Source organism: Paenibacillus sp. FSL H7-0442, assembly GCF_038593105.1.
Classification (GTDB): domain Bacteria; phylum Bacillota; class Bacilli; order Paenibacillales; family Paenibacillaceae; genus Paenibacillus; species Paenibacillus polymyxa_D.
On sequence record NZ_CP151963.1, the window covers coordinates 3,452,398 to 3,510,068 of the forward strand.

The following is a 57,671-nucleotide window of genomic DNA, read 5'->3' on the forward strand; positions in this document are numbered from 1 at the left end:
GCGATCATCAATTTTTTCACTTGTTCGAAGATTGGCTCTTCGATAATAACCGCTTGCTCCGAAGCACAAATCATACCGTTATCAAAAGATTTCGAGAGGATAAGATCGTTCACGGCCTGTTTGATATCTGCTGTTTTTTCAATAAAGCAAGGCACGTTACCAGGACCTACACCAAGTGCTGGTTTACCGCAGCTATAAGCTGCCTTAACCATGCCTGATCCACCAGTTGCCAAAATTAGCGCCACATCAGGGTGGTTCATCAATACATTGGTCTTATCCATCGAAGGTGCTTCAATCCATTGAATACAATCGGCCGGAGCACCATGTTTAACAGCTGCTTCGAGCAAGACGCGGGCTGCTTCCGCACTACACGATTGAGCAGATGGATGGAAACCGAAAATGATTGGGTTACGTGTTTTAATGGCAATCAGCGCTTTGAACATCGTAGTCGAAGTCGGGTTTGTCACTGGAGTGATCCCCATGATAATACCGACTGGCTCTGCTATCTTTTGAAAACTGTCAAAATCATTGTCTTCAATGACACCGACGGTTTTTTCATTTTTGATACTATGATAGATATATTCTGTTGCAAACATGTTTTTGGTGATTTTGTCCTCGTACACACCGCGTCCTGTTTCTTCAACAGCCAACTTCGCCAGGTACATGTGTTTATCCATCCCTGCGAGTGCCATAGCTTGTACGATTTCGTCAATCTGTTCCTGATTCATACTCATGAAAGCTTGCTGTGCCCGGTTCCCCCGGTCAATCAGCGTTTGAATATACTGCTCTGCGCTTTGCTCTTTTTGAATAACCTCGTTTTTAACAGCCATTTCCCTCATCCTCCTGTTATCTCGTGTACTATCTCTTGTTCACGCACTGATCGTAACACAGCTTTTCAAGATATATTGTGATTTTTTTCACAATCTATTTAAAATTTTATTTTATGAAGTGAATTAAATCACAAAGTTTGGAATTCTGCCACTTTTACCCCCTCTTCTTGCCCCAAAAACTCATTGCACAAGTATATAATGAATTTGAATTGATCAAGTTGCAGATAAAAAACATAGGATACAAAGGGGAAATGGACGATGAGAAACCCTACAAATGTAATGGAAGCCCGCGGCAACACCTGTTGCTTCTCGGAGGCCAGCTTCAACCGATTGCAAGTAATGATGAAAGATCGAGTTATGCCAGAAAGCTCGCATCTGTTCTGGGAAGGAGATACAGCGGATAAGCTGTTTTATATTAAGCGCGGACGCGTGAAAGTAACCAAAACAACGGATGAGGGCAAGGAACTTATTCTATATATGTATCAAAGCGGCGATCTTGTTGGTCAAGCCGATCCATTTTTCGGTACTAAGCATTCCTTTTCTGCTGAGGTTCTGGAAGACAGTGATATTGGCGTAATCGATCATACAGATTTGGAACTGCTTATTTGCCAGCATTGTGATTTTGCGATTGACTTTATGAAATGGATGGGTTCACATCACCGCATTACTCAGACTAAGTTCCGCGATTTGATGATGTACGGCAAGCCAGGCGCTTTATGTTCAACGCTCATTCGTCTATGCAATACCTATGGTGAGCCTCACGGCGAACATATCCTGATTCATAAAAAAATTACTCATACTGACTTATCAAATATGATCGGTGCGACCCGGGAAAGCGTAAACCGGATGCTTAGTGATCTACGTAAGAAAAATGCAGTTGAATATGATAATGGTATGATTGTTGTCAAAGATTTGGAAATGCTGCAAGGTGTATGTCATTGTGAACTATGCCCTCGTGAGATTTGCCGGATATAATAAATCGTTTTTTTATGTAAAAGGGAGTGTTATAAGCCACTATAGCTTATAACACTCCCTAATTTATTTCCACTCCCCTACTTATACAGGAGCAGTAGCGAAGCATTTTAATGACAGTCCTTCTTCTGGCAACACTCTTTAAAACTGTAAGCATAGATAACTTAAATTCCCCATCTCATAGCTTCTATGGATAACCTTGGCTTTGTTTGCAGGATTGCCACTCCCCATTGCAATAAACAACGGTACAAAGTGTTCTGCTCTGGGTACGGCCTGGCGAGCATACGGTGCTTCGCTTTCATAGTGATCCAAAGCCTCTATATCTCTACTTTGTACTTTTTCAATAATCCAATCATCAAAATCTATAGCCCAAGGTTCTGTTTTCGTTTCCCCCCATTTGACGATACGCAGATTATGAACAGTCACTCCACTACCAATGACCAGAATATCCTGTTCTCCCAGTCCTCGCAGCACTTCACCAATAGCATATTGTGCTTTGGGCGAGAGATATGGATTTACAGAGATCTGAACTACCGGAATGTCTGCCTCAGGATACATACGATACAACAATGTCCAAGATCCATGATCCAATCCCCTCACCCGATCAGTTTCTACGTCAATGCCCTTTTGTTCATATAATTTTTTCAGCTTATTGGCCAGTTCCACAGAACCATGTGCTGGATATTTCACTGTGTACAGTTCCGGTGGAAAACCGCCAAAATCATAAATGGTATCGTACACGTCATCCATCGAACTGATTGTCAACGTTTGTGTTTCCCAATGAGCAGTAAAGATAACTATTGCTTTAGGACGAATACTTTTCCCCAGTTGCTCTAAAAATGAAGTATAGTCCGTCTGTTCAATAGCAAGCATCGGTGAGCCATGGGCCAAAAATAAAGATGGCATCATATAAAGATCCCCTTATCATAAACAATTTATTTTATTCATCAAGTAACTTTATGTAAGTGATGATACATAAGTAATAGAGTCATGTCAACACAGATTTTAACATACACTTAAAGGTCAAAGATTCTATAAATAAAGATTGATATAGGTATAATGTCATAGTAATATGTAACTAATAAATTTTAAAATTTCACTTTATTTCGATACAAAGGACTGGTTTCTATGGAGATACATACTTCTAATTGCCCAAAATGCGGTTCCGTTTTTCGTCAAAACCTTAGAAACCTCTGTAGTACTTGTATTCAGGAAGAAAATATATTCTTGGATCGCTGTTCTAACTATCTATGGAAGCATCCTTCTACTCATACTCGCCAGCTCAGTGACGTAACTGGTACACCTATAGAATTGCTCACAGATTGGGTAAGAGCAGGCAAATTTCCCTCCACATACAGTCAGCTTGATTATCCTTGTGAGTCCTGCCGTTCCCCTATTTATGCAGGGAGACTTTGTCATTCCTGTCTGGGTACATTCCGTTCGGCCGCGCTGGATATTCAAACCCGTGTGCCTCGCCGTGCAACAGCAGCATTATTCTCAGTTGCAGGGCGCGTCAAAGGCTATTAAGTCGTGCTGCCTAAGCACATCATTTCTGCAAAATGGATAAGTAGTCCTAAACGCATATAAAAAACAGCCTTTTTTCTAGGAAAAGGCTGTTTTGCTATGAAAAACACTTATTTAGTTTGGTGCTCATCTAATCCATTCCTCAGCCCAAAATTGAATCTGTTCCATAACCGGCTGAAGTGCACGGCCTTTGGTTGTTAGCTCGTATTCAATGCGGACAGGAGTTTCTGGATATACATGACGTGTAAGAATTCCTTCATTTTCCAAATCTTTCATCCGCTCTGATAACATTTTGTCACTCATTGTGGGAATCAGATTGGAAATATCCTTAAACCGCTTAGGACCGCTCATCATGGATTGAATAATTAATCCATTCCAACGCTTGCCCAAACATGAAAAGGCGGTTTCAAAACGCGGACACATTTTTGTATATTGCGGTTGACTTTCCAAATTTTTCACCTTCTTTTGCATTTCGGTTTGATAAAGCTTTCCTTTTGTTAGTATATATCATTTTAGCATACTTTATCCCGAAAGAAAACACTTTCTTCTTAAATTAAATACCTGCGCCGATAAAGTTGCCATGACCAAAACTGATTATACAACAAACCAACACAGCAGGTATATGTCTAAATCGTTAAATACAAAAAGGCGGAATCCCAAGAGGTTCCGCCTATCAATCTGTTCATTATACAGCTCATCAATATGTGATGATTGTCATTATACCAACACTCCACCGAGAGGTCTTACTGGTTCACTTCTACCATATATTGGTTTGTTAATACTTGTCGGAGAAGTCCAACGAATGCTGTTTGCAATAACTTTCAAAATGTCAGGCTGGTAATAAGTCGGATAGGTCTCATGGCCTGGGCGGAAATAGAATATCTTACCGCTACCTCGGCGGAAGGTACATCCGGTTCTAAATACTTCGCCGCCTTCAAAGTTACTAACAAATACCAGTTCATCCGGCGTAGGAATATCAAAGAACTCGCCATACATCTCTTCCTGCTTCAACAATATTTTGGCGTCAATGCCTTCTGCAATGGGATGTGACGGATTCACCGACCAAATAATCTCCTGTTCACCTGCCACCCTCCATTTCAGATCGCAGCTAGTGCCCATCAGGGCTTTGAATGGCTTGGAAAAATGGCCTGAGTGCAGCACGATTAAGCCCATTCCTTCCTGCACTCGCTTGACAACACGCGCCGTAACTTCATCGCTCACCTGATCATGGGCTTTATGCCCCCACCACAGCAGCACATCTGTGGAATTCAAGACTTCTTCTCCCAAACCATGCTCTGCATCATCACGCAGTGTAGCTGTTCGAATGGCAAATCCCTCTCCTGCCAGGCCGTCAGCCAACGCTTTGTGTATCCCGTCAGGGTATATCTGTTTGGCTTCATCATTCAACTTTTCGTTCAAAAATTCATTCCAAATGGTGACGTTAATCATCAACATTTCCCCCTATTAGGTTAGACCCACCACATCTCGCTCAGCGGTTCTTCAATCAGTACCTGGCGAAGATTGTGGACAGCCTTAGTAAAGCCCTCTTCCACGGACATCAGACCATCTTCATGCTCAATACTCACTACATGATCGTATCCCACCAGGCGCAGAGCACTGATAATATCTGCCCAGGTTTTTACATCATGTCCATAACCCACAGTACGGAACTGCCAAGCGCGATCTAGCATTTTCGTATATTCCTGCATATCGGTAAGTCCATATTTATTTACATTAATCGGATCAATCGTCGTATCCTTGGCATGAAAGTGGTGAATAGCTCCCTCTCGGCCCAAAATTTGAACTGCCTGCACAGGGTCAATTCCCTGCCACCACATATGGCTCGGATCGAGATTAGCACCAATAACCTCTCCCGCAGCTTCACGTAAACGAAGCAAGGTCGCTGGTGTATGAACGGAGAAGCCTCCGTGTAGCTCCAATCCAATTTTAACATGATGATCTGCTGCAAATTTCCCCGTCTCGGTCCAGTAAGGAATAATTTTATTCTCCCATTGCCACTTCAACACTTCTTGAAAATCATTAGGCCACGGAGCCACAGGCCAGTTTGGATATTTCGCATCCTCATGATCTCCCGGACAGCCGGAGAAAGTGTTCACAACTGGAACTTCCAGCTTTTCTGCCAATCGAACGGTTTTAAGAAACGTATCATGATCAGCCTGGGCCAAATGCTTTTGCGGATGAAGAGGATTGCCGTGACAGCTAAGTGCGCTAATCGTTAGTCCGCGGGACTCTACTGCCTTTTTAAAATTTTTGAGCGCTGCATCATTCTCCAGCAATTCATCCGGCTTACAATGCTTATCCCCCGGGTTGCCGCCTGTACCGATTTCTACAGCATCCAATCCTTGAGAAGCCACATAATCCAACGCTTCCTCCAGCGAACGGCCACCGAACAACACCATAAATACTCCAAGTTTCAAAAGAAATCCCCCCTGTATCATATGTGAAAAAAGCTGCTTTCATTATAACGATGGTCTATTCGGGATAATTACGGCTTAGTCAAAATAGACAGCTTTTCCCGTACGTGCCGATTCATAGATAGCTTCCAAAATTTCAGTAACAACCAGTGCCTGTTCCGGCTTCACAAGAGGTTCTTTGTCGTCCAGAATAGATTCGATCCACAGGCGGGCTTCGCGGTCTGCTTCATTTTCCGTCTCCCCAGAGTAAAAGGCAACACCACCTGCATCCAGATCTATTTTCGTATCAAACAAACGGCTGTTCTTTTCTCCGTTAATGCGCAATCCATCCTGCATATCGGCTCCGCCTTCGGTACCGCATAACAGTGTCTTCGCTTCGCCAAACTCTACAACGTTCAATGCCCAGCTGGATTCCAGTACAATCGTAGCTCCATTTTGCATCGTAATAAAACCAAAAGCTGAGTCCTCTACCTTAAATTCCTCAGGGTTCCAAGGCCCAAAGGCATTTGCCGCATCTTTACGATCCCCTAGCTTATGGAAAGTTGAACCTAGTACGCTTTTAGGCTTGTAATTATCCATCAGCCAGAGTGTCAGGTCTAGTGCATGCGTGCCAATATCAATAAGAGGACCACCGCCCTGCTTCTCTTCATCCAAGAATACTCCCCAAGTCGGAACCGCGCGACGGCGTAGAGCAATGGCTTTGCCCAGATAAATTTCTCCAAGCTCTCCTTGCTCGACTAATTGCTTCAGGTACAAACTGTCATCACGATAACGGTTTTGATACGCTATGGACAGCTTCTTACCTGTGCGGTTGGCCGCATCAAGCATCTCCCGTGCTTGCTCAGCAGTTTTAGCCATCGGCTTTTCACACAGCACATGCTTACCTGCCTCAAGCGCCGCTACGGTAATTTCCGAGTGCGAGTCGTTAGGTGTACATACATGTACGACTTCAATGTCTTTATTTTCTAACAGCTTACGGTAATCGCTATAAACTTGCGAGCCATCAACACCAAACTTTTCTGCTGCCTCTTCAGCGCGCTCCTGAATGATGTCACAAAATGCAACGATCTCCGCACGCTTCTGCTTGGCAAGACTCGGCAAGTGTTTGCCGTTGGCAATGCCTCCACAACCAATAATCCCGATTTTAAGTGTTTTAGACATGAATATTTCCTCCCTGAGCTGCGTATTGTTGGAGCCATTTAATGCTGGTTTCAATGCTTTCGATTGGAGGGTTTGAGCAGAAATCCTGTTCCACGACGACCCAATCCACACCTGCCTGAATAGCGGCGTCTGTAATGGCCTGAAGCTGCACTTCGCCTTTGCCAAGCTCTACAGTCACTGCTTTTTGCTGCTCGTCACGTGCCATATCCTTTAAGTGAATGATAGGCAGGCGTCCATTATAACGTCCGATGTATTCCACTGGATCATAGCCCCCGTAGTATACCCAACAAGTATCCATTTCGACCTGTAACAAATCATCGGAAACTGCATCATATAAAGCATCGAATACTGGGCGATCATTGATCTTTTCTGTTAATTCAAAATCATGATTATGATAAGCCAGTATCAAACCCTGTTCCTTCACTTTTTCACCAATACGATTTAAATTAGCAAAAAGTTCATCCCACTCCCGCTGTTCTTCGGTTAAATAAGGAACGATTAGGTACTTATTGCCCAATTCTTTGTGGTATGAAATCTCCTCATCCAAATGATCCAGCAAGCGAGAATATTGTACATGAGTTCCGACAACTTCCAGATTCAGTTCATCCAAGAGCGCTCTGACATCCTTGGCATTGCGTCCGAAAAAGGTATGAAATTCTACTCCTTTATAGCCAAGCTCAGCTACCTTGCGCAATGTACCTTCAAAATCCTGTTCAAGCTCTTCCCTTACGGTGTACAATTGCAATCCTACTTTAGCCATTACCCTTCACCTCTTTAAGTTAGGAACCATTATATCTGTTCCATAATACACATCCTCGTCCGGCTTGAACGTACTTACCAGCGTAATGTATTGCCTTCCAATGATGAGTGCTGAAAAGCATGCATGGCTTCTAACACATGGTAGGCCAGCTCAGCATTGGCACGATGGTCCGTGAATTTCAATGCGCCAAAGGCTTTTCACTGTACACATGCTTGCCTGCCTCTAGTATCGCTATATCTGACCATACGTGGCTGCCAGGCACGGTCAGATTAAATACAAGCTCAATTTCAGGCTGGCGCAGTAATTCATCCGATTTGTATACGTTTTCAATGTTGAATTTATCGGCCCTCTCCTTTGCCCTCTCATCCAGTAAATCAGCGATGGCCACCACTTCAATGAGTGGGCTCTTTTGGAGATTTTCAAGATATACCGAGCTAATAGTACCGCATCCGATAATCCCGGCCTTCATTCGTTCCACGTCGTCACACTCCTTGGCCTCCAACATGTACTTTCTCATCTAACATGTAAGCTTTACAGTTCACATAGTATTCTATTTCTGTTTCGTTTAAAATGAATAATATGATTAAAACATGAACAATCTGGTCAATATTTGAAACAGCCATATGCCCAAAGGAGTCATCATCATGTCTATCGTCGAGCCTTGTCAGGTTCTTACCGCAGGCTATTCCTTCCATCGAAAGCCCTTTTATTCGAACCAGCCTGAGGGGATCAAAAATTATTTATTCCGTTTGCAAACAGATGGACGTTGCCAAGCCCGCATTAACGGGGAAATGACACGGATTGAGGCAGGTGACCTACTGTTATTCAATCCTACCGAGCCTTATGAACTGGATATTCATAGTGAGTTGAATCCCATGGGAGAGCTGGTCGTGGAAAGCGGAGATTATCACATTTTTTTCGGTGGTTCCTGGGTAGATGAGTGGTGGAACCATCATAAACGACCCAACAGAATTAAGGTTCAGCTCACAGAAGCCCTGCTTGGCCTATTTCGTCAGCTTGTGATGGAGCAACGACGTATTTCTAATCCTTACCCGGAAATATCAAGTTATTACATACGCATTTTATGTTTGGAGTTTGACCGTATGCTATCCGATCATCCTATCGCTACTCATCATAACTATCTTGCGTATCAGATTAAAAATTATATTGAAGAAAATGCATCCTCTAACTTCAAACTGGATGACGTGTCTTCACACGTCGGTATCAGCGTATCCCGAGCAGTACATCTGTTTAAGGAAACATTCGATACGAGCATTATGCAGTACACGCTGGACATCAGGCTTAACATGGCGAGAGAACGAATCATTTTCAGTCCCATGTCACTGGAACAAGCCGCCGAATCGTCAGGATTTGCAAATTACACGTATTTTCACCGTGTATTTCGTTCCCGCTTCGGTATGTCGCCCAAAGAATTCAGGGTGATTCACCGCGAGCAATTGTAGGACAAAGAGAGCGTTTACCTGAACGCTCTCTTTGTTCATAACCAATAATAGTGGATACTGCTTACATACCACGACCCAGCTTTTTTACGGAGCAATTGTCAGCATCACTACTGACATTGGTGGCAGTGTAACATCCAAATGCTGACCTTGAAGCTGATAGGATGTGAAAGCTTCCTTTTTCACACGCTCTGGCTGATCAAACGTATTATGTGCCTGCATATCGTCGTTGGCAAGGACAACACCACTGATCTTTTTAACCTCTTCCAGTCCTCTTAGCTCCAAATTCAAGTTTGCCGACTCGCCCGGATGGACGTTGCAAAAGCTGATATGAATATTACCATCCTGCGCCTTGGAGGCGGACACGCTTACTTGCGGGATGGAATCCCCGTCATATTCATAATCGCCTACCTTTACATGAACAGCCAGTGCTTGCGCATCCTGATGCACCTTAAACATTTCAAATATATGGTATGTCGGCGTCAACAGCATAGCAGGACCTTCGGTCAGAACCATTGCTTGTAAAACATTGACCATTTGAGCAATATTCGTCATCTGTACTCGGTCATGGTGATTATGGAAAATGTGTAGATGCAGCCCAGCTACCAGCGCATCGCGCATCGTATTTTGTTGATACAGGAAGCCCGGATTGGTCCCTGGCTCAGTCAGGAACCAAGTTCCCCATTCATCGATGATCAGTCCGACCCTTTTGTCAGGATCATATTGGTCCATAATAGCAGAATGACGAGTAATCAATTCATCCATGTGCAGTGATTTTTTCATCGTCTCGAACCATTCCGCTTCATCAAAGCCGAGTGCTTGCCGTTTCCCTTCCCAGTTTCCCGGGATCGTATAGTTATGCAGGCTCAAACCGTCCATAAGATGCCCAGCTTCACGCATCAACACTTCGGTCCAACGATAATCGTCCACATTCGCCCCACCTGCAATCCGATAAATGCGGTTCTCGCCATAGTTACGGACATATGTCTGATAGCGGCGATACAGATCGGCATAATATTCTGGGCGCATGTTACCGCCACAACCCCAGTTTTCGTTACCCACTCCAAAATATTTGAGCTTCCATGGTTTCTCACGACCGTTTTCCTGACGCCATGCAGCCATTGGGGACTCTCCATCGAAGGTCATGTACTCTACCCATTCCGACATTTCCTGAACTGTACCACTGCCGACATTTCCACAAATATAAGGCTCTGCATCTAACAGCTCGCACAATTGAAAAAACTCATGTGTGCCAAAATGATTATTTTCAACCACACCGCCCCAATGCGTATTTACCATTCTCTTACGATTTCCTTTGGGTCCGATACCATCTTTCCAATGATATTCATCGGCAAAACAGCCTCCCGGCCAGCGCAGCACAGGAATATTCAGCTTACTCAGCGCTTCCACCACATCATTACGAATTCCGTTTGTGTTCGGAATCGGTGAGTCCTCTCCAACCCATATGCCTTCATAAATGCAACGTCCAAGATGCTCAGCAAATTGTCCATAAATGTTTTTATTAATAATGCCTTGTTTCCAATCGGTATTAACAACAATAGAACCCTTCACAACAAACCCTCCCCAAAAATATTAAGATTGTTGGAACACCCGCACAAATGTTTACGCTTTCATTTTGGCCTAAATACCACTCATACCACCAATTTTCTTTCGATCTTAATTTTTACGCATCATTACTTTTAGTAAATATTAATATAAATATTAATAATTAAACAAAAATATTTCACGTGTTTAATATATTTTATTGTCTACTTTTTGTCAATCGTTAAGAAAAGGTCCAATCAAACCAAAAAGCCTGCCATTAAGGCAGACCAAGGTATGACTACTTTAACCCGTAATCCAGGTTCAGCCGAGCCTGAGCATTGTATCTTTTAGGCTGTTCCTATCCACCGTGAACCATGGTAACTGGGACAATTTTGAGCTGCCGCCAAAGCACGTACACGAACAATACTTCCGCTGATACCACACGTATGTCCGGACATTAACTCTTCACATTGTGAGCAGGCCAACAGTCTGGCTTCGTACACTTCATCGTTTACACATTCCATTTTGGGTCTCATGTTGGTTAGAATTCTGGTAATTTGCTCTTCCGATATCGAGATATCTCTTTCACAACCTTTGCAGGTGCTTGGCACAGGTATATCTTCCATCGTCAGCTTACCTCCCCATCAACAATGTCTTAAGTAAATATAGTGAGTCCATGATGCCATAAATGATAACAGTATATCCTTTATTCTGGCTAGCCCTATTTCCGTTCCGACGGAAGGCTGGCAGCCGCCTCGGATACGACCATCGCCAAGTCCTCATTTCCGAACATGGATAGTACCCCTAATACTGTATCCAGCGGAATATCACCCGCTTCTTCACGCGATACAGTCAATTTGCGTACTCGTAGCAGACGCTCGTTGCTATCCTGATGCGGATACGCTACACGATATAATTCCTCTGGCTCCAACCCGTGATTGATACACCATTGCGCAAATACAAGAATCATCATATCTTCTTCTTGCTTATAATTTTCGATGATGGCTTCTTCTAGCTGTTTACCACGATTATCTTCTTCCATTCATTCATTTCTCCTTCAACCTAATTCTTGATGTCTGTCTGGACTGTTAAGATCATGTTCGGACGTTCCATATTAATCACTCAAACGGTTGATCAGTTCGTCAGCCAGCATATGGCTTTCCAATACTTTTCCAGCTCGTACAGCACACTCCTCCGGACGATGAATATGCTCCAGAAAATGATTCACGACTCCTGTGAATCCTCGTCTTTCCAAAATCGTATCCCAGCTTCCAAAAGCTTGCGTTAATGGTGAATGATTTTTTTGCATAAAAACAGCCTGTTCCATATTTGTTACTTCAACAGACCGTCCTGCCCCGTGAAGCTCCAGTTTTTCTATGTCAGCTCCTGCCTGTCTACTCATACTGTAGCTTCCGGTGGCATTTCCCAAACGTACAGTCCCGAACGCAGCATCCATATATCCTTCACTCGTCGTATTCAGACTACTATGCAGCAGTTCATAATCATCGCCACCCAGCCACAAAAGCAAGTCAAGCATATGAATTAAATCATCATAAACCGTCTGTGCCGCCGGTCTTCGATCATATCCAGTACGATGTTTAATAGCCGCACATTGACTGAATCCACCCGCTTCCTCTAACCAAGCCTTAGCAGCAACATAATGCGGGGCAAAACGCCGATTAAATCCCACCGCCAGCAGCACGGCCTGTGCTTCCGCAAAAGCGGTCATTTCCAGATTCTGACGAACATCATAGGACAACGGTTTATCCACATACACGGCAATCCCTTTTTCAATACACGCCATAACCAGATCAAAATGAGCTTCGGTCGCGGCATGTATAAATACAGCTTCCGGTTCCCATGCCAGCATCTCCTTCACATCTGTCGTTCCTCTAGGCAACCTATATTGCTCCATGACGGAACTTACCGGCTCCTGTGAACGGTTCATGACACCTACAATGTCTACACCTTGGTGTGCAGCCAGTAACGGCAAATATACTTTACGAGCAATACCACCCAGTCCCGCAATGGCTACCCTTGTCTTCGTTTGCTTGTCCATATCATTCCCACCTCTAATCACTCATTCATCTGTTGTCTAGTTTACATGGAAGTCTGCTGACAAGTAAAGAAAAGAGACTGCTCCGGGTCCAGTTGGACAATAACGGAACAGCCTCTATGGCATGAACATTCAGCTTCAGCTAAGTTTACCTCAATGTAAGTTAGCTTAGGCGTGCTGCACTTGCTTTCTTGTTTTTTCACTTTTGATTTTTTTAACACGCATCCCAATGGCTACAACCAGAACCACAACCAGAACCTCAAAGCCGTATTTAACGACCCCGTTCATAAACCAGTGTGCAATCAACGGTTCCGCCACCACCATTTTGGCAGCAGTATAAGCAAGTACAGCAGCCCCAATCGTAATAACTACTGGGTAACGTTCTGTCAGCTTCAAGATAATCGTACTTCCCCACACCATGATTGGAACAGAGATTGCAAGACCCAATATAACGAGTAGCATATTTCCATGAGCTGCGCCCGCTACAGCAAGTACATTGTCGAGCCCCATCATCGTATCCGCGATAATAATGGTGCGGATCGCTGCCCACATTTGATTCGTGGCTGAAATTTCATGCTTCTTCTCTTCGACCAGTAGCTTATAGGCGATATAGATAAGTGCGAGTCCCCCAATCAAACGCAATCCATAAATTTGCAATAAATACGTGACCAGCACCGTAGCAATCACACGAATGATGACCGCTCCGACCGTCCCCCAAATAATGACCTTCTTTTGATTGGCCTTATCAACATTGCGAGCCGCCAAACCGATTACGATTGCATTGTCACCAGCTAGCACCAGATCAATGATAATGATGGATACTAATGCGGTTAAAAACTCAATTGACAACAAATCCATACGTTTCTCCCACCTTTTTTATTTATTTGTTATACTGTACATAGTTCAGCGCTTTATACTAAAAAAGCGCCATTTCACGGAATCCGGAAACGGCGCTGACCCAAATTTGGCATCAAAAAAAGACCATTTACCCGGATTCCTAAAATCCTGGCAAAGGTCTCGCTTACAACATTACGTTGCCAATAAAGCCGGGGATTAAAAATCCCGTAATGACGACTTTACTCGTTGAGCTACTCCCCTTTGGGAACTATTCTATTAGTGGCAGTATAGCACACATTATTAGGAATGTGAACCCTATTTTTTTCTGTATAAGCGATAAGCCGTACAGGGATATTGAAAGAGGTATGTAAATGAAAAAATGGCTACTTGCCGCTGCTTATGTTTCGCTGCTTTGCATCGCGTTTATCTACAGATATGATTGGCTCGCCTGGGCGGACAAGCAAACCTCCTTTCTAGTTCTGCTACTGCTCGCATTTTTATTCGCGTTAATACCGTTTGTGCCTTACAAGCTGATTATCGCTTCTATTGCTTATGCCGCAGGTCCTTGGCAAGGTGCTCTGATTTGCTGGCTAGGCACTACCATGGCTGCACTGGTCGTTTTCATTGCAGTACGTACCCTGTTTCGTGACAAAGGACGAGCCTATTTGAAGCGGGTTCCTGCATTGGAGCGCTTCAATCGGGTCATGGAAAGGGAGCCTTTTGCTGCTGTTCTGCTGGCTCGCCTGATTCCGGTCATCCCCCAGGCAGCGGTAAATGTATACGCTGGAGTAGCGGGGTTTCCGTTCTGGAGCTTTATCCTAGGTACAGCTATTGGCAAGCTTCCCGCAATTGCGGTGTATGCTTATGCTGGCGGCACCTTTGCAGAACACCCAATCACTGGTTTGCTCATTTTGGTGCTATATACTGCATTGGTGGGCGGCGGCTTTATACTCTACCGAAAAAGGCTTCAACGCATCAATAGAATTTAATGCGACAGTTTGCTACCGTTTCTGTAGGATGTTTCATGGCGATTTTGAGGACAGAGCCAGTTACACTGCCGTTTGGTTTCTGACGTTTCGTTGGATTTTGCAAAAATCTCGTATATAATTTAATTGTAAGCTATTTAAATAACAACTAATTAAACATTCTCAGATTGGAGTGACAAATATGAGCACCAACAATCCACACACGGTAGAAAAAGCAACTTTTGCAGGTGGCTGCTTCTGGTGCATGGTTTCCCCTTTTGAGGAATTACCCGGTATTTTGAAGGTTAGATCTGGATACACAGGGGGACATACCGAAAATCCTACCTATGAAGAGGTATGCTCTGAAACAACGGGGCATGTGGAAGCCGTACAGATTACATTTGATCCACAAGTTTTCCCGTATGAAAAACTGTTGGAGCTATTCTGGCAGCAGATTGATCCGACGGATGAAGGTGGACAGTTTCACGATAGAGGTTCATCTTACCAAACGGTTATTTTCTATCATAATGAAGAGCAGCGAATCAAGGCAGAAGCTTCTAAAGAAGCTTTGGCTCAAAGTGGCCGCTTCGACAAGCCCATTGCTACACCGATCCTGCCTGCGACCACTTTTTATGAAGCAGAAGAATATCATCAGGACTACCATAAGAAAAACCCCGCTCATTACAAACGCTACCGCAAAGGTTCGGGACGTGAGGATTTTATCGAACAAAATTGGTCTGGCAAGATTGATAAATCCGATCTTAAAGATCGGCTGACGCCTATTCAATACGAAGTAACTCAAAAGAACGCGACCGAGCGCCCTTTTCAAAATGAGTTTTGGGATCATGAGGGTGAAGGCATTTACGTAGATATCGTATCAGGAGAGCCCTTGTTCAGTTCATTGGACAAATATGATGCAGGTTGCGGTTGGCCCAGCTTTACCCGTCCGCTGCGCAGCTATAATGTCAAAGAAAAAACCGATCTCAGCCATTTTATGATCCGTACCGAGGTGCGAAGTCGCGAAGCTGACTCCCATTTAGGGCATGTATTCGATGATGGTCCTGGTCCAGATGGTCTGCGTTATTGCATCAATTCCGCCGCGCTCCGCTTCGTGCCTCAAGCAGACTTGGAACGTGAAGGATACGGAGCATATAAGTCATTATTTGAACAGTAAGTAACCATAAAATCATTGGAGCTGACCCGCGATCTATCTTTAATAGATGATCACGGGTCAGCCCTTTTTTGGGATATGGCAACAGCACATCATTACGAAAGCTAGCAATTAACTCATTACCCATCCAAGCCAAATTGCTAGCGGTACTAGCAATAGCTGAGCTAATAAAGTACCTGCCAAACGCGACATGATCATCCAGCCGTACATACTGTTCATCCGAGTTAAGGGTAGCTCCCCTCGTAGCGTTTTCTCCGACAGTACCGCCAATCTTGGATCAATTAACAAGGTCAATAATACCGTTGCAACGCCATTGATTAGACCTGACGACATTGACATTGCTGTACCTTGAGCAGGCCACAGGAATGAAGCATATAAAGCAGATACTACTCCTGTTGTATAGATCGCAGTAACGGTTATATTCAGAATAATTAGACGTTTGGGTATCGCTCCGCTAATCAATGAAGTAAGCATAGACCAGGTGGGACGTTTTATGTAGTAGCCTGCATGTTTCCAGCGACTTCGCAGCATTAAATGACGCACCAAAGCCGGAATAGATCCGGTATGCTCCAAATGCACAATCCATCTGGCTGACATGCGTACCACTGTTGGATACAGTAATATAGCAAGTATGGTTCCAACGGTTGCTGCCAGCAGTACCCCATGCATATATAGTTCCAGTCTAATATCCGTTCCGCCCACTTGTGCTGCAGCTTTAGCCTGATCGACCATCCCTCCGAGTAAAGGCCCCTGCGCCATGTTAGAGGTGCGTGAAACCAACAGCAGCATTCCCGCAACGGTTAACGCTAATCCAATCCGACGCGCTCGCAAACCACCAAGCCGCAGAGCATAGGACAAGCTATCTGTAGTATGAATGATGATAGTCAGCAAAAAAACAAAACCCCAGGCAAGCAAATGCTTCACTCCTTTTTCTGGTATTCTGCACACCATTATACGCTTTTTCTCAAGATACATTTTACAATATATTCATTTCTTTGATTTCCGTTTGTTTAATCCTACAACGGGTAATACATAGTACATCATCTGCTATAAGGAGTGTGCAACTATGCCTTGGAACAAACATGATTACCCTCCATCCATGAAAAACCTGGAACCTCGTGTGCGAGAAAAAGCCGTTGATATTGCTAACGCTCTACTCCGTGACGGCTATGAAGAAGGTCGCTCGATTGCGATTGCCACTTCCCAAGCCGAGGAATGGAACGATAATCATCCAGCCGAGCAAGATGAGAAACAGTAGAAAAAATATAAAACGGACGCATTCAGTCTACTTTAAAACCTTCCTGATAGAAGCTGAATACAGCGAAAGGGTGTTACGTAAGAAGATTTCTCTCCTAACGTAACACCCTTTCCTTATTGACGAAGGCTGTGGACGACCGGCACTGTTTTGGCAACTACCTTTTTAGCGGGAATAGCCGCTGGCAGTACCTTTTTCACAGGTCGGTGCAGTTGGAACGTGGTCGTCCATGTAATTATTTTTCCGGCAAGCCACACAGCCAGTATTGTAAACATTGTTTCCTTCATAGGCAGATACAAGAGTGATAATCCCAGTACGATGATGTCACTGACAATAAACACGTTGCCGATTTTCCACCCGCGCCACTCACTGATCAGCAGAGATAAGATATCATCGCCCCCGGTTGCTCCACCGAATCGCAGTACGATTCCGGCTCCCAAACCTGTAAGCACCCCACAAAGTAGAGCAGCTATCAGCAGATTTCCATGTAGATCTATAACCAGAGTCGAATACTTCTCAAATCCTGCATAAAACAGTGAAAAAGCGACGGCTCCGATTAACGCAAGCAGCATAAATCTTTTGCCCTTCAGTACCCATGCCAGCAATATGACGGGAATATCAAGCAGCAACATACTCCATGCTGGAGATATGCCAAACGCGTAATGTCCCAGCAGGGCCAAGCCTGCAAATCCGCCTTCTGACAAATGATTTTGGGCATTAATGTGATAGTACGTAAAAGCTAAAATGCATGTTCCGAGCAACATGACAGCAATCTGTCTCAATGCTCCATTGTTCACGATAGATTCGTAAGTTTTCCTCATACAGGCTCCCTCGGTTTCTCGTAAGTTTGATGTGGATGAACCCACTCTTACGGAAACTACCAGGTAAGATGTGCCTGGAGGACTTGGTCCTTCGCATGTACAATCCCCTCTTCCGCAGAGTTGGCTTTCGCAACTTGACGTTACTCCGCGGAAAAGCTAAGTATAAGACAGATCAAATCGTTTCCAAATCGTCCTTTGGGGAAGTATCCTTCGGGGACACATGGTATCCTGATCCTTTCTTTTGTGGAATAAAACTCCGACATTTCTGTGGTACATATAATTCTATAATTTATTATACCACACCTTGTCACCTGCTAAACAGCTTGCTTTTTTGCTGCACCATATTTTATTTTATGTGTGAGCATGCTTTATTGTATGTGTGAATTAACGCATTATACCGAAGGTTTGGCGAATGTACATTTAATATAACCCAAATCGTATTTTATTTTTGTTTAGATTATTATCCACTTAATTTGGCGGTTCTACGCTGATTGGCCATAAACACTCCTCCAAGTATAAGGACCAGCCCGGTTAGAACGTTCCAGCCGATATGTTCATTCAAGAGCAAAAAGCCCCATACAATGGCACTTACTGGTACAAAATACGTCACCGAAGAAGCAAATTCCGCACTCCCCCGCAAAATCATGTAGTTGAACAAAATATATGCTACTCCTGATCCCAAAACTCCCAGTCCTATAAGAGAACCCAATACACCTGAATCAGAAACAATCGACAAATCAGGTCTCTCCACCATTGCCATCATAATGCCACCCCCTACCGCCGCACCAAGCAGTGTCGCAAAGGTAGCCTGATACATGGAAAGATTGGAAAGAAAACGTTTGGAGAGCTGTGTTCCAAATCCGTAGCAAAGAGTCGCAAGCAGCATACACCCAAAACCCACAGGATCAACAGAAATAATAGATGCAGGATTAATACCCAATAAAATAATAATTCCTACAAAAGCGAGACCCATTCCTAACCACTGCATTCGATGAAAAATAGCTCCGAAAAAAACAAGCCCCACCAACATGGTCCATATGGGCGTGGTAGCATTCAATACAGAAGCCATGCTGCTAGCTATTCTGGTCTCGCTAAAACCGATCAATGTCCATGGCAAGACCATGTTGACCGAAGCTACCAGAGTAACCGATTTCCACGGAATGCTTTTGATTTTAAACGGCCTGCGCATAAGTATCATTAACAAGACAATAAAAATAAGCCCAAAGCTGGACCTGAGAAATACAATAGTCCACGGCCCTACCTGATGTAGCAACAACACCTTGATAAACATAAACGAACCGCCCCAAATGAGGCTCAACAGTAATAAAGCTGCATATAACGAACGTGACAATATGTATACCTTCTTTCTCCACTTTCTTTAGTTAAATAGTAAAGGCTGACCGCAGTCAGAACGATCTCCCCTTTTATGTAAGTTTTTATCCATTAGCTTAACATAAACTCTGTTTGACTGTCATTGGCGATAAACGTAAGATTCTTTACATAATGGCACATGGGTATCGCTCCCCATCACTTTTCCAATAATTGATGATTGCTTTAGCCATGGAAAAATTCCTATGATGAGGTATAAATAGAACATACGTTCTATATACTGATTATATATTGTATTCTTACTCGGAGTAAAGGAGATTTTTATGCCAAGCCAAAAGATACTGAACCACAAGAGCAAAGCTCCTTTACCTTCTGAAGAAGACACAGGGCTGGTCAAGATGTGTGTACTTTTAACTCTTGTTCTGGATGTGCTGGAACGAGACATTCGTATTATAAATACCTCTCCTCTAAAAATGCCCGATTTGTATGTTCGTAGCCTGACTGGAGTACAACAGCGCGTAGCTGTTCAATTAGCAGAGACAAAAGCGCGAATGAAAACACTAGGAATTAAAATTTACAGCGAAATCCGAAATCATGAAGGCGTAGAGGTTTTGTATGTATGCCGTGGCTATCAAAGGCGATTTTTCATGCTTTCATCCTTTGCTCGCAGCGAGGTCCGGCGGAAACTGGGACACTATCTAGGAATTGATCCGACGCAAGATTAAGCCTCCTTGTAATCTGGTGATTCAAGAATGGATAAGTCACCAGATCATGGATAAACTCAGTCCATTGGGCACACATTATGCCTATCTCATCCAAAAGGAGGTGCTCTCTTGGCTGGACATGACGCAGCTTCCGTTGAATTAAACAGAAATGTTTGAGCAGTTATCCATCAATCTGAATCTGATTCGCAAACAAATTGTCACCCCGTCACTGGTTGTACGCTCTTTATGTGGGATCTAAAACCCGAACTAAAATCGTTATTGTCTATGTTCAAGACTTGGCTAATCCTGAGCTGGTGAAAGCAGTGAAAATGAGAATTAAAGCAATCTCCTCCGATATGGCGCTCCCTCCCGTTTTTATTCAAGAATTTAAGGAGGACAATCCTTATTCTCTTCCCTCAATAGCTCAGACGGAACGACCGGATCGTGTGACCGCCAATCTAATGGAGGGACGGATTGCGATTTTGGCTGATGGTAGCCCAACTACTCTAATAGCTCCCGTGCTATTTTGCCATTAGAGCTGGCGCATATCATCAAATAATAACTAGGAATTGGTTCTACGCCCAATAATTCTACTTATTTCCCGCTAATTGTGTTCCCTTTTTCTGCTGCTAATTCTATCCTATCTCTTCAAAAAAAAGGAGGGTCCTGAAACATAAAAAAGAGCAGAGCGCTTGGAATGCTGGCTCTACTCATATTTATAACAGGCTGCTGGGATCAGAACAATTTGAAGGATGCCCGATTGGCAAATGCATCAGCTTATGATCTCACTCCTGAAGGCGTGTTGTCGCAAACGCTAGAGACTGTAGATGATCCTCAAAGCAATCAGGAAAATGGATGTGATGCCTTTGGCGTAGACAGACAGTTGATCGCTCATCATCCAGTAGTATGGAAAAGTGTAGATTGGAATGAAGATCGTTTTCATCCGCAGGTCACTGTAGACATTGTTGGGAACGGCATTTTAAACTAAACCGTTCCTGTCGTTTAGTTTTTGGGTTGATCAGATATTATTTCTGGATAAGTAACTTCGTCAGATTGGTTTTTTGGAGTCTCACTCTGGCTTTCCGATTCAGAAGGAGTCTCCTGTTCATTTTCAACAGAAGGTTGCGAAGTATCTGTTGATGGCACATCATTGTTCTCATCAGGCATATCTACCTCTGTGTCTGCGTCAGGAACAGCAGGATCCGTTTCCTCTGGTGGAATTTTCTCTTGATCTATTGCAGGGACCTCAACCTCTGGGACTGCTTTTTCCTTGATATCTGGTTTGGATGGGACCACTGGTCTAGCAGAACGCGGAATCTGTTCTCTTCCAACCTCGGTAGGCACATATTTTTGATTAAACCAGTCAGTCACGAGTTGACCCGATTGACGGGAATAACGCCCTGGTAGCTTACCTGTAAGGCTAGAAACCGTAACTCTTACAACACCTTCCGGCTGTATAAAGTGCTTATTCTTAAAAAGCTCAGGCTGGTCCTTGACCGCCTCATTCATGATCAGTGCCCACACTGACTGTGCTCTGGAATGACCTTCTTGAGATAATGTATTAACCTGTTGGCGGTAACCAGCCCAGACGCCTAGTGTAACGTCAGGTGTGTACCCCATAAACCACACATCACCAAAGTTTTGTGTCGTACCGGTTTTACCGGCGATATCAATGGCACCGTAGCTTTTAAAAGTATTTTGCAGACGTTTGCCAGTTCCCCTCGGATCTGATATAACCGTTTTGAGCATATCCGTCATCAAAAATGCGGTTTGCTGCGAATATACACGTCTCGTCTGCGGTTTAAATTCATATACGATCTTCCCGTTGGCATCCGTAATTTTGCTGATCAGATGAGGTGCATTATATACACCCATATTGGGAATCGTTCCATATGCTGCGGTCAGTTCCTCGACGGATACCCCTTTACTTAGTCCACCCAAAACCCCTGTCTGAGCATGTTCATCCTGCGGCTGAATCGTCGTAATTCCAAGAGAACGCACAAAATTCCAAGCGTTAGAAATTTTAACTTCATATAGGAACAGCCTCAGCGCAGGGATGTTGATTGACCGATTGAGTGCTTCACGGGCTGTCATAAGCCCCTCGTACCGTCTGTTATAATTTTTAGGAATATGATAACCTTTACGTCCGTCTTTCAGTATGATTTGTGAATCATCAATAAGACCGGCTGGCTGAGTGTAGCCCTTTTCCAAAGCAGGTAAATAAGCAGCAATAGGCTTCATGGCAGAACCGGGCTGACGTGTCATTTGAGTTGCATAGTTCATTTGCTCGGTATTAAAATCTCTGCCCTCGATCATACCAAGTATGGCCCCTGTTTTATGATCAATCATGATTGCTGCAATCTGCTCTAATCCCTTCTTCTTACTGTATGGAGAAAAGTTTTGTGGATTGGCTGCAATCTGCCGCATATTATTATAAATTTTCTTATTTATCGTTGTATAAATTCGATATCCGGACCTTTGCAACTCTTCTCGCGTATTTTGAAGAAGCTCGGCATGCTCAGGCTTGGAAATTTCGGCTGGCGTGATATCCGGATTTTGCTGGAGCGCTAACAATTGGGCGGCTTCCCGCTCTGTCTCCAGCATCAAATAAGGGAATGTGTTATAACTTTTTTCGCGATGTGGCGCAAGAGTGGCTTTCACATCAAATTGAAGCGCCTCATTATATTCGGATAGCGTAAGTTTACCTGTTGCCAGCATTCTTCCCAACACGACACGCTGACGCTCCATCGCTTTATTGAAGCCTTCTTCATCAAAGTTCCCTTTACCATCAAAAGCGGAATAAACAGATGGCAGTTGCGGGAGACCTGCCAAATAAGCCGCCTGAGCAATATGAAGCTTATGTAGATCACTTACATTGAAAATTCCTAACGAAGCAGACTTGATTCCATATAAATTGTAACCAGCGGAACCATTACCAAAAGGCATTTTGTTTAAGTAAGCCGTTAATATTTTATCCTTGCCCATAAACCGTTCCATACGCAATGCTAGCAGCATTTCCTTCACCTTGCGGCTGTCCGTCTTATCCAGACTGAGAAAAACCCTTCGGGCTACCTGCTGCGTCAGTGTGCTGCCGCCTGTTTGGCGGTTTTCATTCAAAAGCTTCTGCTTAACGGCACGAGCTGTTCCCTTTAAATCCACACCACGGTGCTCATAAAATTGGCTGTCTTCCGTTGAAATGAGGGCGTCCACAATCGACTGAGGGACATCCTTCAGATCAACGAGCTGTCGATCCTCCTCCATGCGCATTCTTCCAACCGGAGTTACCTGATCATTAAAAAATACAAAGCTGGTCAGAGCGTTCTCATTTACCTTTTCATATATCAACTGACGTGATCGTACAGGTTCATCATGAACCAGTGCCGCTACATAGCCGGATATAAGACCTCCAGCAAATAGCACTCCAAGTACACCCGCAAACGAGAACCACTTGATATTAATTAGCAAAACTCTGCCAAAAATACGCCACCTACTGCGTTTTTGAGATGATGGTCGACGTTTTGGGTTCATAAAAATGGTTTTCTCCCCTCAATATTCATTCATTTCCAACTTGTTTTTGCTCAAGATATTATGATACGCCATGTTAGGTTTTACGTAAACTCTAACGTTCCAAAAAATACATTTGTATTAGGAACACTTGTTCCGTATATAATACTACTATAAGAGTATACATTCAAGAATATTTTGGTAGGATGATCAACACCTATCAGGAGAGGAGGTCGAATTTTTGAAGGAACGCAGAAATAGAACCATATTCTTATCGGACTGCCAAAGTTTTTATACCAGCATCGAAAAAGCAGATGATCCCAAATACCACCATAAGCCACTCGTTGTGGCCGGTGACCCTGCACTTCGTTCAGGCATTATTTTAGCTGCATGTCCGCTGGCCAAAAAATACGGTATATCTACAGCAGAACGTCTGGGAGAAGCGGTGAAAAAATGTCCTGACCTTATCATTGTACGCCCGCGTATGCAGCATTATATCGATGTCTCATTAAAAATAACAGAAATCTATAATGAATATACAGATTTGGTTGAGGTTTTCAGTATTGATGAACAGTTTCTGGATATGAGCGGAAGCCTCTCTCTGTTCGGAGATCCGGTGAGTATTGCAAGTGAAATTCAGCAAAAGGTACTGGCACAAACAGGAGTATGGATTCGAATTGGCATCAGCTCCAACAAAATGCTGGCTAAAACCGCGACAGATATATGGGCTAAAAAAAATGACAGTGGCATTTTCTTGTTGCCTACATCCGATATTGCAGCGTTGCTGTGGCCTCAGCCAGTACGTCTTATGTTCGGCATTGGTTCGCGTATGGAACGGCATTTGGAGAAGCTTGGACTACACACCATTGGAGATATCGCACGTACTCCCTTACCCCGGCTACAGGACAGATTCCGGTCTCATTTCGGCAAGCAGTCCGATATTCAGGCAGAGGTGATATGGCGGACTGCTAACGGGATCGATCACAGCCCGGTCAAGCCGGAAACATTTAATACACCTCCCAAATCCATCGGTCATATGATGACTCTTCCCCGCGACTATCTCCAGCCTGCGGAAGTGGAAACCATCCTGCTTGAACTAACAGAAGAGGTGTGTCGGGACGCCCGCCGCAAAGGATATATGGGCTCAGTTGTGACTGTTCATTGTATATGCAGTCCCTACGAGGCACCAACTGGGTTCTCCCGACAAATGAAGATACCCGATCCTACAAACCATACCCAAAAAGTATATGAAACCGTTAAAAAAATCTTTTATACTTTTTGGAATCATATGCCCGTGAAGCGCGCAGGGGTTACTTTAAGCGGATTGGTGGATGATCAACTATATCAGTTGGATTTATTTGAGGATCAGGAGCGATCCCGTGCTTTGGAAAAGGTGACGGACACTTTAAAGGATCGGTATGGTCAGTCCATCATCATGCGAGCATCATCGTTAACAGATGCCGGGCAGGCCATAGAACGCTCTATCAAAATTGGCGGTCATTACAAATAAAAAGTCTCATGATAAGTACACACTAGCTATTGCCCGGGGAATGAACTAAAACAAACCAAAAAGGATCGCCTGATATCAGGCAATCCTTTTTTTATCTGTGCTTCACAAAAAAACATGGAGAACGCTTTGAAGCACCTCTTCAAATAGCAATCAACGGAACATTCCCCACAGCTTGATTAGATGAAATGTATTGGACGGATCAATTTTTTGTGCCAATACGAAGGCGGTCAATTGCTCCTCCTGCGCAGCCGTCAAACGCTCGTTTAAAATAGCAGAAGTGGACTTCACAAGATGACGCACCTTAGCTTTATTTTGCAGGTCCGCTTTAGTCACACCTTCAATCTGCTGCTTAACCCGCTCCTTGAGCGCACGATTCTTCATTTTCAACTTAATCCGCTCCACCAGTTGCGGACTGATTCCATATTGCTGATAGCTCAAAGTTGCCACACCTCCCATATCATTCGGTCATTCCCAAATATATGACGGCCAGCCTGTCCATTGTGCCTATCTGTTTAAAACGTTTAAAACAATCTCATAATTCATGGTGGATTAGTCGATGAGATCCCCCTGAAAAATCTGCTCTTTTTGCAAATAACCGCGCAATGCTTCATACTGCGGAGATGTCCAAAAGGACGCATCCTTGATTAGATCAGTTGCATCCTCACGCGCCTTTTCCAGCACCTCAAAATCCGCTACCATATCTGCTAAACGAAACTCGGGTAGCCCACTCTGCTTGGTACCAAAAAAGTCACCCGGCCCCCTCAAATCCAGATCGCGTCTAGCCACCTCAAAACCATCGTCCGTATCGGTCATAACCTTCATCCGCTCCTGACCAACCTCCGACTTAGGGTCAGCGATCAATACGCAATACGAGGCATGTGCACCCCGTCCGACTCGTCCACGTAATTGATGTAACTGGGATAGTCCAAAACGATCCGCATCCATAATGATCATTAGTGTCGCATTGGGAACGTCTACCCCTACCTCCACAACCGTCGTTGAAACGAGCAACTGAATTTCATTCGCATAGAAAGAACGCATAACTTCTTCCTTTTCTGCGGGAGTCATTCGTCCATGTAATAGCCCAACGCGGTAATGTGGAAAAGCCTGCTGCATTTGAATATGCAAATCGATGGCATTCTGTACGTCTAGCTTCTCCGACTCTTCAATCAACGGACAAATCAGATAAGCCTGCCGTCCCTGGTCTACCTCGCGGGAAATAAAACCAAGTACCCGATCCATCAGTTCGTGCTTCACCCAATAGGTGGAAATTGGAATACGCCCCTTCGGCCGCTCTGACAACGTAGAAACATCCATATCGCCAAACGCAGTGATGGCCAGCGTACGAGGGATCGGTGTGGCCGTCATCGTCAGCACATCGGGATTATAGCCTTTGCGACGCAGTACACTTCGCTGGTTCACTCCGAATCTATGCTGCTCATCCGTTACAACAAGCCCAAGCTGACGAAAATATACATCCTCCTGAATGAGAGCATGGGTGCCTACTACAATGTCCAGCAGACCCATTTGGAGAGCAGCTAGCAGTTCCTTACGCTTCTTCCCGGTTGTACTCCCAGTCAGTAGACCAACGCTGATTCCAAAGGGCTCAAACAGCTTGTGAAGCGATCGCATGTGCTGCTCGGCCAATATTTCGGTTGGCACCATCAGCGCTCCCTGAAAACCGGAACGTACTGTGGCAAATAAACCGATGGCAGCAACAACTGTTTTACCTGACCCAACATCCCCCTGAAGCAGACGGTTCATACAATAAGGTGAGCGTAGATCGTGCAGTATTTCAAGCTCTACCTTCTTCTGTGCATCCGTTAATTCAAAAGGCAAAGCCCTTACAAATTCACGAATCGTGGCGTTATCCACCGTATGTACCACCCCGTCCGCACGACCGCGATTTAACGCCCGGAATGCCAGCATTTTCAGCTGAAATAAAAACAGTTCCTCATACACCATCCGCCGACGAGCCTCTTGCCCCTCGCGGTTGTCCTGAGGCTGGTGTATACCCGCAATAGCCTGCTTGCGCGGCATCATACTATATTTGCGTACAAGCAACTCAGGCAATATTTCGGGGATCATTTCACCAAACTGCTGGAGCGTCTGGTTCATTATTTTTCGCATCCAGCTTTGGGTGATCTTGCCGCCTATAGAGTACACCGGTTGAAGTGTCCCCGAGCGGGCTACCCCTTTATCAGGAAACTCAGAATCTGCAACAGTCATCTGCATACGTTTGAGGTCCCATTTACCAGTCACCACAATTTCACGACCTGAGGTTAGCTGCTCCTTCATGAAATGCCGATTAAACCACGTTGCGGTAAACATCCAATCCTCGGCCATCAATTTACAAGTCAACCTTGATTTGCGCCCGTAACGCTGAAGCACTGGAATGCCCATAATTTTGGCTTGTACCGTAATCTTATCTCCGTCCTTCACTTCGCTTAGCGAGCGCAGTCGGTAATCTTCATACCGAAACGGATAATATTCCAGCATATCCTGTATGTTAAAAATGCCAAAAGCGTGAAGCTCTCCCTCTTTGAGAGCACTCACGCCATGTATTTGTTTTAAAGGTATTTGATCCAATTGCAGCATATTACCTCTCATCTCCGGCCGGCCACACAAAAATGCCAATCGTTCCTGGCCCTACATGGGTCCCAATCACAGCGCCAAGTTCAGTATATATTCGATCTCCTAGCTCAAAATGCTCTGCCAGCTGAGCCACGAACGCTTCTGCCGCTGAGCGATCTGCCGTATGACCCACAGCAATATTAATTTTTTGGCCTTTTAAGTCCCGCTCCAGTAGTTCAATAATTCTCGCTGTCGCTTTTTTATGCCCTCTCGCCTTATCAACCGAATAAATAATGCCTTCTTTGTCAATCGAAAGTATCGGCTTAATGTTAAGCAACGTGCCCACCATTGCCGCTGCCTTACCAATACGTCCGCCTTTTTGTAAGTATTGCAGGGTATCCACCAAGAAATACAAACAACGGCGCTCTCCACGACGTTCCACAGCCCGAACAATATCAGCCGGGGAGTGCCCAGCTGCCGCCAGCTCTGCCGCATAAACCACTAGCATACCGTATCCGTATGAAGCTGATTTGGAATCCACCACAGTCACTCTATGTTCATGCTTCTCCAGCATGGATTTGCCCAGCAGAGCAGACTGATACGTTCCGCTCACACCCGAGGATAAATGGATAGAGATAACCTGGCTCTCAGGGTATTGCTCCAACAGTGTCGTGTACGTCTCCAAAAAACGGGCTGGTGAAGGCTGTGAAGTCGTAGGCAGCTCATCAGCCCGTACCAGTTCGCTGTAAAACTGCGCCGCTGACATCTCAATGCCGTCCAGGTAAGCTGCGCTGCCGAACATCACTGTCAGTGGTACAACGACTATACCGAGACGGTCTGCTAATTCCGGTGGAATATCAGCCGTGCTATCCGTCAAAATGATGGTACTACTCATCAGTCAGACCTCCTTTTGTAGTGGACTTCCATGGACGCGCAAAAGCACATCAGGTTTCCACTGAGAACAAATAAGGATAAATCGGCTGACCACCTTCATGAACTTCCACTTCAGCATCCGCATAATTTTCTTCAATCCATGCAACAAGCTGATCTGTGTCTTGTTGATTCGCGTCCGAACCTGTAAGAATCGTAACAATTTCATCGCCATTCACCAGCATTTTCGCTAGCAAAAGACGGGACGTTGCCATTAAGTGTTCCTCGGTCGCAACAATCTTGGAATCCTGAATACCGATGTAGTGCCCTGCTGTAATATGCAGATCATCAAGCGTCGTATCCCGTACCGCGTAGGTCACTTGCCCAGACTTCACCCGGGTGACTGCGTCACGCATATTGTCCTGATTCACCTCAAAAGCCTCTTCCTCCTGGAAGGCAAATGCTGCCGCAATGCCCTGAGGAATTGTTTTGCTCGGAATAACCGACACCAAACGTTCCATCTCTAGCAGTTCACGTGCTTGTTCTGCCGCCAAAATAATATTGGAATTATTCGGAAGAATAAAAATATGTTGAGCCGCAATCGAGCGGGCCGCATTAACGAAGTCCTCTGTGCTCGGATTCATTGTTTGGCCGCCAGCAAGGACAACATCGACGCCTAAACTTCTGAAAATATCAGCAATTCCTTCACCGGAAGCCACAGCTATAAAACCAAAGGATGCCAGTTCATGAGCGGGAGGCTCAGACGGCTCTTCCTCACGTACAGGCTCTGTTGGTATTTCAGCAAACCACTCAGGCTCAGGAGCAACATCCATACCCGCAGACAACAAATCACGATGCTGCTCGCGCATATTTAAAATACGAATCTGTGTAATTTCTCCGTAACGCAGTGCCAAATTCAGTACTTCACCAGGAGCCTTAGAATGCACGTGAACCTTGATGACGTCATCGTCTGAAATCACGATAATAGAATCACCATCTACAGATAACGCTTTCCGGAAGGCTTCCTCATCAAAATAGGTACCTTGCGCATCGCCCAGTTGTCGATTAATAAAAAACTCCATATCATACAAAAATTCAATATTATCCGTTTCGAGCTTCGCTTGCGCAGAAATCGGCGCATCTGGGGAAGGAACAACTGCAGGAGCAGTAGGTCTCTCCGATACGTGAGGAGCAAAAACCTGGCGTGCATTATCACTTTTTGCAATTGGAGACGTCACCAAGCCGCTTCCAAGATGCTGCATAAAGCCTTCATAAATATACACAAGACCTTGCCCACCCGAATCTACAACTCCTACTTGCTTCAGTACAGGGAGCATGTCCTGCGTCATGGCAAGCGTTTCCTTCGCTTTGGCAAGCACTTCTTCCATCAGTTCCGTGATATCGTTCGTCCGGCGCGAGAAAAACACAGCATGCCTGGCCGCTTCCTTCGCCACGGTAAGAATTGTACCCTCCACCGGCTTAACCACCGCCTTGTAGGCCGCATCCACCCCGCTCTGCAATGCCGATGCGAACTGAAGGGTATTCAATTCCTCGTATGGGGCAGCGTAACGGCTGAAGCCACGAAACAACTGAGACAGGATAACCCCTGAATTGCCGCGGGCTCCCATCAGCAAACCTTTGGATAATATGCCGGACATGACACCGATGGAGGAAGAATCCCCCCTCTTTAATTCCGTTACGCCCGCGCTCATCGTCAAATTCATGTTGGTCCCCGTATCACCGTCTGGCACCGGGAATACATTTAGTGAATTGACATGTTCCGCATGCTGCTGTAATTGTTCCGCCCCGGCTAAAACCATTGCGGTAAAATCTGTTCCATTCAAAGAACGATTACTCAAGAGAATTCCCCTTCCTAGCTTAATACACTTGTTTTACTATCAACCTTCACCACACCTTATTCAACTGTGCCTACAGGTTCAATTAAATTATACTAAAGCCAGACGACGAATACGAATGTCACACTTTCATAAGCTCTTGTACTCACGTCTGGTTGTTCTTCTACAGGTCATATACAATGAAAAACCAGTCAACTGCCCCACAATAAATCATCGGCTGGAATGATAACTATAGTCCCGCCTCTGAACCGCCGGCATGACTGGAATAAGAATTCACATTCCATTTAAATACAAAATAATCGCAACAATAACTATCCCATATTGTACTATAATGCGAAAGAGAAATAAATAAAGTTTTTGAATCAGTTGACGGAGCTTTTTTGACTATGATATTATATTTAAGTATTGTTTTGTTCAGGTTAGTGACTTACAAAGTCCGGCTGACCCAGTCGGCCTGAAGAGAGACCCGTTCCATATGGAATTTGGTTATTTTCAGAATAGGAGGTGGAATCATGTCTCGTAAATGTTCTGTAACAGGCAAAAAGCCTGGCAGCGGTAACCACGTATCTCACGCTAACAACCGTAATCGCCGTACTTGGGGCGTCAACGTACAAAAAGTTCGCATTCTCGTTAACGGTAAACCGAAACGCGTTTATGTCAGCACTCGTGCATTGAAAGCCGGTAAAGTGACTCGCGTGTAGTCGTAAAAAAATATCGTTATAAACAAAAGGCACCTCGTTTTAAACGGGTGCTTTTTTGGTTATTCGAAAAGTAATATCCGCCTAGTTCAGGAGAACAAAATGTCAGGCACCTTCCCGTGCGTTCTTATCTTTTACTACCGAGCTACCTATCTGTTATGCCCGGGAAGCGTGCCCTGTGTACCTCTAGCTTTCATCCTACATCCTGTGTTTACATTACGTTGAATTCAGTTTTTCTGGAATGTATTCAAAATGGCTTTAACGAATCCACCCAGAAATTTTGGCAGCTTGATTGTGTAAAACTTCATGCCTCACCCTCCCCATCATCCTCCTGCATCCGTTCTCTGTAGTTTATGCAACCTGTCAAGGGTTGTTACCCCACAAAAAAAGGCTACATGAGAATCCCGCTCATGTAACCATATTTATGCACAACCATCCCAGGCTATACCATCAGACAAGTCCGCGAACATAGAGATATGCTGAGAGTATGAAAATAAACAGGATATAATAAAGTACGCTGCACACCACAAAACCTATTCGTAAACCACGCCGTTCATTTTTACGAAAATAAAACAGCACAACTAGAACAGCCAAAAGTGAAAGAACGGCATTCCAAGGAGCCTTCACAAGCGAGAAACAGCTAAGGGTCAACCCCGTCGCCATGCTCGCGGCAGTCATCCACAATGCTTCGGTCAGCTTCACTTGGACAAACGAGCTGCACTGTCCCGAATCGTAGCAATAGCCGCTGCGCGGTCTGCTCTGCCGAATACCGCACTACCAGCCACCAGCACGTTAGCCCCCGCTTCAAATACGGCTGGTGCCGTCTCCTCCGCAATACCTCCGTCAACCTCGATATGTACGTCTGGACGACCCAATTCGTTCAACCAAGCACGGATTTGTCTGATTTTATTCAACGTCTCTGGAATGAAGGACTGTCCTCCAAAGCCAGGATTGACCGTCATCACTAGAATCATATCTACATTTGGCAGCACTTCCTTGATCGCGTATGGTGAAGTACCCGGATTGAGAGCCACTCCAGCCAGAGCGCCTTGCTGCTTGATCAAGTGAAGGACACCATGCAAATGAACACACGCCTCAGCATGAACAGTGATGATATCGGCTCCTGCTTTTACGAAATCGCCAATATAACGTTCAGGATGCTCAATCATCAGATGAACATCCAAGGGAAGAGTCGTATGCGGACGAATAGCCTGAACGATAGGTGGACCCAATGTAATATTGGATACAAAATGTCCATCCATTACATCCACATGAATCCAGTCTGCCCCTCCTGCCGCAGCTTCCGCAACTTCACTGCCCAAGCGAGCAAAATCAGCGGATAAAATCGACGGTGCTATTTTTAACATAAACTTAGTACCTCCGTTTTTTTTCTTTTAATTCCTGATAGAACTGCAAATAGCTATCATACCGTCCCTGTGAAATATGTCCTTCTTCCAGGGCCTCTCTTACTTTACAGCCAGGCTCGTGAATATGGGTACACCCCCGAAATTTACATCCTTCCGCATACTGCTGGAATTCACGAAAACAGGGAGATAGTTCATCCACACCCAGCTCCAGAAAATCCAACTGGCTAAACCCCGGCGTATCTGCTACAAACCCTCCGTTGTCTAAAGGAATAAGCTCTACATGACGAGTCGTATGTCTTCCTCGGCCCAGCTTATTGCTTATGGCGCTCGTCTCGAGCGTTAACCCAGGCTCCAAAGCATTAAGCATGGAAGACTTCCCTACACCTGACTGCCCGGAAAACACGCTGATTTGACCAGCCAACAGCTTCTTAAGCTCAACCGTTCCTTCTCCGGTACGGGCACTGGTTACCAGCACTTCATAACCGATCTTCCGGTACATTTCCTGAACGGTCAGCACGGTGTCATCCTCTGAAGGGCTGCCTTCATACAAATCGCGCTTAGTCAGACAGATAATCGTATCCAGCCCGGCGTGCTCAATATGGACTAAAAATTTATCCAGTAAAGGCAGGTTTAAATCCGGCTCACGCAAGGAAAACAGCAGCACAGCAAGCGTGGTATTAGCTACCGGAGGACGAATCAGCTCCGTTGTACGCTTTCTAATCTCCTTGACCATACCTTCCCCGTTCTCAGTCAGTTCGTAAACGACCCGATCACCGACAAGAGGCGTGATCTCTTTTTTCTTAAAAATGCCGCGTGCTCTGCATTGTACCGTAGCTTCGCCAGATACCGGACGCCCATCCTGATCCAGGCTGGAGACATAATAATATCCGCTAAGCGCCTTGACGATCAGACCTTCAGGCATGTGTAAGATGTCCTCCTTCATAATGTTTAAGTTTTATTGCGTATAGCAGGTTGAACATCTCCTATTGCACGTTTACTGATGCTGAACAGCCTCAATCACTTTTTCCTTCTTTTTGTGGGAAGCGTGACCTGGGTTGTTTTTATGGCTAACTGCCAACTCACTGCGCGTAGCCCCCGTGGAATTCGTTCCAGGAACAAAGGCGGAAGGGTCACCATTACCTCCTGTGCCCTCCTGATTGTTCGAGTCGCCTCCACCGTCACCACTATCATTAGAAGATCCCCCGTTATCACCTTCCTCGCCGTTTCCACTTCCATTTTGCGAGGAATTACCATCAGGTGTATCCGTTGGTGAAGTTCCAGCAGGTGGGGCAATTTGAGGCATCGTCACTGTTCCATTTTTCGCATCAATATAAGAAACCGGATACGTATCAATAAAGTCACCATCTCTAAATACTGAGACAACACTGTCTTTGTTCGGAGCCATTAGCAGGTTGATAGTGAACACCTGTGTCGTATTAATTGTACGGCTTCCCCATTCCTGATTTTCTCCACGTGCATCCGTATAAGTAATACGAATTTTGCTGTTTTTACCCTCTTCCTTCGGTGCAACAGGCACATTAAATGGCAGCGTAATCGCTTCTGGCGGGTAACCAGTGCTTACATAAAACGTAATTTCCGTATTTGGTGGCAACTCACTGCCTGCCTCGGACGGCCATTGTTTGGTTACTCTTCCTTTTTCCTGCTCATAGCTAAATTCTTCTTTAATCGAGCCAACCTTCAGCCCTGCCTTTTTGACCTCATTTTCCGCTTGGTTCTGCGTTTTCCCTACGAGACTTGGCATTTTTACAGTGTCAGCGCCCTTGCTGACTGTGAGCACAACTTGGACTGAATCCTTATCAAATGGCTCATTTGCAGCTGGAGTCTGACTAAGGACGGTCCCAACGGCCTGATCACTGAACTGCTCATTTTGCTGAATCTGCGTCTCCTTAATTTGCTGGGCGGTCAGCAGCTTAACAGCATTCTCGTAGCTTTGGCCTTTTACATCCGGCATTGGGGTGAGCGGCTTGGCAATCCCGACTTTCAGACTAATCTTGGTTCCTTCCTTGACTAAAGAATCTGCAGGATAGCTTTGATAAAATACAATTCCAGGCGCGATCCCCTCTTTGTATTCATGCTGGATTGGCTCCTCAATGAGTAAACCCGCTTTACTGAGATTAACCTTCGCTTGGTCTTCTGTTTGTGTCAATACACCTGGTACTTTTACCTCAGGCACGACAAGTACACTTTGCACATAGTACACCACTCCGCCCATGCACAGAAGTAACACCAACACTAGTGTTACCCACAAGATCGCTTTTTTTCTATTTTTCTTGGACGATTGCTTGCTCGGAAGCTGTTCAGACTCACGCGGTTGGGCAGGTACATCTTCCCCGCTAGAAGACATCCCTAATTGTTGAGGCTTAATAGCCGGAATAACCCGTGTTTGATCCTCATCATCCAAATGTGTAAACTCCAGCTTGGATTCATTACGCCGTCCCGGCAGCAAACAGGTTTCCAAATCTTTTAGCATTTCATCTGCCGATTGATAACGCTCTTCTGGATTTTTGCGCATGGATTTTAGAATGACATTTTCCACACTTTGCGGAATCAACGGATTAATTTTACGCGGTTCCTCAAACTCCTCTTGCAAATGCTTGAGCGCTACACTAATTGGACTTTCTCCGAGGAAAGGGAGCTGCGCCGTCAGCATTTGATATAAGACAATACCTAAAGAATATAAGTCCGATTTTTCGCCGGTGACGACACCCTTTGCATGCTCAGGTGAAAAATAATGAACAGAACCTACAACAGAACCCGTCTGGGTAATGGTCGTTGACGTAACAGCTCTAGCAATCCCAAAATCGGTTACCTTAACCCGTCCATTACGTCCAATTAATATATTATGAGGCTTGATGTCTCGGTGAATGATCTGATTTTGGTGAGCATGCTCCAGCGCATCACAAATCTGGGAAGCAATCCGTACTGCTTCATCCACTTGCAATGGCGCACGTTCTTTAATAATCTCATTCAAATTTTTACCTTCGATGCACTCCATTACAATATAATGGATTTCATCCTCTTGGCCGACATCATAAATACTGACCACATTCGAATGCGAAAGCGAAGCCGCAGACTGCGCCTCACGCCGAAACCGGCGAATAAATTCCTCGTCATGAACAAATTGCTGGCGCAACACTTTAACTGCGACATTGCGATTCAGCAAAATGTCTTGAGCCTTGTACACCAGAGCCATACCGCCGCCACCGATACGCTCAATAATTTCGTATCTTCCCCCTAGCAGGTGCCCGATCATGCGTCACACCCCTTTTCATTCAATGAAACCGTGTCATCGGGCAATTCAAACAAAGCTACAGTAATGTTATCGTCTCCTCCGGCAAGCAACGCCAGATGTAGCAGACGATCCGCACGCTCCTCCAAAGGATTCTCTGCGGCACCTACTACTTTACTGATTTGTTCTTCCGTTACCAGATTGCTTAATCCGTCGCTACACAGTAACAGTACATCGCCTTTATCCAGCGTAATGGAGTCAATATCCACTTTCACCTCGGAATCAGTGCCCAGCGCCCGTGTCAGTACATTGCGACGAGGATGGTTCTCCCGTTCTTCCTTACTGATCTGACCGTTTTTGAACAGCTCGTTAACCAAAGTATGGTCTTCTGTAAGCTGACGTACCGCTCCTTTGGATATGACATAGGCGCGACTGTCACCGATATGTCCGATAATTCCGGATGCGTCGTATAGTAAAACCGCAACAACTGTCGTTCCCATATTATGATACTTCTCATCGCGTGCAGCCGTCTGGAAGATGACTTCATTGGCATGCAAAATAGCGTCGCTGAGCGCCGCCGTCAAAGAATGTGCGGATAATCCGCTCTCCAGCGTCGCCAAATCAGCGGCAAGTGTCTCTACCGCAAGGCGGCTGGCCGTATCACCGGCCAAATGCCCCCCCATACCATCGGCAACAATCCCAAGAATATAGCCTTGCTCTAAGTGCCTGATCCAGGCAGAATCCTCATTCACCGAACGTACACGTCCGACATGGCTGACATGAACTGTTTTGATCAAATGGTTTCACCCCAACTCCATATGCTTTGCACGCAACTGACCGCAGGCAGCGGCAATATCGTGACCCTGTTCACGCCGGATCGTCACATTGACGCCTTTTTCGGCAAGAATACGTTGAAAATTAAAAATATCGCTACGCGATGTGCGCACATACTTGCGCTCAGGCACATGGTTGACTGGAATCAAATTAACGTGACACAGCATGTCCTTTAACACATCCGCTAGCTCTTCAGCATGTTCTGCCTGATCGTTTACCCCACCAATCAGGGCATATTCAAACGAAATTCTCCGCCCCGTCTTAGCAAGATAGTAACGTAGAGAATCCATAACATCCTTAAAGGGATAACGCCGATTTACAGGCATTAGCTTCGACCGAAGTGCATCATTAGGCGCATGAATGGATATTGCCAGATTAATCTGGGTATCCTCGTCGGCAAATTTATAAATATTCGGTACAATACCGCTGGTCGACACTGTGATATGACGTTGACCAATGTTCAGACCTTTTTCATGAACCATTGTACGCAAAAACGTCATGGTCGCTTCATAGTTTTCGAAAGGCTCGCCCGAGCCCATAATCACGATGCTGCTCACTCGTTCATTCGTTTTATCCAAAATTTTCTGAGCCTGTACTACCTGTGCAGTAATTTCACCAGCTGTCAGGTTTCGTTTGAGGCCTCCAAGCGTCGAAGCGCAGAAAGTACAACCAATTCGGCAACCCACTTGTGTCGTTACACAAATACTGTTTCCGTAATTGTGTCTCATAATGACCGTTTCAATGGCATGATCATCATGCAAACCGAACAGGAATTTTACTGTACCGTCCTTTGATTCCAACTTTGTAATTTCACTAAGCGTCACAAAACTAAATTGCTCCTCAAGCTTCTCTCTCAGCGCCTTGGGCAAATTCGTCATCTCGCTGAAATCATTGACCCGCTTCACATACAGCCAGTCAAAAATTTGTCCTCCACGAAAAGCAGGCTCGCCATTGTTCTTGGCCCAGTCCTGAAGCTCCTCCAAAGTTAAATCATATATAAAAGGTTTCATCAATGTTTGCACCCGTTCCTTCTTCATTAAGTTCTGTTTGATCGCAGATCGTATTTTTCATTCTTCCTATTTTAGCACAAATCCCTGAGGGGGTAAAAATTTTTCGTTTTCATGCAAAAAACCGCCGGAAATGTTCCGGCGGAATGTGGAAATGCTGGTGGGCAGCTGCATGGAATTCTCTTCCGCGCTATTTCACCCGACGCAGGCGCGCGATATAAAATCCGTCGCTGTGGAAATGCTGCGGTAACAGCTGTACCGAGCCTCCCTGTATACTATCCTTTTCGCGGCTCACGTCCGGGAAGGAATGACCCTCTGCCAATTCATACTCTGGATGTTCGCTTAAAAACCGAGTCAATTGTCCTTCATTTTCGTCCGGCTCAATCGTGCATGTGCTGTAGACCAGAATACCACCTGGCTTCAACAGTCCCGCTACACTATCCAGCAGCTCATGCTGAAGCTGTGTAATGTCGCGAACATCCTGCGCAGTTTTACTCCAACGCAGGTCCGGTTTACGACGAATTACTCCAAAGCCAGAGCATGGCGCATCCAGCAAAATACGGTCAAAAGAAGCTGGGGCATATCGTTCCTTCAGTTCTAGCGCATCACCAGTGACTGTTTCCACGGCATCCAGGCCAAGTCGTTTAGCCTGTTCACGGATTAATTGATGTTTATGGGCATGCAGATCATTTGCAATGATCTGGCCGCGATCCTTCATCAGCTCAGCCATATGAGCTGTTTTGCCGCCTGGAGCGGCACAGCAATCCAGTACCAGCATACCGGGCTCAGGAGCAACTGCTTCGGCAACGAGCATAGAGCTTTCATCCTGTACGGACAGCAAGCCGTCCGTATACCACGAGGTAAGCGCCATATTGCCACCGCTACGAACAACAATGCCATAGGGACTAACTGCCGAAGGAACGGCATCAAGTCCTTTTGAGCGCATCTCGTCCAGCAGCTGATCACGGCTGGTCATTGTCGTATTCACCCGTACGCTGACCGCAGGGGGCATATTATTAGCCTGACAAATAGCCTCAGCAGTATCTGCACCGTATTGCTTAATCCAACGCTTAACCAGCCACTGTGGATGAGAATGTTCTAATGAAATCCGTTCCTCTGGTGACAAATCGTCAGGAATACGCAGCTTGTCCGGCTCACGCAGCATGCTGCGGAGCACGCCGTTGACCATACCGGAAATCCCCTGATGTCCACGACGCTTGGCAATGGTCACCGCTTCACTAACGACTGCATGATCTGGAACTCGATCCAGATACACCACCTGATACACACTCATCCGCAGCAACGAACGTACCCAAGCCTGAAGCTTGGCCGTTCCTTTTTGAACAAATTTATTCAAAAAATAATCTAGTGTATTTCGGCGTGCGACTGTACCGTATACAAGTTCAGTCGCCAAACCAGCGTCACTTGCAGATAAACCTGCCTGCTGAAGTCGACGATTCAATTCAAGATTGCTATACGCACCCTCTTGCTCCACACCGGTCAACACATCAAGTGCAACTTCCCGCGCCGTCTGTTTGCGAGTATTGCCGGATCTGGCACCCACTCCCTTGCCTTGGCCTCCCCGACGGGAGTGACTCCCGCTCATCCGAGCACCGTGCCTGGCTTCATCTGTCCGCCGCGCGCAAAGGTTCCGGCATCCATAACCTTTTTGCCAGCCGGTTGAACCTGAGTCAGCCAAAGAGTTCCTTCGCCTGTCTGCACCTCAATGCCACGAGCGGTCAATTGAAGAACCGTTCCGGGTGCTGGAGCATTTGAGCCACTCACTTCATTATTTATGAAAGGCTGCTCAGCAGCCCATATTTTAAAAACATTTTCCTCCCAAAGCGTAAACGCGCCCGAAAAAGGAACAAGGCCGCGGATCCGGTTGTATATCTGCTGTGCATTGTCACTCCACGAAATACGCTCATCGTCGCGGTTCAGATTCGGAGCATAGGTCGCCTCGTCCTCGTTTTGCGGCGTACGGTCTGATTGCCCAGCCAGCAATTTAGGCAGCTCGCCCTGCAAAAGCTTTGCTCCAGCTACGCTTAGCTTCTCAAAAATCGTACCGGAGGTATCCTCCGGTCCTATAGCAACCTCAACTCGCGATATCATATCGCCAGTATCCAGTCCTTCCGCCATATACATCAGCGTCACACCCGTCACGGTCTCACCGTTAATAATCGCACGCTGGATCGGTGCACCTCCCCGATAACGGGGAAGTAACGAACCATGCACATTCAGGCAGCCGAAACGAGGCAGGTCTAGTACGGATTTTGGCAAAATTTGCCCATAGGCTGCGGTTACGATCAGATCAGGACGCAGCTCCGCCACCTGAGCCACCGCTTCTGGCTGGCGCAGGCGGGTCGGTTGCAGTACAGGTAATCCGCGTTTTTCTGCCGCTTCCTTAACTGGTGTAGGCGTCAATATTTTTTTCCGTCCCTGTGGCTTATCGGGCTGTGTAATCACACCGACCACGTTATAACCATTATCCAATAACATGTTCAACGATGGCACTGCAAACTCAGGCGTACCCATAAAGATAATACGAATGTCTTGACTCATCGAACCTCACTCTCCTATCTGACGGTTCGGTCCTGGCTGTTCCAGCGCAACCTCATATACTTTTTCTGCAATATCCGTGAACAAAATTCCATTTAAATGGTCGATTTCATGCTGAAAAGCACGAGAAAGCAATCCTGTCGCTGTAACGGTAATGGCCTTACCCTCGCGGTCCAGTCCCTTGACTGTAACTTTCTCGGCACGACGCACATCCCCGTTCAACCCTGGTATACTCAGGCAGCCTTCTGGACCCAATTCCTCCCCTTCTTCGGCCACGATTTCTGGGTTGATCATTTTAATCAAACCATGTTCATCTCCAGCATCTACAACGATGAGACGCTTCAAAATACCTACTTGCGGAGCAGCAAGACCTACACCCTCCGCTTCATACATCGTATCTGCCATATCGTCGAGCAGCTTTTGCACGTTAGGTGTAATTTTAGTAACTTCCTTTGCTACTTTGTGCAATACATCATCCGGCTCCAACACTATAATTCTAATTGACATGACAACAGAACACCTTCCTCTTTATCCTTTTTCCTTCGTTTAGGCTTAACTGTATTCATCACAAACGCGACTGCTACATTATCCTATGTACGGACGACTTGTCCGCATTAATTGTGCTAATAACTTTTGTGGCAACGCTCTACATAAGCATTTGTGGATCAACATCCAGACTAATCAGCAACTTTTGCGCCTGTGCGGATTCGGCCATTTCATCAGCTACTTGCTGAGCCAAACTAATCGCGTCGATATTTCCACGCCATTTTATCATACATTGAAATCGGTATCTATTCTTGATTCTCGAAATGGGAGAAGCTACTGGCCCCAAAATGTCGAGTACATCCGATGTAAGACGATCCATATTCCCGAACCAGCCTCGTTGTCTGGCCCGTCCCTGTAGTGTTGCTGAATAATTCTCTGCCAGCCGGACCAGCACCGGGAGTTGTTCATGAGAAAAGGTTACCAAAATAAGACGGCAATATGGTGGATAGTGCAAATTGCGGCGGTGTTTCAATTCTTCCCTCACAAAAGAAGCATAATCATGGCGACTTGCGTGAATCACCGAATAATGCTCTGGAGTATAGGATTGTACGAATACTTCCCCTGGCAATTGATGTCTCCCAGCACGTCCAGCTACTTGTGTTAACAGCTGAAATGTCTTTTCCGCAGCCCGAAAATCCGGTAAATTGAGAGCTGAATCCGCAGTAATGACACCAACCAGTGTCACATCGGGAAAGTCCAGGCCTTTGGCAACCATTTGAGTACCGAGCAGCACGTCCGCTTTTTTATCACGAAATTGCTTGAGGAGCTTTTCGTGGGCATTTTTTTCTGTCGTTGTATCAACATCCATTCGAACAACACGTATACCGGGGAATAGCTTCGCCAGCTCTTCTTCCACTCGCTGGGTACCTGTACCGAAATAGCGAATATGCTCACTACCGCATTCAGGGCAAGTCTGAGGCACAGGCTCGGAATAACCACAGTAATGACAACGTAAATTGTTCGACCGCTGATGATACGTAAGCGAAATATCACAATGCGGACAGCCCGCCACATAGCCACAGCTACGGCACATGACGAATGTGGAGTGTCCACGCCGATTCAACAGGAGCACCGTCTGCTCCTTACGCTCTAACCGCTCTGCAATCCCATTATGCAACGCACGGCTAAACATAGAGCGGTTGCCAGCACGCAGTTCCTCACGCATATCCATGATATGTACTTCGGGTAACGTGTTCCCCAATGCGCGAGTTGGCATTTCAAGTAGCAACGGCGCAAACTCGTCGTTGCTTTGTGAGCGAGCCGCATAGTAGCTTTCCAGCGACGGTGTAGCCGAGCCGAGAATAACGACAGCCCCATGCTGATGGGCTCTGCGAATGGCGACATCACGCGCATGGTATTTAGGTGTCTCTTCCTGCTTATAGGACGTTTCGTGCTCCTCATCCATAATAATAAGACCTAACTCACGAAAAGGCGCAAATACTGCCGAGCGAGCACCAATCGCCACTTTCACACGGCCTTCGCGTATTTTGCGCCACTCATCGTACCGTTCTCCTCCAGACAACCTACTGTGCATCACTGCTACCTGATCGCCAAACCGACCTTTAAAACGCTCAACCATTTGTGGGGTTAACGATATTTCAGGTACCAGCACAATGGCCTGCCGATTCTGCTCGATACAACGTTGAATCGTCTGTAGATAAATTTCCGTCTTACCGCTCCCCGTGACTCCATGCAACAAATAAGCTCCTTGCTCACGCGTGTCCAGCTGGCGAATAATCCGTTCATACACCGACTGCTGCTCTGCTGTGAGAGGGAGTGGCTCTGTAGGCTTGAAGTGTCTGCCCCGGTACGGGTCGCGGAACACTTCGACATCCTCCAGCAACACATAGCCCTTATCTTCCAGCGCCTTAACCGTTGCAGCAGACACACTCAATGAGGTCATGACTTCCTTGAGCGACAGAGGCAAAAACTCGCTACGTTCCAGCAAAAAAGCAAGTACCTCCCGCTGACGCTGTGCTTTGGCAGAAAATTGCTCCAGTACCGTTGATGCCTCGTCTATGCCGATAGCCAGATCAACGGATTTCATGGTCTTTTTGCCAAGCTTGTCTTTAATAACTTGACTTTCCTGAAGCACACCCCGGCGTAACAGTGATTTAATAACCTCCGCTTCCTCAGGGAAACGTCGACTGAGTTGCTGCAACGGGACTTGCTCCTTCTCCTGAATGAAGCTGACAATCCGACGCTCTGTCGGATCACTCATACCATCGTCGGTCAGAAGTGCCCATTCGAGCTCATCGCCCTGATTCGGTTGTATACTACGCTGTGGATGCGTTAACTCATGCTGTTCCGCAATTGAGATATAACGTTCTGCTTTGCCTTTGAGCGCGGTAGGAATCATCACTTGCAATGCCATAATTTGATTACAAGCATAACGTTCACTCATCCACTTGCCCAGTTCGACTAGGTCGGCAGATAAAGGTGGCACCAAATCCAGCAACTCCTGAATCGCTCTCATCCTGTATTTCGGTGGTTCCTCAGCTGGGACTACCGAGATGACGAAAGCCTGCACCGTCCGTTTGCCAAATGGCACAGCTACCCGACTACCCGGCTCAATCCAAGGTCTCATTGAATCCGGTATCAGATAATCGAAGGTGCGGTCCGTATCCTTGGCAGGTACATCGACAATGACCTTGGCAACTAAATTGCCCGTCTCCATTAATGCAGCACCCCACCCATGCGTCCCGCGGCTATAGTAAGCAACTTACGCGCAACTTCTTCCTTTGACTGTACAGGAATACGCTCAACGATCCCGCTTCGGTCATAAATTTGAACAGCATTCGTATCGACGCCAAAACCAGCACCATTCACAGTTACATCGTTTGCCGCGATCAAATCACAATTTTTACGTTCTAATTTATCTTTCGCATACGTCTCCAAATGTTCAGTTTCAGCTGCAAAGCCAATTAAAAATTGATGTTTCTTACTCCGTCCGAGTGATTCTAGAATATCGACGTTCTTCACTAACTCTAGCGTAAATACACTATCTTTTTTCTTGATCTTGGTCTGTGCTATCTCACGTGGTCGATAATCTGCAACTGCAGCAGCCATAACGACCATATCGCTCGTTTCCCATTGTTTTAATACAGCTGCGTACATGTCTTCAGCCGACTGGACTCTTTCAAGCATAATACCAGCAGGCGGTTCCGCACTGGTATTGGCAGCAATCAAGTGCACCTCTGCCCCCATCTTTTGAGCCACTTTTGCAATGGCGAAGCCCATTTTTCCAGATGAATCATTTGTGATATAACGCACTGGATCAATTCGCTCGATCGTGCCTCCAGCCGTTACAATGACTTTTTTACCTAAAAACACCGATTCATTCTCATTCACAGGTGACTCAGGCACTTGAGCCTCCACAGATTCGCCACCAAACCATCGGGATTCAGACTTAATGTTGTTTTTTTGTTCCTGGGCTTGCTGATCAAAAAAGTGCTCTATCGTTTGCACAATTGTGTCCGGCTCTTCCAAACGTCCTTTGCCAACGTAACCGCAAGCCAGTAATCCTTCACCAGGCTCAATCATCTTCACACCACGTGATACAAGCGTCTCCATATTTTGCATGACTGCCGGATGAGTGTACATATGTACATTCATCGCAGGTGCCACCATAATAGGCGCTGTTGTAGCCAACAACGTTGTAGACAACATATCATCAGCAAGGCCATGCGCCATTTTTCCAATAATATTCGCAGTTGCAGGTGCAACAAGCACCAAATCAGCCGCATCTGCCAGATGAATATGGGATACGACGGACGGCTCTCTTTCATCAAACGTATCACTGTACACCGGATTACGAGAGAGCGACTGCAGTGTAAGCTCGGTAATAAACTCCTTAGCAGAGGCTGTCATAATCACATGAACATCGGCGCCCTTTTGTGTCAACCTACTACATAACGCAGCCCCTTTGTAAGCAGCAATTCCACCGGTTATACCAAGAATAATAACTTTCCCCTTCAACATCGTTAACTCCCCCTGACCTAAAAAAATAACAACCTTGCGGTTGTCAAAGGAATTGGCATTGCGCCCGGTTATAATAGTTGTGTATAATTCTTACTCGTCTTCGCCGCTTTCAAGACGCAGATGATCCGCGTAAATCTCTTCCAACGCCACTCCAACCTGTTTGTGGGATTTAGGATTCTTGAGAGTCGTCTTTTCACCCTCGCGCAACTGTCTGGCACGACGTGAAGCCGCTACAACCAACGAATACTTACTATCTGCCTTTTTCATCATTTCATCAATGGAAGGATACAGCACGAATAGACACCTCTTCATGTAGTTTTGGGACTGTATAAGCTGAACTCCAGTGTACACCTTCAAGCTCAGCTTATACAGTATTATTTCTCTTTAGGTACGCTTGGCATATGTAAAGCCCTCGTTTAAGGATGAACCTTACAATGTTCGGCGATAATAATGGATTCTATTCGTTTACAAGCGAAATCAATCTCATCATTGACAACCGCATAATCATAGTGACGCAACAGATTCATTTCATCCACAGCTACCGACATACGGTGGTCTATGGTCGCTTGAGTTTCTGTGCCCCGTCCCCTGATTCTATCCTTTAATTCATCTAGCGAAGGCGGAAGCAGAAAAATGAATATGCCTTCTGGAAATTTTTCTTTAACCTTTAGCGCTCCCTGAACTTCAATCTCCAGAAAAATATCTTTTCCCTGCGCAAGCGTCTGATCTACAAAATCACGTGGAGTACCATAATAGTTCCCTACATACTCAGCATACTCCAGCATTTCATCTCGTTCAATCATACCCAAAAATTCTTCACGCGTTTTAAAAAAATAGGTCACTCCATCCTGTTCACCCGAACGAGGTGTTCGAGTTGTAGCAGAAACGGAGTACGTTATCTCTGGTAGCTTGTCACGCAATGCGTTGCCTACCGTCCCTTTACCGACACCCGAAGGTCCGGATATTACAAATAATAATCCCTTAGCCATAGTACACTCCATTTTTATTCGTCATTGTCATCATCTTTAGTGGATAGGCGATGAGCGACCGTCTCCGGCTGCACCGCAGACAGGATTACATGATCACTGTCTGTAATAATAACAGCCCGCGTCCGGCGGCCATAGGTAGCATCAATTAGCATATGACGGTCCCTGGCTTCCTGTATAATCCGCTTGATCGGAGCAGACTCCGGACTGACGATGGAGATAATTCGGTTGGCCGACACGATATTGCCGAAACCAATATTGATCAATTTGATTGCCATATTCAGGTCTTTCCCCCTATACATGTGACTCTTGCAGCCGTGCCGCTACCAGGTAGCTACTCAATATTTGCAGCCTGCTCACGAATTTTCTCGAGCTCTGCTTTCATCTCAACGACCAAATTAACCAAGTTGAGATGATTAGCCTTGGAGCCGATCGTGTTGACTTCTCTATTCATTTCCTGGATTAAAAAATCTAATTTGCGACCGGCCGGCTCGTCCGATAGCAGCAACCCCTTGCACTGCCCAAAGTGACTTTGAAGCCGGGTAAGTTCCTCATCAATATTGCTGCGATCCGCGAATAACGCAATCTCCATTCCGAACTTATGTTCATCAAGCGTAAATGAACCGTCCTGAAGCTCTTTAAGCCTGTGTTTCAGCCTGTTACGGTAGTCGCTCACAACATGAGGAGCCAGCACCGTCATTTCATGATGCAGGGATTCCAGACGTAAAATACGGGATTTCACATCTTGCGCCAAATGCCCGCCTTCTCGCCTTCTCATCTCCAGTAAACCTTGCAAAGCTTCATTCAAAGCTCGCTGTAGTTGCTCTTCCCAGTCCTCTTCGTCTCCATGGAAAGCCTCTCCAGGCTCACCCAGAACGTCAGGCAAAGCAAGAATATCGCTTATCCCTAACGTTCCTTTCACTCCATAACGATCCGCCAGCTGCTCCGCTGCATGCAGGTAAGCCTGCACCACAGTGTCATTTAACCGCGCGGCGGGCATCTGTTCTTCATCACGTTCCCTGTGGATAAAGACATCGATACGACCGCGTTTAATCTGCTGTTGAACCGTTCTTCTCAAGCCATCTTCGTAACGAGTCCATTCGCGCGGAATTCTCATCATCACTTCGCAATAGCGGTGATTTACCGATTTCAATTCCAAGCGCACTTTATAGCCCTCATAATGAAGGATAGCTTGACCGTATCCGGTCATACTCAATGACATCGGCATCACATCCATTATACTATTGTAATTGATTATTATAGTCGAAACAAGGGGGCCTGTGCGCGGCCTGATTTTTGCCATACGTAAGAAGTCAGTTCAGCTGTCATTTCATAGAACATAAATGGAGTCATAAAATAGATACCATTAAAATGTTCCATTGCCGTATTGAGTAGCTCCTTGGCAATAGACACACCCATTGTTCGTCCTTCCGGACCCTCAAGACCAGACATACGTGCACGCACCTCATCGGATAACTGAATGCCTGGTACTTCATTGTGCAAGTATTCTGCATTGCGCCCACTAGCCAGCGGCATAATACCGATAAAAATCGGTACTTCCAAATGTCGTGTCGCTTCCGCGATGGCTGCAATCAACTCGTGGTCGTATACGGGCTGAGTCATAACATAGTCGGCTCCGGAGGCAATTTTCTTCTCCAACCGCTGTACGGCTTTACCCAAATGCTTGACGTTAGGATTAAATGCGGCACCTACCACAAAATTAGCTTTCTGCTTCAGTGGCTTACCGGAAAATGCGACACCATCATTTAATTGCTTGATCATGCGTATGATTTCAAAAGAGGTCATATCATACACCGAACTGGCGCCTGGCAAATCACCGAACCGCGCCGGATCTCCAGTAACCGCCAGTACATGGTCAATACCGAGCGCGTCAAAACCCATCATGTGGGATTGAGTACCAATCAGATTGCGATCACGACATGCTATATGAATTAATGGACGCAAGCCTGTTTCAATACTGACCAAATGTCCAAGCGCCATGTTGCTCATGCGAGTGACTGCAAGCGAGTTGTCAGCCAGTGTAAGCGCGTCGGCCCCGGCTTTCTTCAACGCATGAGCACCTTGCATAAACCTCGTAATGTCCAGATCGCGCGGAGGATCCAGTTCTACAATGACCGTATGTCGTTCCTTTACAAGATCCACGATGTTGGGCTCACTGGTATGTCTGCCATTTCCTCGTTCCCTTTCATCTGCAATCTGCTCCGCCACTTGAAAGGACTCTTTCGACAAAGCTTCTTTTGAAGCAAGAGGAGGCGGTTGCAAACGGTTCAAGGCTTTGGATATAGCAGCAATATGATCCGGTGTAGTTCCGCAGCAACCACCGAGCAGCCTCGTTCCCAGGTCTACAAAGGTTTTGGCACATTCTCCAAAATATTCAGGTGATGCACCGTATACATAGTGACCGTCCACATAATCTGCTAGTCCCGCATTCGGATATACGGACAACGGTACAGACAAAGGGCCGTCCAGCTGCTCCATTACACTCATAATTCCCTGCGGACCCGAGTGACAGTTAAATCCAAGGATGTCTGCCCCCTCATTACGCAGCACCGAAAAAGCTTCCGCCACTAAAAAACCATCCTGAGTACGACCAACCTGATCGACCGCAAACTGACAAATCACCGGAATATCACTATATTTACGTACACTGTGAAGCGCTATGCGTATTTCATCCAGTGAATAAAACGTTTCGCACAAAATACCGTCGACTCCTTCGGAGAGAAGGGCATCAATTTGCTGTTCATAGTTTCTTGCCAGCTCCAGCTTTGATATGTTAAGCCGTTTGCCCCCACATATGGAACCCACTGCACCTACCACATAATGTTCAGGTCCGGCCGCATTTCTGGCAATTCTCACACCAGCACGATTGATCTCTTCTACCTTAGATTCCAGTCCAAACCGGGCTAACTTATAATCATTTGCAGAAAATGTATTAGTCTCCAGCAATCGAGCTCCTGCACTTAAATATTGACCATGCACGTCTGATATAACATCAGGCGAAGTGATGTTCAGTTCTTCGAAAGACGTATTTACTGGAAATCCTAGCTGATATAAAAAAGTCCCCATTGCGCCGTCTCCGACAATAATTTCACGATTCAGCACAGTACGCAAATCCGGTTTCATGTCCTCTGCTCCACCCCGCTCTTTATTTTCATACTAATGTAACATAAAGAGACTTCAAACATAAGCCAAAAACTAAAAAAGCCGCCCCACTCCCCGACAATATGATATCAGGAGTAGAGCGGCTTGATTCATCTTTTCTATTTCCTACTACATTTTCCCAACGGAAGAATGGAGAGAGTAAGCGTAAAAAGTCCCTTTTTTATTTACTTTAGCCACAATAGAATCCGTTCCCTTTTGCTGCTTGTAGAACGTATATTGATTCCCTTGAACTTTCACTTTATAGCCGGTCAAATTGATATTAAACAACATCTGAGCCTTGGGCTTGACTAGCTTCAAAGCTTCTGAGGCAGTATATTTCGGGCTTGCAAATGTTTTTTTGAAATCTGCGTCATCATTCCAATCCACCCCATAGGTGGATACGGCCAGCACTTTACCGGTTACCGCGCTAATTTTGACCTCACTGGCCTCGTTTGCATCCTCAAACGACCAATATGAAAGCCCCTTCGTTTCGTCCTTGTACCGTGAAGCGTGCTGCACCTTAATTGGCTGTCCACTCACACGCTTAAATGTGTTCATTGCACGGTTCAGTATCAGAGGGTCCACCCGCTTCAGCGCATAGTCCGCGTTGATGGTAATAGCGTTACCTCGATCCACATCCACATACAACGAGGAAGCCTGTTCACCTGCGCCCCAAAATACCCAGTAATTTGATGGCTTGTTGGACTGATAAGGGGATTTGACCCGCCAAAATGCTTCAAATTGCAAAGGACGCTTGCTGTCAAACGCTTTGGCGCTGTTTAGCACTTTCGTCTTGAGTGGCGCGTTCATCGCTTTTCCCAAGCTGCTTATTTTATATCGTATGGTTGTAGAATCTACTCTATTTTTTTCTTTATTATATTCTGTCTGTAACGTAGCAGTTCCATCTTCCAGTCCGCCCTCTACAATCCAAGTTTTCCCCATATCCGTCACATCGTCAAATTGAAATGCTGTCTTCGAGCCGATGAGTTCTTGCACCGCTTTTTCTAAACGGCTTACCACTGTCGGAGTTAGCGACCCAACCTGCTTATCCGTCGTTTCCGCGGCGGCCGGAATGGTCGCCGCCTGAACCGGAAGCGCGGTGGCTACAAATATGAGGACTGCAACTGCTGAAATCCAACGAAATTTCCGCACTATGAACGGCCTCCTTATTGTTTTTCATTTTCTATATTATACATCGTTCAGGCGCCAAAAAAAGACAGAATGTTGCTTTGTTCATCATATTCCTTGTATACAGGGGCATCTAAGTCCAAAAAAAGAAGACCTACTAAGGTCTTCTCAGATTGTCGAGAAAGTCTCGACAGCCTATTTTATGTTAATTTTGTTTAAGACGACACCGCGTTAATGTTGTATAATATAGGTAACTATTGTAGAACGGATGGTGTTGATATGCTACGCTCCAACCGCGAAAAACAACAATCCTACGAATTTGTTTCCATCGAAGATCTGGTTCCTCAAGATCACTTGCTCCGCAAAGTAGATAAGTATATCGATTTTTCGTTTATCGATGATAAAGTTCGACCACTGTATTGTGCAGACAACGGGCGTCCTGCCATTGATCCTACCGTATTGTTTAAAATGATCTTTCTCGGTTATTTCTATGGCATTCGCTCAGAACGGCAACTCGAGCGAGAAATTCAGACGAACCTAGCTTATCGTTGGTTTCTGGGGTTGGGCTTAACGGATAAAGTTCCGGACCATACGACGATGAGCTGGAATCGTCGCACTCGCTTTAAAGACACCACGATCTTTCAAGATATCTTCGATGAAATTGTGCTGCAGGCGATCTCTCACCGAATGGTGGGTGGGCGTGTTCTCGTCACCGATTCCACACACGTCAAAGCCAATGCTAACAGGCACCAGTACACCAAAGAACAAGTGTTGCAGAATACTAAAGACTATATGGACGAGCTGAACGAAGCGGTGAAGGATGACCGGAGAAACCACGGAAAAAAGCCTTAAAATCCCGAGAGGAAGTGAACGAAGAAAAAGAAATTAAAGTGAGCAAAACAGACCCGGACAGCGGCTATATGATCCGTGATGGCAAGCCCGAAGGCTTCTTCTATCTGGACCACCGCACGGTGGATATGAAGTACAATCTGATTACGGACGTGCATGTGACACCGGGGAATGTACATGATTCTGTCCCCTATTTGTCCCGTTTGGATCGCCAAAGAGAACGTTTTGGTTTTCAAGTAGAAGCTGTTGCACTAGATTCAGGTTATTTAACAACGCCGATTTGCCGAGGTTTGCAGAACCGAAAGATTTTTGCCGTGATTGCTCACCGAAGATTCCATCCCAGACAAGGACTGTTTCCGAAATGGAAGTTTGAATACGATGCCAAACGCAATGCGTATAGATGCCCAGCCCAACAGGAACTGCCCTACCGAACGACGGACCGTAAGGGATACCGGCAGTATGCCTCTGACCCAGCTCAGTGCCAGCATTGCCCACTGCTAAGTCAGTGTACCCAGTCTCGAAACCACCGCAAAGTGGTGACTCGGCATGTCTGGGAAGACAGCAAAGAGTGGGTACGGAGCAACCGGCTGAGCCCATCTGGTAAAAAGCTGTACCGCAAACGAAAAGAGACGATTGAGCGAAGCTTCGCGGATGCCAAAGAGCTCCATGGGTTTCGCTATTGCCGTTTGCGCGGTCTTCCAAACGTCAGGGAACAAGCCCTTATGACGGCAGCCGTGCAGAACATGAAGAAGATGGCGATCCACCTAGCTCGCCTGGAGAAACAGGGGTACCCCCCCTGCTTCTCCAGAGACCAGAGCATTATGATGTAAAAAAGAAACCCACGTCTCAAAATGACGGGGTTTCTCGACAATCTGAGAAGACCTACTAAGGTCTTCTTTTCACTCACTTCTATACGATTCATAAGTAGTTGCACGTTATCTTTATAGTCACATGATTCAGAACAGACGACCTTCGTACACGATCTCAGCCGGACCCGTCATATATATGTGATTATCTTCCTCGCTCCATTCGATATCCAGATCGCCGCCCTTCAGGCTTACAATGGCGTGGCGGTCGCTATATCCGTTTAGTACAGAAGCAACAAGCGTAGCACAGGCTCCGGTTCCACAAGCTAGCGTCGGCCCGGCTCCTCTCTCCCATACTCTCATATCTATATGCTTACGGCTACGTACCGTGGCGAACTCAACATTTGTTTTTTTAGGGAATAACGGATGGCATTCCAGCTTTGGCCCCCAGGCTTCCAGATCAAAGCTTGGCGCATCCTCCACATAAATGACACAGTGCGGATTCCCCATAGATACAGCCGTAAAGCGAAAACCACTTCCTCCAGCTTCAATGGGCTCATTAATTACGCTAGTCAGATCCAGAGTAGTCGGAATCTTCAAACCCTCAAGAATTGGCTCTCCCATATCTACCTTCACCATACGAACAAGTCCATTCTCTACAGTTAGTTCGACCTGCTGTACACCTGCACCCAGCGTCTCAATCGTGATCTGTTCACGGTTGATATGCTTACGGTCATATACGTATTTGGCAGCACAACGGATAGCATTACCGCATTGTTCGGCCTCTGAGCCGTCCGAGTTAATAATGCGCATGCAGAAATCCGCTTTTTCTGATGGCAATATATATACCAACCCATCGGCGCCAACACCAAAATGTCGATCACATAGCCGAACAGCTAATTCCGAGGCGTCAGACGGCAACTCCTGATGCCCAAACCAAACGATAAAATCATTACCTAGACCGTTCATTTTTGTGAATTCCATAGCTTACCTCCGCCGTTGCTGCTGATGTCATGTTCCTCATGAAGCTTTGATCCCATGATATCATACAGGGCAATAGTGGGAAAGCGATGCGATATGCATAACCCGATTTCTAGGATGAAAACTTCGTACGTCCCGCTGAAAAGTGTGTATTTCCGCCGCGACGACGGTTGCGTCGACCGCCCCACACACTTCCCGCTCCCATCAGAAACGTCGGAATCCCAGCTGCGACAATGGATAGCGCCCACTCACGCAAACCGAGCGGTACCGTTTTGAAAATAGGTTGCAGCATAGGCACGTACATAACCACTAGCATTAGTACTATTGAAGACAGCACGGCAAGCACAAGATAACTATTTTGAAACGGATTACGATGGAAAATAGAACGGGAACTGCGGCAATCAAACACATGAATTAACTGCGCCAGAACTAGCGTAGCAAAGGCAACGGACTGTGCTTTGATCAGTTGTCCTGCGTCATCCGGTGCAATACGTAATGTCAGCCAGAAGGCCGCTAGCGTACATAAACCAATCAACAAGCCACGACTAATGATTTTCCAGCCCAGTCGACGAGCAAAAATATTTTCCTTTGCGCCACGAGGTTTGTGCTCCATGAGATCCTTTTCTGGTTGGTCCACCCCCAGAGCCATCGCTGGTAGGCCATCTGTCACCAGATTCACCCATAAAATCTGGATCGGTAACAAAGGTAATGGCAGCCCGGCCATCATGGCAAAAAACATCGTCAAAATTTCACCCACATTGGAGGCGAGTAGATAACGGATAAATTTACGGATATTCTCGTAAATATTCCGTCCTTCCTCAATTGCGGCTACAATCGTAGAGAAATTATCATCACTCAGAACAAGCGCAGCCGCTTCTTTGGTCACGTCCGTTCCTGTAATACCCATTGCAATGCCGATGTCCGACGCCTTTATCGCTGGAGCGTCATTGACGCCATCTCCAGTCATGGCTACGACATGTCCGCGCCTTTGCAGTGACTTGACGATCCGTAGCTTGTGCTCCGGCGAAACCCGTGCATATACAGAGACGGTATCAACGGCTTTGTCCAGCGACGCATCATCCATCGCAGACAATTCCTGTCCTGTTAACACGTGGGATCCGCGCTGAAAAATGCCCAGCTGCTGTGCAATGGCCTCTGCAGTTGTACCGTGATCTCCGGTAATCATCACAGTGCGAATGCCAGCACGACGACACTTGCCAATGGCTTCGCGAACCTCGCGACGTGGCGGATCAATCATGCCTGTCAGCCCGATAAAGATCAGTTGTGCTTCAGCCTCCTCAACCGTGGAGACACGCTCATGCGAGCGGATATCACGGTAAGCGACACCAAGTACACGTAGCGCCTCCGAGGCCATTCCTTCGTTAGCTGCCAGTACCTTTTGGCGCAGCGTACCCGTTAACGGAACGACATTTCCTTCCCATAAAATGTAGGAGCACTGGCCCAGCAATACATCCGGTGCACCTTTGGCAAAGACAATGTGTCCTCCCTGGTGGCGTACGAGTACCGACATTCGCTTCCGATCCGAGTCAAAAGGAAATTCTCGCTCCCTTGTGTATAGCTCATATAGCCCTTGTCGCGTGACTCCGCCCTTGGCAGCTAACGTGACCAGCGCTCCTTCCGTCGGATCACCCTTTAGCTCCCAAACGGAGGACGGCGTCGGCTCTTTGGTTTTCTTTTTCGAACGTAGCTCCTCTGTATCGGCTTGAACAATTTCCGCATTGTTGCAAAGCACACTGGCTTGCAGCAGTCTACGCAGAGATTGTCCGTTTTTAAGATCGGCAGGAAGGTCTCTATCCATAATATGCCCGTGAGGGTCATAGCCCTCTCCCGTAACTCCCCAGTAGCGGCCGTCCAGCCATAGCTTGGTAACCGTCATTTTATTTTGGGTCAGGGTACCCGTTTTGTCGGAACAAATGACAGATGCACAGCCGAGCGTTTCAACAGAAGGCAGCTTACGCACAATCGCCTTTCGTTTAATCATACGCTGCACACCCAATGCGAGCGCAATCGTCACAATAGCTGGCAACCCTTCCGGTATAGCCGCCACAGCCAAGCTCACTCCGGCCAAGAACATGCTCATGGCTGGCTGTCCATGTAAAATGCCTGCTACGACAACGAGCACCGTTAGCGCCAACGCTACGATAATCAAAATTTTGCCCAATTGCTCCAATCTGTGCTGCAACGGTGTCTCCTGCGACTCCGTATTTTCTATCAAGTCTGCGATCTTACCCATTTCGGTACTCATACCTGTACGTATAACTATTCCTTGTGCGGTTCCTCTAGTCATCATCGTGCCCATAAAACCGATGTTTTTTTGATCCCCAAGTGGTACCTCGGCGGCATGAATAGGGCGGCAATGCTTACTCACCGGAACCGATTCACCTGTCAGGGCGGACTCCTCTACATCACAGCCGTTCGTACTCAACCACCTTACATCTGCGGGAATGCGATCACCACTTTCCAGCAGCACAATATCACCCGGTACCAGTTCTCTGGCTTGAACTTGAATTCGTTTTCCGCCCCGCAACACTTTGGCCGTCGGAGCCGATAGTTGTCTCAAAGCTCGCAATGAACGCTCAGCTCTGAATTCCTGTACAAAGCCAAGAATTCCATTCAGTACAACAATAGCAATAATGGTAATCGCGTCCAAATACTCGCCAAGCAGGCCGGATATCAGGGTCGCTCCCATCAATACAAGCATCATAAAATCCTTGAACTGGTTGAGCAGCAGCAAGATTGCCGAAACTCGCTTCCCCTCGCTCAGCTCATTCCATCCTGACCTTTCTCTTCGTTCCGCAAGCTGTTCCTCCGAAAGACCCTGCTTCGGGTCGACTTCCAGACTTGTTGAAAGCTGTTCATTGCTTAATTGGTGCCAGTGTGCTTGTTCCATTCTCCCCAATTCCCTCCCGGTCAGATAGTCCGCTTCCGTCGGTTGTGCGTAGGATGGCTGCCCGTTATTATATTTTTGTGCCGCGATTGCTGATAAGCTGGACAGACTTTCTAGATTCAATCTATTCGGACAGGATCTGAAATATCACAAAGCCGCTTAAGTTTTGTCCCAAAGTTATGTATCATAGTAGGAAGGCGAAAATACATTTGCTTCAAAGGAGAACATAATTATGGCATTGGACGGAATCGTAACCCGCGCTATCGTACACGAACTGCAAGGCATCCGAGGCGGGCGCATTAATAAAATACATCAGCCAAACGATCGCGATATCGTGCTGAATCTGCGGGCACAAGGCGGAAGCGTAAAGCTGCTGCTGTCAGCTAATCCGACCTTCCCGCGTGTACATTTTACAGAACAAAGCTTTCTTAATCCGACAGAAGCCCCTATGTTTTGTATGCTTCTTCGCAAGCATTGCGAAGGAGGCGTTATTGAGAAAATCACGCAGGTGGGCATGGAGCGTATTATTCACATGGATGTACGTCAACGTGATGAACTGGGAGATGTTTCACTCAAACGAATTATCATTGAACTGATGGGCAGACACAGCAACATTATTTTGCTTGACCCGGAAACAGGCGTGATGCTAGATGGCATTCATCATGTTACACCGTCTATTAGCAGCTATCGGGTCATTATGCCCGGCTTTCAATACACGGAGCCTCCTGAACAAAACAAGCTAAATCCACTAGAAACAGAAGAGGCAGCTTTCATATCCTCGTATCAAACAGCACTCGAGGCCGGAGAAGCTCCCAAACGCTGGATCGTGAACACTTTTACTGGACTCAGTCCCCTCATTGCTGAAGAGATACTAACTCGAGTAACTAATGAAGTATCTGGTGATAGTGATCATTCACTATGGAGTACATTCAGTCACATCATGGATGACGTGCGGAACCATCGTTTTCAGCCGGTATCTGGACTAAACGCACAAGATAAAGTGATATTCTCAGCCATTCCACTGACGTTGATCCAAGGAGAACGTAAGGAGTACGCTACGATCAGTGAGTGTATGGAAGACTTCTTCGGTGAAAAAGCAGAAAGGGATACGGTTAAGCAAAAGGTCAGTGACCTACTGCGGTTTCTGCAAAATGAGCGGAGTAAAAACGTAAAAAAACTCGACTATCTCCAACAGGATTTGGCCGAGGCGGAAGATGCCGATCAATTTCGCATTTATGGAGAGTTGCTGTTCGCTTCGCTGCATGAGGTGAAAAAAGGGGACAAAGAAGTGACGATCATCAACTTTTATGATGAGGAACAGCGTCCAATGTCCATCCCACTGGACCCACTACTCAACCCGTCGGATAATGCGCAACGGTATTTTAAAAAATACAACAAATATAAAAACAGCCTAGCTGTCATTGACGAACAACTGGAGAAAACGCACGAAGAAATCCGTTATATGGACAGTCTTCTTCAGCAGCTAGCCCATGCCTCTATGAATGACATTGAGGAAATACGTGAAGAACTGGTTCAGCAGGGCTATCTCAGAGATCGGGTCAAAAAAGGAAAGAAAAAGAAGAAAAACGACCGTCCAACCCTGCACGTCTATACATCATCCGAAGGTATCGAGTTACTGGTTGGCAAAAACAACTTGCAAAATGAATATGTAACAAATCGACTGGCCGGACCAAATGACACCTGGCTGCACACAAAGGATATTCCGGGGTCACACGTCGTTATACGTGCTGAGCAATTCGGAGATGCGACGCTGGAGGAAGCAGCTCAACTCGCTGCTTATTTTAGTCAGGCCAAGCAGTCCAGCAGTGTACCTGTGGACGCCACCCTGATTCGACATGTACGTAAGCCTAGCGGAGCCAAACCTGGCTTTGTCATCTACGACCATCAGCGTACGCTTTTCATTACACCCGATGAGGAACTAGTCAAAAAGCTGCCGAATCGCATCAAAAACGGTTAAATCTTACTAGCCTGTTGAACCCACAAAAAAAGCCCTTTGTTCTTTGCACGGTACACTTCTTGTGTTCCATGCATAAGGCAAGGGGCTTTTTATTTACTTTTGTCCAATAGCAGCCTTCCTCAATTCCTCGACTACCTGCCCTTCCACACTACGGCTACCCAGATCACCGTGAAAAATAACACCTTGACGCGCGCCGTGAAAATCCGAGCCGCCAGTTGCAATGAGGCCATATTGCGCCGCCATCGCAGTATATCGGCTCTCAGCCTCAGCATCATGGTCCGAATGTCGCACCTCCAAGCCCGCAGGCTTCGCCTCCTCTATAATAGAACGAACCAGCTCATCATTTCCGTACAAGCCAGGGTGGGCCACCACGGGTACCCCTCCTGCTTCACGAATCCAGTTTATGGCCTCCGCAGGCTCTACACGGGGTACAGACACATATCCGGGCGCTCCTTCCGCCAAGTAACGGTCAAACGCGTCCCGCATATCCTT

Annotated in this window: 53 protein-coding genes and 1 pseudogene (2 of these 54 only partly in view); 13 read left to right on the plus strand and 41 right to left on the minus strand. The window is 46.1% G+C overall.

Annotated elements, in window-relative coordinates:
* Positions 1-830: the 5' end (the start) of a bifunctional acetaldehyde-CoA/alcohol dehydrogenase gene (adhE, locus tag MHH57_RS15160; protein WP_069012737.1), read on the minus strand. 1,783 nt of this gene lie to the left of the window's left edge; the window shows 830 of its 2,613 coding nt (coding positions 1-830); it begins with the start codon at positions 828-830; the stop codon falls past the left edge of the window.
* A 258-nt stretch (positions 831-1,088) separates the two neighbouring features.
* Here adhE and MHH57_RS15165 point away from each other — a divergent pair, with 258 nt between their 5' ends.
* Positions 1,089-1,805, plus strand: coding sequence for a Crp/Fnr family transcriptional regulator (locus MHH57_RS15165; protein WP_013310849.1), 717 nt, complete (start codon positions 1,089-1,091; stop codon positions 1,803-1,805).
* Between the two features lie 138 nt (positions 1,806-1,943).
* Here MHH57_RS15165 and MHH57_RS15170 read toward each other — a convergent pair whose 3' ends face one another.
* Positions 1,944-2,711 (minus strand): class III extradiol ring-cleavage dioxygenase, encoded by a 768-nt coding sequence (locus MHH57_RS15170; RefSeq protein ID WP_342434272.1) that lies wholly within the window; start codon positions 2,709-2,711, stop codon positions 1,944-1,946.
* A 318-nt stretch (positions 2,712-3,029) separates the two neighbouring features.
* On the opposite strand from MHH57_RS15170, the gene MHH57_RS15175 reads away from it, so the two are divergent.
* Positions 3,030-3,329: a hypothetical protein gene (locus MHH57_RS15175; protein WP_223821919.1), complete on the plus strand. Its 300-nt coding sequence runs from the start codon at positions 3,030-3,032 to the stop codon at positions 3,327-3,329.
* A gap of 123 nt (positions 3,330-3,452) precedes the next feature.
* Here the strand turns inward: MHH57_RS15175 and MHH57_RS15180 are convergent, their stop codons facing one another.
* From MHH57_RS15180 to MHH57_RS15205, 6 genes and pseudogenes are all read right to left on the minus strand, one after another.
* The gene (locus tag MHH57_RS15180; RefSeq protein ID WP_340955834.1) at positions 3,453-3,797 is read right to left on the minus strand and encodes a helix-turn-helix domain-containing protein; all 345 of its coding nucleotides are present in this window, start codon (positions 3,795-3,797) and stop codon (positions 3,453-3,455) included.
* A 246-nt stretch (positions 3,798-4,043) separates the two neighbouring features.
* Positions 4,044-4,775: a ThuA domain-containing protein gene (locus MHH57_RS15185; RefSeq protein WP_341070963.1), complete on the minus strand. Its 732-nt coding sequence runs from the start codon at positions 4,773-4,775 to the stop codon at positions 4,044-4,046.
* 20 nt (positions 4,776-4,795) lie between these two features.
* Positions 4,796-5,764 carry a sugar phosphate isomerase/epimerase gene (locus MHH57_RS15190; protein WP_029517230.1) on the minus strand — a complete coding sequence of 323 codons (969 nt, stop codon included), beginning with the start codon at positions 5,762-5,764 and terminating at the stop codon, positions 4,796-4,798.
* A gap of 75 nt (positions 5,765-5,839) precedes the next feature.
* Positions 5,840-6,922, minus strand: a complete 1,083-nt coding sequence (locus MHH57_RS15195) for a Gfo/Idh/MocA family oxidoreductase (protein ID WP_029517229.1) — start codon at positions 6,920-6,922, stop codon at positions 5,840-5,842.
* Complete coding sequence (locus MHH57_RS15200) at positions 6,915-7,682, minus strand: sugar phosphate isomerase/epimerase (protein ID WP_029517228.1); 768 nt, start codon at positions 7,680-7,682, stop codon at positions 6,915-6,917. The genes MHH57_RS15195 and MHH57_RS15200 overlap by 8 nt, the downstream gene beginning before the upstream one ends.
* 184 nt (positions 7,683-7,866) lie before the next feature.
* Positions 7,867-8,160: pseudogene (locus MHH57_RS15205) on the minus strand (Gfo/Idh/MocA family oxidoreductase); the annotation flags it as partial.
* A 166-nt stretch (positions 8,161-8,326) separates the two neighbouring features.
* Here MHH57_RS15205 and MHH57_RS15210 point away from each other — a divergent pair.
* Positions 8,327-9,145: an AraC family transcriptional regulator gene (locus MHH57_RS15210; protein ID WP_029517226.1), complete on the plus strand. Its 819-nt coding sequence runs from the start codon at positions 8,327-8,329 to the stop codon at positions 9,143-9,145.
* An 84-nt stretch (positions 9,146-9,229) separates the two neighbouring features.
* Here MHH57_RS15210 and MHH57_RS15215 read toward each other — a convergent pair whose 3' ends face one another.
* The 5 genes from MHH57_RS15215 to MHH57_RS15235 all read right to left on the minus strand — a co-directional run bounded on the left by MHH57_RS15215 (position 9,230) and on the right by MHH57_RS15235 (position 13,601).
* Positions 9,230-10,714 (minus strand): alpha-N-arabinofuranosidase, encoded by a 1,485-nt coding sequence (locus MHH57_RS15215; protein ID WP_342434273.1) that lies wholly within the window; start codon positions 10,712-10,714, stop codon positions 9,230-9,232.
* Between the two features lie 320 nt (positions 10,715-11,034).
* The gene (locus MHH57_RS15220; RefSeq protein ID WP_029517224.1) at positions 11,035-11,313 is read right to left on the minus strand and encodes a hypothetical protein; all 279 of its coding nucleotides are present in this window, start codon (positions 11,311-11,313) and stop codon (positions 11,035-11,037) included.
* A gap of 95 nt (positions 11,314-11,408) precedes the next feature.
* Entirely contained in the window at positions 11,409-11,729 is a 321-nt protein-coding gene (locus MHH57_RS15225; protein WP_013310862.1) for a hypothetical protein, read from the minus strand.
* A 72-nt stretch (positions 11,730-11,801) separates the two neighbouring features.
* Positions 11,802-12,746: a Gfo/Idh/MocA family oxidoreductase gene (locus MHH57_RS15230; RefSeq protein ID WP_029517223.1), complete on the minus strand. Its 945-nt coding sequence runs from the start codon at positions 12,744-12,746 to the stop codon at positions 11,802-11,804.
* A 165-nt stretch (positions 12,747-12,911) separates the two neighbouring features.
* The gene (locus MHH57_RS15235; protein WP_029517222.1) at positions 12,912-13,601 is read right to left on the minus strand and encodes a TerC family protein; all 690 of its coding nucleotides are present in this window, start codon (positions 13,599-13,601) and stop codon (positions 12,912-12,914) included.
* 350 nt (positions 13,602-13,951) lie between these two features.
* Between MHH57_RS15235 and MHH57_RS15240 the strand changes: the two genes are divergently transcribed.
* Positions 13,952-14,569: a TVP38/TMEM64 family protein gene (locus MHH57_RS15240; RefSeq protein ID WP_342434274.1), complete on the plus strand. Its 618-nt coding sequence runs from the start codon at positions 13,952-13,954 to the stop codon at positions 14,567-14,569.
* 178 nt (positions 14,570-14,747) lie between these two features.
* The gene (gene msrA / locus MHH57_RS15245; protein ID WP_029517220.1) at positions 14,748-15,719 is read left to right on the plus strand and encodes a peptide-methionine (S)-S-oxide reductase MsrA; all 972 of its coding nucleotides are present in this window, start codon (positions 14,748-14,750) and stop codon (positions 15,717-15,719) included.
* A 108-nt stretch (positions 15,720-15,827) separates the two neighbouring features.
* On the opposite strand, the gene MHH57_RS15250 is transcribed toward msrA, so the two are convergent.
* Entirely contained in the window at positions 15,828-16,631 is an 804-nt protein-coding gene (locus MHH57_RS15250; RefSeq protein WP_029517219.1) for a lipid II flippase Amj family protein, read from the minus strand.
* A gap of 151 nt (positions 16,632-16,782) precedes the next feature.
* Between MHH57_RS15250 and MHH57_RS15255 the strand changes: the two genes are divergently transcribed.
* Positions 16,783-16,974: a hypothetical protein gene (locus MHH57_RS15255; protein ID WP_029517218.1), complete on the plus strand. Its 192-nt coding sequence runs from the start codon at positions 16,783-16,785 to the stop codon at positions 16,972-16,974.
* Between the two features lie 113 nt (positions 16,975-17,087).
* On the opposite strand, the gene MHH57_RS15260 is transcribed toward MHH57_RS15255, so the two are convergent.
* Positions 17,088-17,792 (minus strand): YitT family protein, encoded by a 705-nt coding sequence (locus MHH57_RS15260; protein ID WP_029517217.1) that lies wholly within the window; start codon positions 17,790-17,792, stop codon positions 17,088-17,090.
* Between the two features lie 460 nt (positions 17,793-18,252).
* A complete protein-coding gene (locus MHH57_RS15265) occupies positions 18,253-19,143 on the minus strand; it encodes a DMT family transporter (RefSeq protein WP_029517216.1) in 891 nt (296 codons plus the stop codon).
* A gap of 301 nt (positions 19,144-19,444) precedes the next feature.
* On the opposite strand from MHH57_RS15265, the gene MHH57_RS15270 reads away from it, so the two are divergent.
* From MHH57_RS15270 to MHH57_RS15280, 3 genes are all read left to right on the plus strand, one after another.
* Positions 19,445-19,846 (plus strand): hypothetical protein, encoded by a 402-nt coding sequence (locus MHH57_RS15270; RefSeq protein WP_049816977.1) that lies wholly within the window; start codon positions 19,445-19,447, stop codon positions 19,844-19,846.
* A 227-nt stretch (positions 19,847-20,073) separates the two neighbouring features.
* A complete protein-coding gene (locus tag MHH57_RS15275; RefSeq protein ID WP_342434275.1) occupies positions 20,074-20,361 on the plus strand; it encodes a spore germination protein in 288 nt (95 codons plus the stop codon).
* Positions 20,362-20,522: 161 nt separating this feature from the next.
* Positions 20,523-20,813 (plus strand): hypothetical protein, encoded by a 291-nt coding sequence (locus tag MHH57_RS15280; protein ID WP_342434276.1) that lies wholly within the window; start codon positions 20,523-20,525, stop codon positions 20,811-20,813.
* Between the two features lie 14 nt (positions 20,814-20,827).
* Here MHH57_RS15280 and MHH57_RS15285 read toward each other — a convergent pair whose 3' ends face one another.
* Positions 20,828-23,353, minus strand: coding sequence for a transglycosylase domain-containing protein (locus tag MHH57_RS15285; RefSeq protein WP_342434277.1), 2,526 nt, complete (start codon positions 23,351-23,353; stop codon positions 20,828-20,830).
* Positions 23,354-23,570: 217 nt separating this feature from the next.
* Here MHH57_RS15285 and MHH57_RS15290 point away from each other — a divergent pair, with 217 nt between their 5' ends.
* A complete protein-coding gene (locus MHH57_RS15290; RefSeq protein ID WP_039270891.1) occupies positions 23,571-24,839 on the plus strand; it encodes a DNA polymerase IV in 1,269 nt (422 codons plus the stop codon).
* A 150-nt stretch (positions 24,840-24,989) separates the two neighbouring features.
* On the opposite strand, the gene MHH57_RS15295 is transcribed toward MHH57_RS15290, so the two are convergent.
* The 4 genes from MHH57_RS15295 to MHH57_RS15310 all read right to left on the minus strand — a co-directional run bounded on the left by MHH57_RS15295 (position 24,990) and on the right by MHH57_RS15310 (position 30,142).
* Entirely contained in the window at positions 24,990-25,277 is a 288-nt protein-coding gene (locus MHH57_RS15295) for a stage VI sporulation protein F (RefSeq protein ID WP_013310877.1), read from the minus strand.
* Between the two features lie 111 nt (positions 25,278-25,388).
* Entirely contained in the window at positions 25,389-27,437 is a 2,049-nt protein-coding gene (gene recG / locus MHH57_RS15300; protein ID WP_029517211.1) for an ATP-dependent DNA helicase RecG, read from the minus strand.
* A gap of 1 nt (position 27,438) precedes the next feature.
* A complete protein-coding gene (locus tag MHH57_RS15305) occupies positions 27,439-28,308 on the minus strand; it encodes a DegV family protein (protein WP_029517210.1) in 870 nt (289 codons plus the stop codon).
* A gap of 49 nt (positions 28,309-28,357) precedes the next feature.
* Positions 28,358-30,142, minus strand: coding sequence for a DAK2 domain-containing protein (locus MHH57_RS15310; protein ID WP_029517209.1), 1,785 nt, complete (start codon positions 30,140-30,142; stop codon positions 28,358-28,360).
* A 509-nt stretch (positions 30,143-30,651) separates the two neighbouring features.
* On the opposite strand from MHH57_RS15310, the gene rpmB reads away from it, so the two are divergent.
* On the plus strand, positions 30,652-30,840 hold the full coding sequence (gene rpmB / locus MHH57_RS15315) for a 50S ribosomal protein L28 (protein WP_013310881.1): 189 nt from the start codon (positions 30,652-30,654) through the stop codon (positions 30,838-30,840).
* Between the two features lie 224 nt (positions 30,841-31,064).
* Here rpmB and spoVM read toward each other — a convergent pair whose 3' ends face one another.
* From spoVM to MHH57_RS15400, 17 genes are all read right to left on the minus strand, one after another.
* Positions 31,065-31,145 (minus strand): stage V sporulation protein SpoVM, encoded by an 81-nt coding sequence (gene spoVM, locus MHH57_RS15320; protein WP_010345573.1) that lies wholly within the window; start codon positions 31,143-31,145, stop codon positions 31,065-31,067.
* Positions 31,146-31,535: 390 nt separating this feature from the next.
* Positions 31,536-32,204, minus strand: coding sequence for a ribulose-phosphate 3-epimerase (rpe, locus tag MHH57_RS15325; RefSeq protein ID WP_029517208.1), 669 nt, complete (start codon positions 32,202-32,204; stop codon positions 31,536-31,538).
* Positions 32,205-32,208: 4 nt separating this feature from the next.
* On the minus strand, positions 32,209-33,126 hold the full coding sequence (gene rsgA / locus MHH57_RS15330) for a ribosome small subunit-dependent GTPase A (protein ID WP_029517207.1): 918 nt from the start codon (positions 33,124-33,126) through the stop codon (positions 32,209-32,211).
* 72 nt (positions 33,127-33,198) lie between these two features.
* On the minus strand, positions 33,199-35,478 hold the full coding sequence (gene pknB, locus MHH57_RS15335) for a Stk1 family PASTA domain-containing Ser/Thr kinase (protein ID WP_029517206.1): 2,280 nt from the start codon (positions 35,476-35,478) through the stop codon (positions 33,199-33,201).
* Positions 35,475-36,251, minus strand: coding sequence for a Stp1/IreP family PP2C-type Ser/Thr phosphatase (locus MHH57_RS15340; protein ID WP_029517205.1), 777 nt, complete (start codon positions 36,249-36,251; stop codon positions 35,475-35,477). Before MHH57_RS15340 ends, pknB begins: the two co-directional genes overlap by 4 nt.
* Before the next feature lie 6 nt (positions 36,252-36,257).
* A complete protein-coding gene (rlmN, locus tag MHH57_RS15345) occupies positions 36,258-37,298 on the minus strand; it encodes a 23S rRNA (adenine(2503)-C(2))-methyltransferase RlmN (RefSeq protein WP_029517204.1) in 1,041 nt (346 codons plus the stop codon).
* 187 nt (positions 37,299-37,485) lie between these two features.
* Positions 37,486-38,901, minus strand: coding sequence for a 16S rRNA (cytosine(967)-C(5))-methyltransferase RsmB (gene rsmB, locus MHH57_RS15350; protein WP_165150240.1), 1,416 nt, complete (start codon positions 38,899-38,901; stop codon positions 37,486-37,488).
* Entirely contained in the window at positions 38,898-39,857 is a 960-nt protein-coding gene (gene fmt, locus MHH57_RS15355; RefSeq protein WP_069012749.1) for a methionyl-tRNA formyltransferase, read from the minus strand. The genes rsmB and fmt overlap by 4 nt, the downstream gene beginning before the upstream one ends.
* A gap of 6 nt (positions 39,858-39,863) precedes the next feature.
* Entirely contained in the window at positions 39,864-40,361 is a 498-nt protein-coding gene (gene def, locus MHH57_RS15360; RefSeq protein WP_013310890.1) for a peptide deformylase, read from the minus strand.
* A gap of 139 nt (positions 40,362-40,500) precedes the next feature.
* Complete coding sequence (priA, locus tag MHH57_RS15365) at positions 40,501-43,077, minus strand: primosomal protein N' (RefSeq protein ID WP_029517200.1); 2,577 nt, start codon at positions 43,075-43,077, stop codon at positions 40,501-40,503.
* Complete coding sequence (coaBC, locus tag MHH57_RS15370) at positions 43,077-44,381, minus strand: bifunctional phosphopantothenoylcysteine decarboxylase/phosphopantothenate--cysteine ligase CoaBC (RefSeq protein WP_341070972.1); 1,305 nt, start codon at positions 44,379-44,381, stop codon at positions 43,077-43,079. The genes priA and coaBC overlap by 1 nt, the downstream gene beginning before the upstream one ends.
* A 90-nt stretch (positions 44,382-44,471) precedes the next feature.
* On the minus strand, positions 44,472-44,675 hold the full coding sequence (rpoZ, locus tag MHH57_RS15375; protein WP_013310893.1) for a DNA-directed RNA polymerase subunit omega: 204 nt from the start codon (positions 44,673-44,675) through the stop codon (positions 44,472-44,474).
* A 122-nt stretch (positions 44,676-44,797) separates the two neighbouring features.
* Positions 44,798-45,370: a guanylate kinase gene (gene gmk, locus MHH57_RS15380; RefSeq protein WP_013310894.1), complete on the minus strand. Its 573-nt coding sequence runs from the start codon at positions 45,368-45,370 to the stop codon at positions 44,798-44,800.
* A 14-nt stretch (positions 45,371-45,384) separates the two neighbouring features.
* The gene (locus MHH57_RS15385) at positions 45,385-45,645 is read right to left on the minus strand and encodes a DUF370 domain-containing protein (protein ID WP_005548256.1); all 261 of its coding nucleotides are present in this window, start codon (positions 45,643-45,645) and stop codon (positions 45,385-45,387) included.
* A gap of 56 nt (positions 45,646-45,701) precedes the next feature.
* Positions 45,702-46,589: a YicC/YloC family endoribonuclease gene (locus tag MHH57_RS15390; protein WP_029517198.1), complete on the minus strand. Its 888-nt coding sequence runs from the start codon at positions 46,587-46,589 to the stop codon at positions 45,702-45,704.
* 35 nt (positions 46,590-46,624) lie between these two features.
* On the minus strand, positions 46,625-48,511 hold the full coding sequence (locus tag MHH57_RS15395) for a bifunctional homocysteine S-methyltransferase/methylenetetrahydrofolate reductase (RefSeq protein WP_341070973.1): 1,887 nt from the start codon (positions 48,509-48,511) through the stop codon (positions 46,625-46,627).
* Between the two features lie 147 nt (positions 48,512-48,658).
* Complete coding sequence (locus tag MHH57_RS15400) at positions 48,659-49,681, minus strand: hypothetical protein (protein ID WP_029517196.1); 1,023 nt, start codon at positions 49,679-49,681, stop codon at positions 48,659-48,661.
* A gap of 255 nt (positions 49,682-49,936) precedes the next feature.
* Between MHH57_RS15400 and MHH57_RS15405 the strand changes: the two genes are divergently transcribed.
* Positions 49,937-51,336, plus strand: a protein-coding gene (locus tag MHH57_RS15405; RefSeq protein ID WP_342434278.1) for an IS1182 family transposase whose coding sequence is annotated in 2 segments (ribosomal slippage) — positions 49,937-50,504 and positions 50,504-51,336 — 1,401 coding nt in all. Because the reading frame shifts where the segments join, the coding sequence is not laid out codon by codon here.
* Between the two features lie 126 nt (positions 51,337-51,462).
* Here MHH57_RS15405 and dapF read toward each other — a convergent pair.
* The gene (gene dapF / locus MHH57_RS15410; protein ID WP_029517632.1) at positions 51,463-52,296 is read right to left on the minus strand and encodes a diaminopimelate epimerase; all 834 of its coding nucleotides are present in this window, start codon (positions 52,294-52,296) and stop codon (positions 51,463-51,465) included.
* Between the two features lie 109 nt (positions 52,297-52,405).
* Positions 52,406-55,204 carry a calcium-translocating P-type ATPase, SERCA-type gene (locus MHH57_RS15415; protein ID WP_342435179.1) on the minus strand — a complete coding sequence of 933 codons (2,799 nt, stop codon included), beginning with the start codon at positions 55,202-55,204 and terminating at the stop codon, positions 52,406-52,408.
* A 229-nt stretch (positions 55,205-55,433) separates the two neighbouring features.
* Between MHH57_RS15415 and MHH57_RS15420 the strand changes: the two genes are divergently transcribed.
* Positions 55,434-57,179, plus strand: a complete 1,746-nt coding sequence (locus MHH57_RS15420) for an NFACT RNA binding domain-containing protein (protein ID WP_342434279.1) — start codon at positions 55,434-55,436, stop codon at positions 57,177-57,179.
* Positions 57,180-57,272: 93 nt separating this feature from the next.
* Here the strand turns inward: MHH57_RS15420 and MHH57_RS15425 are convergent, their stop codons facing one another.
* A protein-coding gene (locus tag MHH57_RS15425; protein WP_342434280.1) for a PHP domain-containing protein crosses the window boundary here: on the minus strand, positions 57,273-57,671 show its final stretch. Its footprint extends 471 nt past the window's final position; only the last 399 of its 870 coding nucleotides appear in the window; its start codon lies beyond the right edge, outside the window — the gene reads right to left on this strand; its stop codon occupies positions 57,273-57,275.

Bases quoted from the DNA above. Each gene is read 5' to 3' on its own strand.
- MHH57_RS15165 (WP_013310849.1), top strand. From the start codon at position 1,089: ATGAGAAACCCTACAAATGTAATGGAAGCCCGCGGCAACACCTGTTGC.
- MHH57_RS15170 (WP_342434272.1), bottom strand. From the start codon at position 2,711: ATGATGCCATCTTTATTTTTGGCCCATGGCTCACCGATGCTTGCTATT.
- MHH57_RS15180 (WP_340955834.1), bottom strand. From the start codon at position 3,797: ATGCAAAAGAAGGTGAAAAATTTGGAAAGTCAACCGCAATATACAAAA.
- MHH57_RS15185 (WP_341070963.1), bottom strand. From the start codon at position 4,775: ATGATTAACGTCACCATTTGGAATGAATTTTTGAACGAAAAGTTGAAT.
- MHH57_RS15195 (WP_029517229.1), bottom strand. From the start codon at position 6,922: ATGTCTAAAACACTTAAAATCGGGATTATTGGTTGTGGAGGCATTGCC.
- MHH57_RS15200 (WP_029517228.1), bottom strand. From the start codon at position 7,682: ATGGCTAAAGTAGGATTGCAATTGTACACCGTAAGGGAAGAGCTTGAA.
- MHH57_RS15210 (WP_029517226.1), top strand. From the start codon at position 8,327: ATGTCTATCGTCGAGCCTTGTCAGGTTCTTACCGCAGGCTATTCCTTC.
- MHH57_RS15220 (WP_029517224.1), bottom strand. From the start codon at position 11,313: ATGGAAGATATACCTGTGCCAAGCACCTGCAAAGGTTGTGAAAGAGAT.
- MHH57_RS15225 (WP_013310862.1), bottom strand. From the start codon at position 11,729: ATGGAAGAAGATAATCGTGGTAAACAGCTAGAAGAAGCCATCATCGAA.
- MHH57_RS15230 (WP_029517223.1), bottom strand. From the start codon at position 12,746: ATGGACAAGCAAACGAAGACAAGGGTAGCCATTGCGGGACTGGGTGGT.
- MHH57_RS15235 (WP_029517222.1), bottom strand. From the start codon at position 13,601: ATGGATTTGTTGTCAATTGAGTTTTTAACCGCATTAGTATCCATCATT.
- MHH57_RS15240 (WP_342434274.1), top strand. From the start codon at position 13,952: ATGAAAAAATGGCTACTTGCCGCTGCTTATGTTTCGCTGCTTTGCATC.
- msrA (WP_029517220.1), top strand. From the start codon at position 14,748: ATGAGCACCAACAATCCACACACGGTAGAAAAAGCAACTTTTGCAGGT.
- MHH57_RS15255 (WP_029517218.1), top strand. From the start codon at position 16,783: ATGCCTTGGAACAAACATGATTACCCTCCATCCATGAAAAACCTGGAA.
- MHH57_RS15260 (WP_029517217.1), bottom strand. From the start codon at position 17,792: ATGAGGAAAACTTACGAATCTATCGTGAACAATGGAGCATTGAGACAG.
- MHH57_RS15270 (WP_049816977.1), top strand. From the start codon at position 19,445: ATGCCAAGCCAAAAGATACTGAACCACAAGAGCAAAGCTCCTTTACCT.
- MHH57_RS15280 (WP_342434276.1), top strand. From the start codon at position 20,523: ATGCTGGCTCTACTCATATTTATAACAGGCTGCTGGGATCAGAACAAT.
- MHH57_RS15285 (WP_342434277.1), bottom strand. From the start codon at position 23,353: ATGAACCCAAAACGTCGACCATCATCTCAAAAACGCAGTAGGTGGCGT.
- recG (WP_029517211.1), bottom strand. From the start codon at position 27,437: ATGCTGCAATTGGATCAAATACCTTTAAAACAAATACATGGCGTGAGT.
- MHH57_RS15305 (WP_029517210.1), bottom strand. From the start codon at position 28,308: ATGAGTAGTACCATCATTTTGACGGATAGCACGGCTGATATTCCACCG.
- rpmB (WP_013310881.1), top strand. From the start codon at position 30,652: ATGTCTCGTAAATGTTCTGTAACAGGCAAAAAGCCTGGCAGCGGTAAC.
- spoVM (WP_010345573.1), bottom strand. From the start codon at position 31,145: ATGAAGTTTTACACAATCAAGCTGCCAAAATTTCTGGGTGGATTCGTT.
- rpe (WP_029517208.1), bottom strand. From the start codon at position 32,204: ATGTTAAAAATAGCACCGTCGATTTTATCCGCTGATTTTGCTCGCTTG.
- rsgA (WP_029517207.1), bottom strand. From the start codon at position 33,126: ATGCCTGAAGGTCTGATCGTCAAGGCGCTTAGCGGATATTATTATGTC.
- pknB (WP_029517206.1), bottom strand. From the start codon at position 35,478: ATGATCGGGCACCTGCTAGGGGGAAGATACGAAATTATTGAGCGTATC.
- rlmN (WP_029517204.1), bottom strand. From the start codon at position 37,298: ATGAAACCTTTTATATATGATTTAACTTTGGAGGAGCTTCAGGACTGG.
- rsmB (WP_165150240.1), bottom strand. From the start codon at position 38,901: ATGAGCGGGAGTCACTCCCGTCGGGGAGGCCAAGGCAAGGGAGTGGGT.
- fmt (WP_069012749.1), bottom strand. From the start codon at position 39,857: ATGAGTCAAGACATTCGTATTATCTTTATGGGTACGCCTGAGTTTGCA.
- def (WP_013310890.1), bottom strand. From the start codon at position 40,361: ATGTCAATTAGAATTATAGTGTTGGAGCCGGATGATGTATTGCACAAA.
- priA (WP_029517200.1), bottom strand. From the start codon at position 43,077: ATGGAGACGGGCAATTTAGTTGCCAAGGTCATTGTCGATGTACCTGCC.
- coaBC (WP_341070972.1), bottom strand. From the start codon at position 44,381: ATGTTGAAGGGGAAAGTTATTATTCTTGGTATAACCGGTGGAATTGCT.
- gmk (WP_013310894.1), bottom strand. From the start codon at position 45,370: ATGGCTAAGGGATTATTATTTGTAATATCCGGACCTTCGGGTGTCGGT.
- MHH57_RS15385 (WP_005548256.1), bottom strand. From the start codon at position 45,645: ATGGCAATCAAATTGATCAATATTGGTTTCGGCAATATCGTGTCGGCC.
- MHH57_RS15390 (WP_029517198.1), bottom strand. From the start codon at position 46,589: ATGTCATTGAGTATGACCGGATACGGTCAAGCTATCCTTCATTATGAG.
- MHH57_RS15395 (WP_341070973.1), bottom strand. From the start codon at position 48,511: ATGAAACCGGATTTGCGTACTGTGCTGAATCGTGAAATTATTGTCGGA.
- dapF (WP_029517632.1), bottom strand. From the start codon at position 52,296: ATGGAATTCACAAAAATGAACGGTCTAGGTAATGATTTTATCGTTTGG.
- MHH57_RS15415 (WP_342435179.1), bottom strand. From the start codon at position 55,204: ATGGAACAAGCACACTGGCACCAATTAAGCAATGAACAGCTTTCAACA.
- MHH57_RS15420 (WP_342434279.1), top strand. From the start codon at position 55,434: ATGGCATTGGACGGAATCGTAACCCGCGCTATCGTACACGAACTGCAA.